Origin of the sequence: Paenibacillus sp. An7 (genome assembly GCF_009870785.1) — a bacterium.
GTDB lineage: Bacteria > Bacillota > Bacilli > Paenibacillales > Paenibacillaceae > Paenibacillus.
On sequence record NZ_WTWX01000001.1, the window covers coordinates 498,749 to 556,419 of the forward strand.

At 41.2% G+C, this 57,671-nt stretch carries 54 protein-coding genes and 2 riboswitches (2 of these 56 running past the window's edge); of the genes, 12 read left to right on the forward strand and 42 right to left on the reverse strand.

All coding sequences use genetic code 11. From position 1 onward, the window contains the following. The 8 genes from gerQ to GQY27_RS02265 form a co-directional block, all read right to left on the reverse strand. A protein-coding gene (gene gerQ / locus GQY27_RS02230) for a spore coat protein GerQ (RefSeq protein WP_160031870.1) crosses the window boundary here: on the reverse strand, nt 1–267 show its 5' portion. The gene continues 192 nt to the left of window position 1, outside the view; 267 of the gene's 459 nt are visible here — the first part of the coding sequence; it begins with the start codon at nt 265–267; its stop codon lies off the left edge, out of view. A gap of 45 nt (nt 268–312) precedes the next feature. After that, complete coding sequence (locus GQY27_RS02235; protein WP_160031871.1) at nt 313–735, reverse strand: cell wall hydrolase; 423 nt, start codon at nt 733–735, stop codon at nt 313–315. A 165-nt stretch (nt 736–900) separates the two neighbouring features. Further along, nucleotides 901–1,101, reverse strand: coding sequence for a hypothetical protein (locus GQY27_RS02240; RefSeq protein WP_160031872.1), 201 nt, complete (start codon nt 1,099–1,101; stop codon nt 901–903). A 152-nt stretch (nt 1,102–1,253) separates the two neighbouring features. Continuing rightward, nucleotides 1,254–2,999 carry a hypothetical protein gene (locus GQY27_RS02245; protein WP_160031873.1) on the reverse strand — a complete coding sequence of 582 codons (1,746 nt, stop codon included), beginning with the start codon at nt 2,997–2,999 and terminating at the stop codon, nt 1,254–1,256. 134 nt (nt 3,000–3,133) lie between these two features. After that, nucleotides 3,134–3,883, reverse strand: a complete 750-nt coding sequence (locus tag GQY27_RS02250; RefSeq protein ID WP_160031874.1) for an SDR family NAD(P)-dependent oxidoreductase — start codon at nt 3,881–3,883, stop codon at nt 3,134–3,136. Nucleotides 3,884–4,059: 176 nt separating this feature from the next. Next, nucleotides 4,060–4,458, reverse strand: a complete 399-nt coding sequence (locus tag GQY27_RS02255) for a DUF2500 domain-containing protein (protein WP_160032041.1) — start codon at nt 4,456–4,458, stop codon at nt 4,060–4,062. A 117-nt stretch (nt 4,459–4,575) separates the two neighbouring features. Then, a complete protein-coding gene (locus GQY27_RS02260) occupies nt 4,576–5,832 on the reverse strand; it encodes a WD40/YVTN/BNR-like repeat-containing protein (RefSeq protein WP_160031875.1) in 1,257 nt (418 codons plus the stop codon). A gap of 193 nt (nt 5,833–6,025) precedes the next feature. Beyond that, the gene (locus tag GQY27_RS02265) at nt 6,026–7,414 is read right to left on the reverse strand and encodes an amino acid permease (protein ID WP_160031876.1); all 1,389 of its coding nucleotides are present in this window, start codon (nt 7,412–7,414) and stop codon (nt 6,026–6,028) included. 433 nt (nt 7,415–7,847) lie between these two features. Further along, nucleotides 7,848–7,992: riboswitch (FMN riboswitch) on the forward strand. 133 nt (nt 7,993–8,125) lie between these two features. Here GQY27_RS02265 and GQY27_RS02270 point away from each other — a divergent pair. The 3 genes from GQY27_RS02270 (at nt 8,126) to GQY27_RS02280 (ending at nt 11,415) form a co-directional block, all read left to right on the forward strand. Next, complete coding sequence (locus GQY27_RS02270) at nt 8,126–9,076, forward strand: DMT family transporter (protein WP_160032042.1); 951 nt, start codon at nt 8,126–8,128, stop codon at nt 9,074–9,076. Between the two features lie 107 nt (nt 9,077–9,183). Further along, entirely contained in the window at nt 9,184–10,680 is a 1,497-nt protein-coding gene (locus GQY27_RS02275; protein ID WP_160031877.1) for an amidase, read from the forward strand. 9 nt (nt 10,681–10,689) lie between these two features. Then, complete coding sequence (locus tag GQY27_RS02280; protein WP_160031878.1) at nt 10,690–11,415, forward strand: 4'-phosphopantetheinyl transferase family protein; 726 nt, start codon at nt 10,690–10,692, stop codon at nt 11,413–11,415. 154 nt (nt 11,416–11,569) lie between these two features. On the opposite strand, the gene GQY27_RS02285 is transcribed toward GQY27_RS02280, so the two are convergent. Together GQY27_RS02285 and GQY27_RS02290 are read right to left on the reverse strand one after the other, a co-directional pair. Then, nucleotides 11,570–12,577, reverse strand: a complete 1,008-nt coding sequence (locus tag GQY27_RS02285; RefSeq protein WP_160031879.1) for a TolB-like translocation protein — start codon at nt 12,575–12,577, stop codon at nt 11,570–11,572. A 421-nt stretch (nt 12,578–12,998) separates the two neighbouring features. After that, nucleotides 12,999–13,481 (reverse strand): GNAT family N-acetyltransferase, encoded by a 483-nt coding sequence (locus tag GQY27_RS02290; RefSeq protein ID WP_160031880.1) that lies wholly within the window; start codon nt 13,479–13,481, stop codon nt 12,999–13,001. A 149-nt stretch (nt 13,482–13,630) separates the two neighbouring features. Between GQY27_RS02290 and xerS the strand changes: the two genes are divergently transcribed. Beyond that, a complete protein-coding gene (gene xerS, locus GQY27_RS02295; protein ID WP_160031881.1) occupies nt 13,631–14,710 on the forward strand; it encodes a tyrosine recombinase XerS in 1,080 nt (359 codons plus the stop codon). 124 nt (nt 14,711–14,834) lie between these two features. Here the strand turns inward: xerS and GQY27_RS02300 are convergent, their stop codons facing one another. Continuing rightward, nucleotides 14,835–16,097 carry a molybdopterin molybdotransferase MoeA gene (locus GQY27_RS02300; RefSeq protein WP_160031882.1) on the reverse strand — a complete coding sequence of 421 codons (1,263 nt, stop codon included), beginning with the start codon at nt 16,095–16,097 and terminating at the stop codon, nt 14,835–14,837. Nucleotides 16,098–16,265: 168 nt separating this feature from the next. Here GQY27_RS02300 and GQY27_RS02305 point away from each other — a divergent pair, with 168 nt between their 5' ends. Next, entirely contained in the window at nt 16,266–16,574 is a 309-nt protein-coding gene (locus GQY27_RS02305) for an HNH endonuclease (protein WP_160031883.1), read from the forward strand. Between the two features lie 49 nt (nt 16,575–16,623). On the opposite strand, the gene GQY27_RS02310 is transcribed toward GQY27_RS02305, so the two are convergent. The 4 genes from GQY27_RS02310 to GQY27_RS02325 all read right to left on the reverse strand — a co-directional run bounded on the left by GQY27_RS02310 (nt 16,624) and on the right by GQY27_RS02325 (nt 19,137). Next, nucleotides 16,624–17,373: a DUF4247 domain-containing protein gene (locus GQY27_RS02310; RefSeq protein ID WP_160031884.1), complete on the reverse strand. Its 750-nt coding sequence runs from the start codon at nt 17,371–17,373 to the stop codon at nt 16,624–16,626. A gap of 12 nt (nt 17,374–17,385) precedes the next feature. After that, nucleotides 17,386–17,892 carry a DUF4178 domain-containing protein gene (locus tag GQY27_RS02315; protein WP_160032043.1) on the reverse strand — a complete coding sequence of 169 codons (507 nt, stop codon included), beginning with the start codon at nt 17,890–17,892 and terminating at the stop codon, nt 17,386–17,388. Nucleotides 17,893–17,930: 38 nt separating this feature from the next. Continuing rightward, nucleotides 17,931–18,335, reverse strand: coding sequence for a DUF350 domain-containing protein (locus tag GQY27_RS02320; protein WP_160031885.1), 405 nt, complete (start codon nt 18,333–18,335; stop codon nt 17,931–17,933). A 133-nt stretch (nt 18,336–18,468) separates the two neighbouring features. Next, nucleotides 18,469–19,137 carry a PspA/IM30 family protein gene (locus GQY27_RS02325; protein ID WP_160031886.1) on the reverse strand — a complete coding sequence of 223 codons (669 nt, stop codon included), beginning with the start codon at nt 19,135–19,137 and terminating at the stop codon, nt 18,469–18,471. Nucleotides 19,138–19,462: 325 nt separating this feature from the next. Here GQY27_RS02325 and GQY27_RS02330 point away from each other — a divergent pair, with 325 nt between their 5' ends. Then, on the forward strand, nt 19,463–20,338 hold the full coding sequence (locus GQY27_RS02330) for a polysaccharide deacetylase family protein (RefSeq protein ID WP_160031887.1): 876 nt from the start codon (nt 19,463–19,465) through the stop codon (nt 20,336–20,338). 60 nt (nt 20,339–20,398) lie between these two features. On the opposite strand, the gene GQY27_RS02335 is transcribed toward GQY27_RS02330, so the two are convergent. The 3 genes from GQY27_RS02335 to GQY27_RS02345 form a co-directional block, all read right to left on the reverse strand. Then, nucleotides 20,399–21,049, reverse strand: coding sequence for a 3D domain-containing protein (locus GQY27_RS02335; RefSeq protein ID WP_160031888.1), 651 nt, complete (start codon nt 21,047–21,049; stop codon nt 20,399–20,401). Nucleotides 21,050–21,256: 207 nt separating this feature from the next. Further along, on the reverse strand, nt 21,257–21,979 hold the full coding sequence (locus tag GQY27_RS02340; protein ID WP_160031889.1) for an amino acid ABC transporter ATP-binding protein: 723 nt from the start codon (nt 21,977–21,979) through the stop codon (nt 21,257–21,259). Next, nucleotides 21,966–23,420, reverse strand: a complete 1,455-nt coding sequence (locus tag GQY27_RS02345; RefSeq protein ID WP_442950870.1) for an ABC transporter substrate-binding protein/permease — start codon at nt 23,418–23,420, stop codon at nt 21,966–21,968. The genes GQY27_RS02340 and GQY27_RS02345 overlap by 14 nt, the downstream gene beginning before the upstream one ends. Nucleotides 23,421–23,639: 219 nt before the next feature. Between GQY27_RS02345 and GQY27_RS02350 the strand changes: the two genes are divergently transcribed. After that, entirely contained in the window at nt 23,640–24,806 is a 1,167-nt protein-coding gene (locus GQY27_RS02350; RefSeq protein WP_160031890.1) for a M20 family metallopeptidase, read from the forward strand. A gap of 96 nt (nt 24,807–24,902) precedes the next feature. Here the strand turns inward: GQY27_RS02350 and glgA are convergent, their stop codons facing one another. Beyond that, the gene (gene glgA / locus GQY27_RS02355; RefSeq protein ID WP_160031891.1) at nt 24,903–26,336 is read right to left on the reverse strand and encodes a glycogen synthase GlgA; all 1,434 of its coding nucleotides are present in this window, start codon (nt 26,334–26,336) and stop codon (nt 24,903–24,905) included. Nucleotides 26,337–26,385: 49 nt separating this feature from the next. After that, nucleotides 26,386–28,434, reverse strand: a complete 2,049-nt coding sequence (glgB, locus tag GQY27_RS02360; protein ID WP_442950873.1) for a 1,4-alpha-glucan branching protein GlgB — start codon at nt 28,432–28,434, stop codon at nt 26,386–26,388. A 199-nt stretch (nt 28,435–28,633) separates the two neighbouring features. On the opposite strand from glgB, the gene GQY27_RS02365 reads away from it, so the two are divergent. After that, nucleotides 28,634–29,836, forward strand: a complete 1,203-nt coding sequence (locus tag GQY27_RS02365) for a glucose-1-phosphate adenylyltransferase (RefSeq protein ID WP_160031893.1) — start codon at nt 28,634–28,636, stop codon at nt 29,834–29,836. A 95-nt stretch (nt 29,837–29,931) separates the two neighbouring features. On the opposite strand, the gene GQY27_RS02370 is transcribed toward GQY27_RS02365, so the two are convergent. The 6 genes from GQY27_RS02370 to GQY27_RS02395 form a co-directional block, all read right to left on the reverse strand. Continuing rightward, the gene (locus tag GQY27_RS02370; RefSeq protein WP_160031894.1) at nt 29,932–30,459 is read right to left on the reverse strand and encodes a GNAT family N-acetyltransferase; all 528 of its coding nucleotides are present in this window, start codon (nt 30,457–30,459) and stop codon (nt 29,932–29,934) included. An 18-nt stretch (nt 30,460–30,477) separates the two neighbouring features. Further along, the gene (locus GQY27_RS02375; protein ID WP_160031895.1) at nt 30,478–31,908 is read right to left on the reverse strand and encodes a sensor histidine kinase; all 1,431 of its coding nucleotides are present in this window, start codon (nt 31,906–31,908) and stop codon (nt 30,478–30,480) included. After that, entirely contained in the window at nt 31,908–32,603 is a 696-nt protein-coding gene (locus tag GQY27_RS02380; protein WP_160031896.1) for a response regulator transcription factor, read from the reverse strand. The genes GQY27_RS02375 and GQY27_RS02380 overlap by 1 nt, the downstream gene beginning before the upstream one ends. After that, entirely contained in the window at nt 32,600–33,940 is a 1,341-nt protein-coding gene (locus GQY27_RS02385) for a hypothetical protein (RefSeq protein WP_160031897.1), read from the reverse strand. The genes GQY27_RS02380 and GQY27_RS02385 overlap by 4 nt, the downstream gene beginning before the upstream one ends. A gap of 20 nt (nt 33,941–33,960) precedes the next feature. Then, nucleotides 33,961–34,686 carry a phosphonate ABC transporter ATP-binding protein gene (locus GQY27_RS02390; protein ID WP_160031898.1) on the reverse strand — a complete coding sequence of 242 codons (726 nt, stop codon included), beginning with the start codon at nt 34,684–34,686 and terminating at the stop codon, nt 33,961–33,963. A gap of 90 nt (nt 34,687–34,776) precedes the next feature. Then, nucleotides 34,777–35,949 carry an MFS transporter gene (locus tag GQY27_RS02395; RefSeq protein ID WP_236570441.1) on the reverse strand — a complete coding sequence of 391 codons (1,173 nt, stop codon included), beginning with the start codon at nt 35,947–35,949 and terminating at the stop codon, nt 34,777–34,779. 217 nt (nt 35,950–36,166) lie between these two features. On the opposite strand from GQY27_RS02395, the gene GQY27_RS02400 reads away from it, so the two are divergent. After that, complete coding sequence (locus GQY27_RS02400; RefSeq protein WP_160031899.1) at nt 36,167–37,084, forward strand: winged helix-turn-helix domain-containing protein; 918 nt, start codon at nt 36,167–36,169, stop codon at nt 37,082–37,084. Nucleotides 37,085–37,120: 36 nt separating this feature from the next. Then, a complete protein-coding gene (locus GQY27_RS02405; RefSeq protein ID WP_160031900.1) occupies nt 37,121–37,876 on the forward strand; it encodes an HAD family hydrolase in 756 nt (251 codons plus the stop codon). Nucleotides 37,877–37,950: 74 nt separating this feature from the next. On the opposite strand, the gene GQY27_RS02410 is transcribed toward GQY27_RS02405, so the two are convergent. From GQY27_RS02410 to pdhA, 8 genes are all read right to left on the reverse strand, one after another. Further along, nucleotides 37,951–40,254 carry a type IA DNA topoisomerase gene (locus GQY27_RS02410; protein ID WP_160031901.1) on the reverse strand — a complete coding sequence of 768 codons (2,304 nt, stop codon included), beginning with the start codon at nt 40,252–40,254 and terminating at the stop codon, nt 37,951–37,953. 293 nt (nt 40,255–40,547) lie between these two features. Continuing rightward, entirely contained in the window at nt 40,548–42,035 is a 1,488-nt protein-coding gene (gene gltD, locus GQY27_RS02415) for a glutamate synthase subunit beta (RefSeq protein ID WP_160031902.1), read from the reverse strand. 389 nt (nt 42,036–42,424) lie between these two features. Beyond that, entirely contained in the window at nt 42,425–42,910 is a 486-nt protein-coding gene (locus tag GQY27_RS02420) for a dihydrofolate reductase (protein ID WP_160031903.1), read from the reverse strand. A gap of 26 nt (nt 42,911–42,936) precedes the next feature. Beyond that, the gene (locus GQY27_RS02425) at nt 42,937–43,731 is read right to left on the reverse strand and encodes a thymidylate synthase (RefSeq protein WP_160031904.1); all 795 of its coding nucleotides are present in this window, start codon (nt 43,729–43,731) and stop codon (nt 42,937–42,939) included. Between the two features lie 189 nt (nt 43,732–43,920). After that, nucleotides 43,921–45,336 (reverse strand): dihydrolipoyl dehydrogenase, encoded by a 1,416-nt coding sequence (gene lpdA, locus GQY27_RS02430; protein WP_160031905.1) that lies wholly within the window; start codon nt 45,334–45,336, stop codon nt 43,921–43,923. A 4-nt stretch (nt 45,337–45,340) separates the two neighbouring features. Beyond that, the gene (locus GQY27_RS02435; protein WP_160031906.1) at nt 45,341–46,645 is read right to left on the reverse strand and encodes a dihydrolipoamide acetyltransferase family protein; all 1,305 of its coding nucleotides are present in this window, start codon (nt 46,643–46,645) and stop codon (nt 45,341–45,343) included. A 30-nt stretch (nt 46,646–46,675) separates the two neighbouring features. Next, nucleotides 46,676–47,656 carry an alpha-ketoacid dehydrogenase subunit beta gene (locus tag GQY27_RS02440; RefSeq protein WP_160031907.1) on the reverse strand — a complete coding sequence of 327 codons (981 nt, stop codon included), beginning with the start codon at nt 47,654–47,656 and terminating at the stop codon, nt 46,676–46,678. A 152-nt stretch (nt 47,657–47,808) separates the two neighbouring features. Then, nucleotides 47,809–48,876 (reverse strand): pyruvate dehydrogenase (acetyl-transferring) E1 component subunit alpha, encoded by a 1,068-nt coding sequence (pdhA, locus tag GQY27_RS02445; RefSeq protein WP_160031908.1) that lies wholly within the window; start codon nt 48,874–48,876, stop codon nt 47,809–47,811. A 256-nt stretch (nt 48,877–49,132) separates the two neighbouring features. Between pdhA and GQY27_RS02450 the strand changes: the two genes are divergently transcribed. After that, nucleotides 49,133–49,867 (forward strand): alpha/beta hydrolase, encoded by a 735-nt coding sequence (locus GQY27_RS02450; protein ID WP_160031909.1) that lies wholly within the window; start codon nt 49,133–49,135, stop codon nt 49,865–49,867. 89 nt (nt 49,868–49,956) lie between these two features. On the opposite strand, the gene GQY27_RS02455 is transcribed toward GQY27_RS02450, so the two are convergent. Together GQY27_RS02455 and GQY27_RS02460 are read right to left on the reverse strand one after the other, a co-directional pair. Then, nucleotides 49,957–50,418: a low molecular weight protein-tyrosine-phosphatase gene (locus tag GQY27_RS02455; RefSeq protein ID WP_160031910.1), complete on the reverse strand. Its 462-nt coding sequence runs from the start codon at nt 50,416–50,418 to the stop codon at nt 49,957–49,959. 15 nt (nt 50,419–50,433) lie between these two features. Continuing rightward, nucleotides 50,434–51,093, reverse strand: coding sequence for a trimeric intracellular cation channel family protein (locus GQY27_RS02460; RefSeq protein ID WP_160031911.1), 660 nt, complete (start codon nt 51,091–51,093; stop codon nt 50,434–50,436). Nucleotides 51,094–51,238: 145 nt separating this feature from the next. Here GQY27_RS02460 and GQY27_RS02465 point away from each other — a divergent pair, with 145 nt between their 5' ends. Next, nucleotides 51,239–51,883, forward strand: coding sequence for a thiamine diphosphokinase (locus tag GQY27_RS02465; protein WP_160031912.1), 645 nt, complete (start codon nt 51,239–51,241; stop codon nt 51,881–51,883). Nucleotides 51,884–51,980: 97 nt separating this feature from the next. On the opposite strand, the gene GQY27_RS02470 is transcribed toward GQY27_RS02465, so the two are convergent. From GQY27_RS02470 to GQY27_RS02495, 6 genes are all read right to left on the reverse strand, one after another. Next, complete coding sequence (locus tag GQY27_RS02470) at nt 51,981–53,006, reverse strand: ThiF family adenylyltransferase (RefSeq protein ID WP_160032046.1); 1,026 nt, start codon at nt 53,004–53,006, stop codon at nt 51,981–51,983. A 47-nt stretch (nt 53,007–53,053) separates the two neighbouring features. Beyond that, nucleotides 53,054–53,821, reverse strand: coding sequence for a thiazole synthase (locus GQY27_RS02475; protein ID WP_160032047.1), 768 nt, complete (start codon nt 53,819–53,821; stop codon nt 53,054–53,056). Between the two features lie 2 nt (nt 53,822–53,823). Next, complete coding sequence (gene thiS, locus GQY27_RS02480) at nt 53,824–54,027, reverse strand: sulfur carrier protein ThiS (RefSeq protein WP_160031913.1); 204 nt, start codon at nt 54,025–54,027, stop codon at nt 53,824–53,826. Next, the gene (gene thiO / locus GQY27_RS02485; RefSeq protein ID WP_160031914.1) at nt 54,018–55,187 is read right to left on the reverse strand and encodes a glycine oxidase ThiO; all 1,170 of its coding nucleotides are present in this window, start codon (nt 55,185–55,187) and stop codon (nt 54,018–54,020) included. The genes thiS and thiO overlap by 10 nt, the downstream gene beginning before the upstream one ends. A gap of 18 nt (nt 55,188–55,205) precedes the next feature. After that, nucleotides 55,206–55,868, reverse strand: a complete 663-nt coding sequence (locus tag GQY27_RS02490) for a DUF561 domain-containing protein (protein WP_160031915.1) — start codon at nt 55,866–55,868, stop codon at nt 55,206–55,208. 274 nt (nt 55,869–56,142) lie between these two features. After that, nucleotides 56,143–56,246, reverse strand: a riboswitch (TPP riboswitch). A gap of 77 nt (nt 56,247–56,323) precedes the next feature. After that, nucleotides 56,324–57,671: the 3' portion of an ABC-F family ATP-binding cassette domain-containing protein gene (locus GQY27_RS02495; protein WP_160031916.1), read on the reverse strand. The gene runs 203 nt beyond the window's last position; 1,348 of the gene's 1,551 nt are visible here — the last part of the coding sequence; its start codon lies beyond the right edge, outside the window; its stop codon occupies nt 56,324–56,326.

Below are 57,671 nucleotides of genomic sequence, written 5' to 3' on the forward strand. Positions count from 1 at the left end.
ATAAGTAGCATAGAAAGTCCCTATCTTCCCTAGATTCAACCTAAGGATATTCTCGATAAAGGATTGTTCGGTAAAAGGGAGATTCTGCTGAATCACTGCTCCCCCTGGTGTCATCACACTTCCACTGTTCACTTCTGGAGGAACAACGGTTGTATTTGGCATCATAGGCATCATGGGCATCGAAGGCATTCCCATATTTCTAGGATCGTACCCAGGTCCTCCATTTCCAATCTTATAGGTGACGGGCTGGTAAGGCTGGTTAAACATATTTAAAAACCTCCCTAATTTTAAATAGCTCCTTGTTTCAAAAAACTAATAAACAGCAGGACAATCCTCACCAGAAGGACTAAAGAAACAATGTGCTCGGTATCTCCCTGTATTTGCTTGATTGTACCAAGTGGGCGGACACTCCCCAGATGGTCTAAAGAACCAGAGTGCGTTACTTGCCGGCCATATTTTTTCCCCGTTAATTACCCGCTGAGCGAGCCTGATCTCTGATTCCCGTGCTGCCTGGTAGAAATAGCCCTTTTGGGTTGCTTCAAACCCCCCCGGATTCTGGTATACCATATCACTTACGGAGCGGATATTACGAAAGTCCAAACATCCTCCTAGCACTCGATTGACCCCTACATTTCCTACCAGAAGCATCCCTGTATCCCCGTCTTCTTCTGCTTCCGCACGCATAAGTCTTGCCAGTAATTTCACATCTTCGGAATTCGCCTTAATCACGGCCAATGGAAGTCTTCCTCCTTCCTTTACTTACGTATTCTCATGGCTATACGTTATATCATATTGTGCATTCGCCCAGTTCGTGACAATTTATTTCAATTATTTTCGAAAATAAAAAAAGAATATCGGGTTTGCTTTTCACAAGAGACCAACATTCTTCTTATTTCTTACTCATTTTTTATTCTGATGATTACGAAAATAGCGAGACACATAATAACCTATAACGAGAAAAACAAGCACGACGACAGCACTAATGATTACAAGAATATGATCATACGTGCCTTCACCTGAAGATAGAGGACCGAAACTCGTTCTAGGCTCAACCTCTGCATGTGACATATGCTTGCCTTCAAAAAAGCGAATCAGATACATAGACTCCTCCGAGATATATCTTTTTTTTAAGTGTACCAAATCTCTAATTGGAAATATATAACGGAAAAGAAATGAATATATGAAAAAAGAGCAAACTAAAACTTTCTTTAGTTCACTCTTCTCATCTTTATATAAGATTATTAAATCATTCTTTAAGGCTTCGCATTAATCCAATAATCATAAGAATGAATTAAATAGCCCTGATAAGCATTATATTTTGCAAGCAGATCTGGCAACTTCGCTAGTTCTGATTCCATATAAGCTTCGCCTTCTTCATAAAAAGTAATATGATTTCCTTCATGACTTTCTTTCATCTCAACCGAAATCAGCAGGGGCTTGCCTAATTGATCAGCTATTTCCATTTCTTGAGCTACAACGGCTGCGATTCCGTTAGATCCTTCCGCTGTATCTCGGAAAGCCATAAGTGAGATATGATCCAACGTGCGAATCATCCACTCTGATACACTCATACCTTTCCCTGGTAATTCATGACGATCGAGCCATACAGCTAAATCAGCACTTGTTTTGAGATCGGAATCTTTTTTGGTTTCACGAGCGAAATACTCCATATTAGAAGCCCACTCTTTAAGCACACGTTCTCGATTATTGTCCCATTCCGAGTTAGTATAAGGCTCAATATCTAAATGAATACCGTGGAATTTTTCTTCCTCTGCTGCACGCAGGTTATATTGCTTCACATAATTAATGAGCCTCATTAGGCGTGATCTGTTTTCTTCAAGTCCCCAACTTGGATGACCGCCCATCGCATGAACTTCAATTCCCATCGATGCAGCTTGGCCTACAAAATTGCGATACAGTGAATACGGCTGGTCAAGATCAAGTCTTACATATAGAAAATTCACCTTTTTCTCTTGTAAGAACTCGAGTACTCGTTCACTTTCATTAATAACTTGTTCTGCTTTCCATATATAAGTTCCGCGAATAGAATCAGCCGGCAGTTCTGGTTCTGGATTCGGTGTCGGCTCTGGCTCTGGTGTCGGCTCTGGATTCACTGTATCTTGAGTCATCTGACTCCAGTACACATAATCATGAATGGCAACTCCTGCAAAACGGGAATAACCTGCATAGAATGCTGTCACTTCCTGAAGAACTTGTTCCATCTTCTCTTTCGTCTTCCCAGCAAATGTGGTAAATTCTTCTCCCGGCATTGGTTTTGCGTTAACTCCAACAATGATTTTTGCAGGATAATTGTTTGACCATTCCATCTCTTCTCTAACAACCTCTACAATGCCGCCCACTCCGCCTGCTTTATCACGATAAGCCATTAAAGCAATTTGATCAAACCTGCCCATAAACCACTGAATCAGCGGTTCCTGTGAGTCTGGGTCATAATAGTGATCATACCAGAAAGGAAGATCTATAGCTGAATTCAGGCTAGGTTCTTGCTCAATGACAGACAGGAATTTTTCAATATTCGCAAGATAAGTCCGAGTGACTTCATCGCTGTCGATCTCCCAATCCCCTAGAACATAGGGCTCTATGTCTAGATGAATCCCACTGAATTTTTCGTTTTCTCCTGATTCTCTATTAAAGTCAACAACCCAGTTAGCAAAACGCAATAATGGAACTTCTCCGCCTTCCGCAGCCCACTTTGGGTGACCGCCCAGCGCATCCACTTTTATTCCATTTTCATGTGCGCGAAGAATAAAACGTTGATATACTTCGGCAGGTTGCTCCATATCAATTCGTAAATAAATATGATTAATCCGATGATTGTCTGCGTAATCTAGTATATCTTGGCCGCCGTCCTGAATGGATTCAGCTTGCCAAAGCCACATTGCCCGAGTCGTTTCTTTTGAGGAATCAAAAGCTGTCAACCATGTTACACTAGCAAGAAGTACAACCCACAAGAGCATGCGGGAAAGGTTCCCGTACATATCTTACCTCCACTTCTCTTCTCTTTTTTTAAGCCAACGCTATTATAACAGTGGAATAGAGCAAAAAAAATGAGCCCTCGTGCTCATGTTGGGCTCATCGTGAACTATTATAAAGTTTTTTTATGAGTCCTAGACTAGGGCTGATATATCATTTTTCGTGACATCCCCCCATCAACCACTAGATTCTCTGCTGTAATAAAATCATTCTCAGGGTCGGTCAAATATAAGCAGGCACGCGCGATATCCGAAGGTTTCCCTACTCTTCCGCTTGGATGCTGCGAATGGTCCTCTGGGCGCAATTGTTCATATTCCCCCGTCTCGATCCATCCCGGACTAATACTATTGACCCGGATGTGTTCAGATGACAAGGATAAAGCCATCGCATGGGTAAGCGAAATAATAGCTCCTTTAGAAGCAGCATAAGCTTCTGAATTTGGTTCTGACATGGCAGCCCGGGTAGAAGAAATATTGACTACAGAACCGCCATCTTGGTTATTTTTCATGTATTTGGCTGCGATCCTTGTTCCAAGAAAACAGCTGCGGACATTTGTGTTCATCACATCATCCCATTCATCTACAGTGAGTTCATAAGGTGATTTCCAAATCCCATATCCTGCATTATTAATAAGAACATCAATCTGTCCATATTCAGTTACCGCAGCTTCCATGAGTGCTAGAATTGCTTCTTCTGACCTAACGTCACAGTGGACAAACATCGCTTCGTAACCATCTTGGCGCAGGGACGCAGCAGCAGCCGCTCCCTTCTCCTCATGGCGATCCGCTAGAACCACCTTTGCTCCTTGCATGGCATAAGCACCTGCTACTTCTTTACCAATCCCGCTGCCGGCTCCCGTGACGATGACGACCCTATTTTTAAATCTCATATTATTCACCCTTCCCTTCTGAATTCCTTTCCTACTCATTACCCTTGTTCTACCAAGTTACTCTATTCATTTAGAAAAAACATCAAAAAAAGCCGCCCTTGTTATGGACGACCTATACATTGTTATGGAAAGAGATGAATATTATTTCACTCATGCATCAGTCCTCGTATCTTTCCCTAAGACCCATGAACCGGCTCGGCATATACTTTAGCAAGACGTTCAAAGCCTATGTAACGCGTTCCTTGAAAAGTGAGTCTTCCTTCATCTCCTTCAGAACATAGACCATACTCTTTACCAGCGACTTTAAACTCCAACCGATCGCCACTCTCTACTTCAAACGTGACATAGTACATGGTGCTCGTATGGTTGCCTTCGCTCTGATTTGTCTGCTGCTGTACAGAAATACGTCTGCCCGTAATCCGTGAATGCACCGTGAGAACAGGTTGTTTTTTGTTTTTCCCCCACTGAAGTGCTTCTTTTCCAATGGAAATAGCAATAATACCGAGAATCACGACAAACACTACAGGGAATACCGTTCCGAAAAAATCAAACATCCAGAAAGATTCAAATCCCACGCCGTCTCCTCCCGTCCATGTTCTGGCTTTTGACAAACTGCCATTTTTGTTCATGTATATGCCACTATGGAAAGGAACTTGTCATCTCTTCAGCAGAATAACACAAAATTTCTTTATTTATAACACTTCCCAGTTCAGCCCGCCATCCGTCGTTTGCATAAGTATTGATTTCTTCTCCGTTGCATTTTCAAGTAAGATCCATCCAACTTTTGTCGTTACGAACTGCATTTTCACAACCTCAGGGTATTTATCCAGTAAATCAGACAGATTCTTGCTGCCAGTAAGTTTAGACCAAGTTTTTCCTTGATCAGCTGTCTGGTATATTGCTTTTCCTTGCAACATCCATCCTATTTGATCAGATACAAAAGTAGGATACAGCCGTTTGTCTGTCCCGCTTTCTACAGGCAGCTCAAATTGGATATGATTCCATGTATCGCCGCTATCATTTGTGAATAACCCACTGTACTTAACCTGTTCTTCTTCCGAACATCCTAGCGGTATATAAAGTTTATGATGATTAACGCTTAATGACTCCATTTCTCCCATTGTAAACGAAGAGCATTTCGTATGATGTGATGAAGTCCGATTAAAAAATGATTTGTCCATGCTCCAAGTCTCACCGTCATCGGTAGTTACATACATTTTGGGTGTTCCCAGCTCTAGAACAGGTACAAAACCTTTCCCCTTGTCTGTAAACATCATGTCCATCGTATAACCTTGCAGTGGGATCGCTTCATCTGTAGCCTGAATTGGATTATTCGTTGATATTTGGGTCCAGTTCACTCCGCCATCGGTCGTAATATATAATGTTTTCTGTTCTTTTACTGTCCCCACACTCTCACTCGTCATGAGATAACCGTGTGTACTAGAATTGAAATGAAGGGCAGTTACGGGTTGCGATTCTTCAAGTGAAGCGATCTTCCAGCTCTCTCCGCTATCATCCGTACGAAGAACAACATTATTGGTTCCATCCGTTCCGGAACGAACGATCCATCCATGCTCTCCATCTAAAAAGAAAATATCTTTTCCATAAACAGGGTTAGATGAAAACTTCACATTGGCTGAAGGAGAAATATTAACCCAGGTTACTCCGTTATCCCGCGTATAATACAGTCTTAATTCATTACGAGTAACGCCCCAAGCCAGACCTCCATAACCATGAATGAGCTGAAAGTCAGTCAATCTTGTTTGAATTTGATATTTATTGCTATCCTGTACTTCATAATATTCTGGTTCTACTAATGTAAGAGTTTGCCCTGTCTCTGCAGGTTCTTCTTTTATGATCGGCTGCACTTGTTCGGTCTCTTTCGAACTGCAGGCTGCAACCAGCAATACCAGCATACATGCTAGTGACCATACGATTGCTCTACGCATGTTATCACCTTTCTGCCATAGCGTTTTCTCTAAGTTAGTCATTATAGCATAATTTGTGTTGAATGAGAGTCAAATCTGTTACTTGTCTGAATCCATTTTACAACTGAAATAGATTCCTCTCTAATAAATAAAAAACTTCCGGCAATTAGCCGAAAGCTTGTTAGAATCAGTATATTTCATCTAGAAAAATGGTTTATTTAGGATTACTTTTACCAAGTTCACTATGCGAGTATCCGTAGAATAAATAAATAAGAAGTCCTACGATCATCCAAAGGATGAATCCCATCCAGGTCCAAATGTCTAATTGAAACATGAGCAGGAAACAACAACCCGCACTTAATAAAGGAAGAAAGGGTACCCACGGAACCGTAAAACCTCGCTTAAGGTCTGGTCTTGCTTTACGCAATCCAATTACGCCTAGAGATACGATGGCAAAAGCGAATAATGCGCCCATATTTGTCAGACTTGCCAGTTTATCAAGTGGAAGGAATCCGCATAACAAAGCAATAACCAGTCCAACCATCCAAGTACTCCGAACAGGAGTCTGGCTCTTTTCATCCACTTTAGATAAAAATCTAGGAAGCAATCCATCACGAGAGATCGCGAATAAGAGTCTTGTTTGACTGAATAACAGTACAAGTAAAACAGTTGTTATTCCAGCAATCGCCCCAAGCGATATGAGTCCTGCTGCAAAATCTTGCTGAACAAACCGGAGTGCAAAAGCTACTGGATCAGCTACACTAAGTTCTGTATAAGGTACCATGCCTGTTAGAACTACAACCACAATGACATAGAGTAACGTACACACTAATAGGGAAGCAATAATACCGATCGGCAGATCTCGCTGTGGGTTCTTAACTTCTTCCGCCGCGGTTGCTACAGCATCAAAACCAATATAGGCAAAAAACACAAGTGCAGCACCGCTTAGAATTCCTGAATATCCAAATGGAATAAACGGTGTCCAGTTATCCGGTTTTACGTAAAAAGCTCCAACGATGACAAAGATGAGAATAACAGCTATTTTAACAAACACCATAAACGCATTGAATCTAGCCGTTTCTTTTGCCCCTCTCGTTAACAGCAAGCAAATCAGCAAAATAATAATAACAGCCGGTAAATCCACAATCTGCCCTGAGGCAGCATTAAACGCTCCAGACAGTGCAGCAGGTAACTGGATATGAAAACCAGCTAATAATCCTTGCACATAAGCAGACCACCCACTCGCAACAGAAGCGGCAGCTAAGCCGTACTCGAGTACAAGAGCCCAACCCATTAACCAGCCAAACACTTCACCAAAAGCAGCGTAACTGTAAGCATAGGCACTGCCGGATATCGTTACCGTGGAAGCTAGTTCAGAATAACAAAGTGCTGCAAGAATACATACCAGGGCAGCAACAACAAATGAAATGACGAGTGCTGGACCGGCATTATCTGCGGCAGCAGTCCCAGTAACGACAAAGACACCCGTTCCGATAATCGCCCCTATTCCAAGGACGGTCAGATCAAAAGGGCCCAGCGTTTTCTTTAACTTGTTATCCGTTTTTTGATTGGGGTCAAAATGTTTCTTACGTAATAAATCCATAAAGTCACTCCTAGATGTAAGTTGCCCTACTATTCGTAAGTTCCATAGTAATGCTGTTTTATTATCTAAATATGGAATGACCCTGTCAATGAATATTTAAAGGATTAAGAAAATTGCTATACTTCACTTACTCAATCTCCCATTCCCACTAGTATTATGCTATTCCTGACTTAAAAAAGACGCTATTCATTCCGTAAGAGGCACATATCAATCACCGATTATCGATTCCTGTATATAATGAAATTCGGGATGATGTAAACTGATTATACGGCCGATTCTTTATGAACGCTTAACTTATAGGAATAGAAGATATTGGTAAGTATATGTGTCTATAAAAAAAGTACTTGCTGTGATAGCGCTTCCTGTATTATGATAACAGCTACAGAGTTACAACAACTCATTTACTTACTAAAATATATCAGCTAATTGAATAATGGATCTTCGGGGTAGGGTGAAATTCCCAACCGGCGGTGACGCTTATTAGCGAAGCCCGCGACTCAATTTTCTTATTATAGAAGATTGACTGATTTGGTGAAATTCCAAAGCCGACGGTACAGTCCGGATGAGAGAAGATCAAATATCGCAACGTGCCGTGTTATTTCGCATGTTTGTTTGATCAACCCCTATTGTTTTTGGCATGCAAAATGCTGAGATGATAGGGGTTTTGTTAACTGAAGATACCATTTTCAAATTCGATGGAGGAGTTTGATGATGGAAAACACTACCCACGCAAAAAGAAGTTCGAGTTCGACTGGTTTTTGGCTGGTTGCCCTTGGGGCAGCTTTATGGGGAATAAGTCCCCTGTTTCGTATCAACTTATTAGAACATCTGACTTCCATGCAAGTTGTTCTCGTAGAACATTTACTCGTATGTCTTGTCGCAGGTCCGATTCTGTGGAGGAATCGTCATGAATTGAAACATTTGAAGCTGAAGCACTACCTTGCCATGTTATTTATTTCATGGGGCGGATCTGCGCTTGCGTCTGTTATCTTCACGATGGCACTGACAAACGGTGACTTAAATGCAGTCATCTTGCTGCAAAAAATGCAGCCTATCTTTGCTATTCTATTAGCAAAATTAATTCTAAAAGAAACATTGCCACAAAAGTTTGGCGCTCTGTTTACCCTAGCGATCATCGGTACGTATCTACTTACCTTTGGATTTCACTTGCCCTTTGGCGAAGGAACCGAATGGCTCAAAATTGGCAGCATCTTGTCCCTTTTAGCAGCTGCGCTATGGGGCGGTTCTACAGTGATGGGCCGTCTGCTCCTTGGTCAAATTCAGTATAGTACGGTTACTTCAATCCGGTATGTATTCGCTATTCCTTTGCTTGTTGGAATGACATGGATTGAAGGTGGAGTAACCAATCTCCCGCAAGCGGGTCCTGCACTTACCAGTATCATTATAAATCTTCTCGCGCAAGCTTTATTGCCAGGACTACTGAGTCTGCTTCTGTACTATAAAGGCTTATCTTCAACTAAAGCGTCTATGGCTACACTCGCTGAACTCAGTTTTCCGATGACCGGTATTATTGTAAACTGGCTTGCTTTTGGTGAAATGATTACACTTGCCCAGCTCGTAGGCTTTATCTTTATATGGTCCGTTCTGTTTATTCTAACTCGTCAGCAACAGACGAATCAGAACCAACTTTCTATAAACTAATAAAGGTTCGATCCTGCCATGTCTTTAAAGACATGGCTTTTTTTATGTACAGGATAACGACAGCGCTCTTGCGTATGGTAAAATCATATTCAGAAAGGATGATTGACATGAAAAACCAGTACACTTCCTATGATGCCGTAGGACTTGCTGAGCTCATCAGAGCCCGGGAAACTTCACCTGCCGAGTTAGTTCAAGTTGCAATAGAACAAGTAGAAAAACAAAATTCAAAAGTAAATGCCGTAGTACATACAAGATATGAACAAGCTTTGAAAGAAGCTGAACAGGTGAGCATTATGGAACAGCCTTTTGCAGGCGTTCCTATTTTGTTAAAAGACATTTCCCAAGCCATTGCCGGCGAACCGCTCACCTCTGGATCTAAGCTGTTTACACAGCATAAACCTTTATATGATTCTCATTTCGTTGCCAAGTTAAGAAAAGCCGGCTTTATTCCGATCGGGCATACGAATACACCGGAATTTGGCCTCAAAAATATTACGGAACCAAAGCTGCACGGACCTGCTCGGAATCCATGGAACACCATGCACTCCCCTGGCGGTTCCAGCGGAGGTTCCGCAGCGGCCGTTGCGTCTGGAATGGTTCCAATCGCAGGTGCAAGTGATGGCGGAGGATCCATTCGTATTCCTGCATCATTCAGCGGACTCTTCGGACTTAAACCGACCCGAGGACGTACACCGGTTGGCCCTGGCGTTGGTAGACAATGGCAAGGAGCCTCCATCGATTTTGCCTTATCCAAGACAGTTAGAGATAGTGCTGCTCTTCTCGATGTACTCCAAGTCATTCAGAATGAAGCTGCTTTTCAAGTTCCGCTATATCCTGGGCGTTATCTCGAAGATATGTATGCGCCGCTTAAACGTAAATACCGTATTGCATATACCACCACCTCACCTGTAGGTACACCTGTGAGTGAAGAGGCTATTGAAGCAGTACACAAACTGGTTCGCTTTTTAGAATCTGAAGGACATGTTGTTGAAGAAAAATTAAGCCCTGTAAATGGGGTCCGTCTGATGGAGAACTATTACATGATGAACAGCGGTGAAATGGCCGCTATGGTTCTTGGCATGGAACGCGGACTTGGCAGATCCATTACTGCGGAAGATATCGAAATCGAAGGCTGGGTTCTGCTTGAAGCAGGACGTAAGTTATCTGCAGCTGAATTTGTACACAGCTTAGCGGAATGGGATGTTGCTGCTGCTCAGATGAGTACGATTTATGATCGGTACGATTTTTACATTACACCGACTAATGCTTATCCGGCGCCGCTTGTGGGTGAACTTACGCCTGGACCAGAACAGATCCAGCATTTGCTTACTGTCAGCGATTTATCAAAGGCTAAACAACAGGAACTTATCTATGAAATGTTCCTTCCAAGCTTGACCTATACCCCTTTTACACAGTTAGCTAATCTGACAGGTAATCCAGCGATGAGTCTTCCTATTCATCTGACTGAATCAGGACTTCCCATCGGCGTACAAGTGATGACCGCAAAGGGGCACGAGAATGAGCTGTTTACCTTAGCTTCCTTACTTGAAAATTCATCACTTTGGGTAGATCTCATGGACAATCCCATGTTGAAAAATGAATAGGGTGTGACGATGGATATTTGGTCTGTGTATCTCCGTCCCATATTAGAATCAGGTAAAGACTGGATGCAAATCTTACCCTTCATGAATGCTCAGCTGCAAGCTAAGATTCAGAAGTTTCGTCAGCCAGAAGATCAGCTGCGCACCCTTTGCGGTGAACTCCTTCTGCAAAAACATGCTTTGGAGCGGTGGGGAATCTCCCCCTCTGAGCTTGTTAAGAAATATAATGCTTATGGTAAACCGGAACTTGCAGAGTATCCTTCATATCACTATAACATCTCTCATTCTGGGGACTGGGTCGTAGCCGCTTTTGCTAACAAGCCGGTTGGAATCGATATGGAGACGAAGGCTAATCCCGTGGATATTTCTATTGCCGAGCGTTTCTTTACTCCTTCTGAAGTCAGCTTGCTTCGGGAACAAAACGAGGAACAGCAGCAATCTCTTTTTTACGAACTGTGGACGCTAAAGGAAAGTTATATAAAAGCAGAAGGTTCGGGGCTCTCGATCCCACTTGACTCTTTTTCGTTTGAATTCAGGGAGCAAAATCAAGAGCATAATAACAAAGAGAATAATAACGTAAAGTTTTATCGTTCGGGTAAACTAGATACCCGCTGGTATTTTAAGCAATATAGGATTGATCCCGGGTATGCTCTTGCCGTAGGTGGGCGTGAGCCAGACTTTCCGGAACAAGTTGAAGCTGTTCGTTGGGATAAACTGATTTCAGTTATTTGCAAATAGTAAGTATAATAGTAAGTGTATTGTCATGATAAAAAGCTAGGCGTAGTGCAGAGGTTGAAGTCCCTTGCACTACGCCTATTTGTTACATACTTATGGACCGATATTAGTGTACTATAACAGTCTCTTTACATCGTCTCACAGCAATGTGTCACTGTTACTGAGTACTTAAAATCAATTGGAAATTATTAATGAAACCATCCTCAGATATAAAAACTGGCGTGTATTCTTTAGATTCGAAATCATAATAATAGACACCTCTTTTATCATTTATCACCGATGTAACATATAGACCTTTTCCATCAACTGAAAAACTTGCTCCATCTACTTGCATTCTTTCAGGCGGTAATATGAACTCTTCTAACTCATGGGAACTAGCATGAATGGATACAGCTTTCGATTTTTCTTCAGAATTATATTCTTTGTCATAAATAGCAATTATCTTATTATCTATCCAATTTACCATCAGAATTTTTATCCAAGCATGCTCTGAAAAGAGCTGCTGTGTATCCGTAAATTTAAAATCGGTTTCATAGACAGAAAATAAAGGCATAGAATATTTATTTTCATCGGAACCAAATTGCTTTTCTATAACCTCACGATCTTGACTATAAGAAAAAGCGGAAATATATAATTTTTCTGTATCTGGATTTATCGTTATCGTTTCAACGTTGGTATCTTCATCTCCCCAATATGAAATCATACCACTCTGTTTATCCAACATTCCTAAACGTAACACCCTATTTGAAGAAGCAATAAAAAAAACTTTTTCCTTAGTAGGTATGATTTGATTCACAGCACGTAAATTGGTTGTTAACTTGGTTTCTTCTTTTGTCTCTAGATTATAACTAAATATTTGATCATGCTTGTTATCATCGGTCTTAGTATAATAAACAATTTTATCATTAGAACTGAAAGCACCTAATGGATACTGTGATGTATATGGGAAATTAAATATTTCTATTAGTTCTTTTGTTTTAGGAGCGTACTTGTAGATGGACGTTGTCATTTCATCTAGATCAGGCTGAATATAGGTCGTAGTTGTTATGGTTAAATAATCATCATTCTGTTCTATAAGATTATTTTTGCTACTACAGCCAACTAGTAAAAGTATAAGAACTACAGTAAGTAATAAACCTTTTACTAAGAATAATTTATGTTTCATAAGGTACTTAACCTAGAAATATCACTTTTTCCTGAATTCATCGCAGACACTCTTTTCTATGTAATTTTTTTCATATAAATATAGTATATTACTTTTCATGCTTAAACAATGATTTTTTAAGAAACAAGGCAAGCTTCGGCCATTAGGAGACCACTTGTAAGCGATATTCTCCAAGATAATGAGTATCTAATCTTTTCTCTCTCCTTTACTGTAGATTCACATTGAATGAATTTCCCTCTTTTAAACCTGAATAAGACATAAATATAGTGTGATTCATACCACTGGACTTTAAGATGCGCTTATTATCTAATGTGAATTTTTCATATATTTAATTTTTATAACTCTGTTTAATATGAACCAAAAAGAGATCCTCTTCAGCAGCCGATCTGTCAAAGAAAATCTCTTTATTTTGCTCTACTCTTTAGGTTACAAAATGTTGACTTGGGTTGCCCGATTCTGGATGGAATTTCTCCCGAAACTGCCCATTGGTATAACCGCCAATTACTTTACGCCAGAAGGCTTGGGCTACCATATTCGTCCTCACCTGTGAAACTTTCCATTCCCCTTGAAAGCGGCTGAATAGTTCATTTGCTGCCCAAGTTCCTACTCCGCTGCGGCGATATTTTTGCATGACAAAAAACTCAGTCATATAAAAGTCGCCATCCTTTTTACCGGAAAGCTTGTCCACTAGTGCAAAACCTGCGGGAGAAGAGCCATTTTTAATGAGAAAAGGATACTTGTCCGTATGAGTCCAGTAATCATCAAGATTCGGATAGTCAGGAAAAACACCATAAGAATCAACATCAATATCAAGATACTTCGTAAAATCATATAAATAGAACTGCATAAGATGACGTATTACTTGTTTTTGTTCACGCGGTACCATAATGAGGCTTAGTTCCATATCATATCACCTCTATTTTCTTCATATAAAGTAACTATAAAGCTTTGGTTCAGACCGAGCAAGTCATAACCCTAGCGAATGTGGTAAAATAAGGACACTTGTTCTTACTCCTAAAGAAGACAATAGAAATAGTAAGGGGCGTACGAAATATGAATATTCAAAAGGAAACCGATCGTCGTAGACTTGATGAACGTGTAGTCACGATGCCCTGGTATGTTCAGCAGTTCATTGATTACAAACTACCAGACCTCTCTCCTTCCACGCTGCTGGAGTATGTTCGAGATTATGATATGTTCTTCACTTGGCTAAGGGCTGAAGGTCTGTCTGAAGCCGAATCAAATACAGGAGTGACTTTAAAAGAACTCGAGATGCTGCGCATGGAAAGTATTACGGGATATCGTATTTATCTAACGACCAAAAGAGAAGGAGCAAACTCTCGGATTACCGTGTCCCGTAAATTATCTTCACTCCGGTCTTTGTTCCATTATCTCAGCCAAATTGCCGAAGATGAAGAATTTTACCCCCTTCTTAAAAGAAATATTATGGCTAAAGTCGAAATCAAACGAGTTCACAAACCAAAAGATACGGCAGCTAAGCTGAAAGGAAAAATCCTAGAGGAAGATGAACTTCTTGAGTTCATTGGTTATATTTTAGAAGGGTACGCAAAGGATATGGAGAAAAATAAACAAGCTCTATATTCCCATGAGATGAACAAAGAGCGTGATGCTTGTATTGCCAGTTTAATTCTAAATTCAGGACTTCGCGTCTCAGAGATTGTAAATCTGAACATCGATGATCTTGATTTGAATAATAAGGTTCTCTATGTATACCGAAAAGGGAATAACGATGAAACGTTTAAGAATCCCGTCTATTACCGAGAACAGGCTAAAGATGATCTTCTAAACTATATGGAACTTCGTACTCTGCGGTATCGCACTCCCAAAAAAGAAAAAGCACTTTTTGTCACCGTCCCCAATGGTCAAAAAGAAGGGAAACGAATGACAAAACGTGCGATTCAAGCGATGATTATCAAGTACGCAAAAGGCTTTGGCAAGCCGTATTTAACAGTCCATAAATTACGACATTCTTTTGCCACCGATTATTATTTACAAAATGATATTTACAAAACAAAGGAACAACTCGGACATGCTTCTACGGAAACAACAGAGGTTTACGCGCATCTCACAGATAAAACGATGTCTGAAGCGATTGAGCGAAGAGTAGATTAGACTCTTTTACTCTCATTTAATAACTTTCATATATTGCATCTAAGGCTGCCCTTTCGGGCAGCTTTTATGTTTTTCATTACACCTTCAGCATTACAGGGATATCACCACAGATTCTATTCGATCATCATCTTCCGAGCTTTAAAATTTCCACGGCATCGCCCGCTTGTAAACCTTTCTTGTCAGGAGGAATGATAATTAGACAATCACTGTCCTTAATCGTCACCATGGCACTGGATTCATCTACTTTCGCTGGGAAAGCAAATACTTGTCCATTCTTTATTTCTACCTTTCCACGGACAAACCGCGTAAAGTTATTTACTTTGCTATAATCTGAACCTAAAAACGCAGTCCACCGCTGAAGATAAGGGTGTGCTGAGGCTTGCATCAGCTGCAGTGCCGGACGTACAAAAAGTTCAAATCCAACAAAACAAGCACCCGGATTACCCGATAAGGCAAACAGTAGTTTATTCTGAATAAACGCAGCGGTCGTTACACTTCCTGGGCGCATGGTTACTTTATTGAATAACATTTCTACCTCATCCTGCCGAACTAGATCCCCCATAATATCATAATCTCCAACGGATACACCGCCTGTAGTGATGACAACATCATAGGTTGATAAAGCTTCCTGCAGTTTTTGCTCAGCCAGCTCCAATTCATCCACTATCGCACCAAGTAAATGAGGCTCGCCTCCCGCTTCCCTCACCAAGGATTGAAGCATATAGCTGTTACTGTTGCGTATTTTTCCTGGCTCTAATTCTTCATCAATTCCGAGTAGTTCAGTTCCTGTAGCAAAAATCCCCACTTGAGGTTTTCTAAAAACAGGCACTTGATGAATACCGAACGTGGCCAGAACCGAGATTTCTCCTGCAGTAATCAAGGTGCCTTTTTTTACAAGTAAATCGCCTTCTGACACTTCGAGACCCACAGGCGTAATATTTGCTCCCTGCGTTGTGGGACGTTTAAATACTACATATGGTTTTCCTTCTACCTCGCACAATTCTGTCGCTTCAAGCATAACAACGGCATCCGCTCCGAATGGAACCTCAGCACCTGTCATAATACGCGCAGCGGTTCCTTCCACAATTTCCTTCTGTGAGGAATAACCGCAGGGAATTTCGTCAATAATCGCAAGTTGAACCGTTTGATCACTGCTAGCTGTACTAATGTCCGCACTTCGGACAGCATATCCATCCATTCCTGATCTTCTAAAGAAAGGATAAGGATGCGGTGCGATTATATCTTGAGCAATAATGCGGCCATGCACATCCTCGATCCTTACCTGTTCTGTCTCGATTAATTTCACCTTATTTGCTACAAGCTGCTGCGCAGCTTCTACCTGGATGGCTTTTCGATTAAATTTTGGATTGGTTTTATAATTACTCATGTCATTTTCTCCTTGCTTTTATCTACTTGAATAAAGTGTATCTCCATCTCTTCCCCGTTGCAAGAAAGGAAAGAAGCGAGTATGGTCCATATACTGTTTTGATTAAATAAGCTATACATGCATATTGTATGCTTTTTTATCTCACGCTACAAAAAGGAGGTGAAGGCGATGCCATCTCAGAATGAAGAACACACCTGTGCTCTTTGCAAAAGAAAAGTTCCCGTTACGACCGTACATCATCTCACTCCTCGGGAAGAAGGCGGAAAAGACAAGCCTACAGCAGATCTATGTATTCCATGCCATAAACAGATCCATCATTTATTTACCAATCGAGAGTTAGTTGTACTCGGACTGACTACGATTGAAGCGCTTCTACAAGCACCAAAGATTGCCTCCTACGTTAAATGGATACGTAAACAGCCAGCTACCGTCATTCCTAAATCCAAGAAATCTAGACATGTACGCAAAGCCAAATGATAAAACAAAAAACCCGGACACTGCAAGGTATCCGGGTTTTAACATTCTTCTATCTTCGTCTTGATATTCGGCCTGAACCGATCTTCGTCTTCGGTCTCGTGCTTTTCTTTGGTGAGCTGAAAATGCTCGATCCACTGCTTTTTCCTCTTTCAATCTTCCCTTTGGTCGACGAGCTTGAAGAAGAAGTGTCCCGATTAAGAATACTGCCGTTGTCCGTTTTTTTCGTGTTCGCTGATTCGCCAAGCCCTCTGCGAATAATGGAACCACTGCGTTTCGTAGTTAGCGGCGGGGCAATTTTTTTATCATTGTCTGTAGCTGTCCTGTATTGGCCCTGAGTCGGTGTATATGTTTTAGAGGAAGTGTATCCCCTGTAGTTGCCCGAGCCTCGCATTACATCAAAGATGCTGTCCAGAATAGAAGCCGTAATATATCCCTGTAAGAAAGAAGAACTATAATTACGCTGTACATATTCTTTAGAATCAACCTCGATCAGTGTATCTTCCGGCTGATCCGGATCTTGTTGCAAATGGTAGAGCTCATTTGGATACAAAAGAAACATTCGCTCTGTATCCACGGGTGACACTTCGTCCGGAGTTCGATCTTCCATCAGTTCATCGGCTACTTCCGGAACCGTAAGATTCGCCGCACGGTATACATAGGAAGTTGAATTACCACTGCTGTTCACCGATTCAAGCGGGTACGTATCTTTCACAGCAGGTGCGCCGCAGCCTGATAACAGAGAGACAAATAAACTGAGGACCAGTGTGATTTTTAAGATGTGCCAAAAACGCTTGTTCATGAATAACCTCTCCTAGGTTGCCCGAATAACTTTTACATCTGCCGGGAGGATATCTTCTCCTTCATACAGCATAAATCGACCGTTCTGCCATTCAATACGTAAGAGATGATTATCATCCGACTGAAACTGCCATACATGTTGTTCCCCATTTTGAGAAAATGGTGTCTTTCCTGCTGTCATTACATGACCCGCATATTGTTCTTCTAAATGATATTCTCTGTCATCCAGTTCGATCGTTGTCGGTACTTCCTCTGGATGATCCAGTCTTCCATCTATAGGGGTATATAATGCATAGATCAGACGTTCTCTTTCTTCAATATATAAATACGCAATTGTATTTCCGTCTTTCAGTGTAAGCAAAGCCGCATTTCTCCCTCGGTTTTGCACTTTCCCCGTTACTTCATAAGTAACAAGAGAAACCTCGCATATATCGCCCGGATTCAGCTGTAACATACTTTTCTCTGGAGCAGAAGGTTTGGGTTTAGATAATAAATTCGTTACTCTTTTCCATATACTCATCATTCATCGAACTCCTATTTCTAGTTGGAATAACTCGGTTACAGAGAGGCTGAGATGATTAGTGCCCCTACTAAGTGAAGTGTACCGGAGAACAGTCCATAGCCAATCTTCCCTTTTTGCATCCCACCGTCTATGTCAAAAGAAGCAAACTGGCGAATCATGGTGTGCACAACACCTTCGATCACAAGTAAAATAATAAATGAAACGACGGATACAATAAGTGCGTCTCCTAAATGATAAGATACCGAAATAGACGAGGATAAAATATAGCCCTGTGCAAACAACTTCATAATAAGCCTTGTTGTCACCGCCATATTGCCTGCTTTTACTTCTGTAAAATCTTTGTACTTCGTAAATAATGAATCAACATACATGAGAATAAACAGCAGTACTGCTCCTGAACCTGTCCATACCAGCATGCGTACGATATCCATAAATTCCATTAGATATAACATCCTCCAATAGTGACAGATAGCTCCCTCATGAAAAACGAAGGAGAAACTGCGTCGTTTCCCCTCCGTCACATGGAATAAAGCTTACACTCACTTTATTCATTTTTTATCATACTCATGATTGTTATTTATTCTCGTACTGTTTCAGCAAAGCTGCCAGTTCGTCTTCTACTTCCTTGTCTTTCCCCATGTTTTCAAATTCTTCATCCAGTGATTTTTCTTTGCTGTTCATTTCGTTACTTGCTTCTGCATGAGCTTCCGCTTGAAGCATTTTTTCTTCCATACGCTTCATACCAGATGCAGCCGTATCGGATCCAAAACCACTCATTGCTTTGTTAATTTCTGTCTGAGCTTTGGCTGCATTATAACGAGCTACCAATGTCTCTCTCTTGTTCTTCATTTCCGTCAATTGTTTACGCATTTGCTCCAGTTTGGAACGGAGATTGTCTGCAGAAGCTTTATTCTGTTCAAAGCTTGCTTTGTATTCCGTAAGTTTTGCTTCTGCATTTTTCTTTTCTTCGAGAGCACGACGAGCAAGATCAATATTTTGTGCTTTAGCAGCCGTATGTGCTTGTTCTTCTCTTTTCTTCACGAGTGCTTCCTGCTCTTCATATAAAGCTTTAAATTTCTTCTCAATGGCAATTTGTGCAGCTACTGCTTTCTCCGCATCTTCCAGATCCTTCTGCATGTCACGAATATATTGATCGGTCATTTTAATTGGATCTTCCGCTTTGTCAATCAGAGAATTAATATTGGACATGGTCAAATCACGAAATCTTTTAAATAGAGACATTATAAAATTCCTCCCGTATATGTTTTCTTTTACTTAATATACTCATTTGCTCGGTAATGAATCATTACCTTAAATCAATTGAATCATTACCTTAAATCAATTTGAAGCAATTTGTTAACTCATTAAAACTTATACATCTAATTACCTTATACGGATCAGTGATTCATGAAGTTTCATTTATTTCATGAATGGAAATGAACAGAATGCCAAGATAGCTTATGTAAGAATAATTTAGCTCAGTCTAGGCAATAACATACGAATACTCATGATGTAATTCCAGGCTGTTTTCGTAACGATAATCACAAATATAAGGAGTTATGCTTACATGAAACGCGTCGTTTGTTCTATTGTTGCATTTACTTTAATAACCGGTATCCTTCTGCTATATTTTTCGCAAACTGTTGCAGCAGACATACTGGGTCATACATACATTAACGCTCCGGAGGATAATAAAAAGATAGAAAATCCATTCTCTGAGCTGGATTCATTTACGAAAGAACTTCCTACTGTAAAAGAACCTCAGAAGAAAGTAGATGAGAAATCAAAACTTACACTTGGCCAGCTTCGAAAGAAATATAAAAGTACATTCGTTACGAATGGGCCTAATGTCAAAAGAATTGCTTTAACATTTGACGATGTACCCGATCCAAGATTCACTCCGCAAATATTAGATGTTTTAAAAGAGTACGGGGTAAAAGCCACTTTTTTTGTGAATGGTCAAAGAGTACTGAATCATCCCAAACTTGCTAAACGAATTCATGATGAAGGACATGTCATTGGTAATCACAGCTTTACTCATCCGGATTTCAATAAAATATCAATGTCTGCTTTTAAATCAGAAATCAAAAAAACGGAGCAAGCTATTCTCCCAATTACAGGATATATTCCAAAAACAATTCGTCCGCCATATGGTGAAATCACAGAAGAACAACTCATATGGGCGGCTGAACACAAGTACCGAATTGTGAATTGGAATGTCGATTCTTTAGATTGGAAAGGACTAAACAAAGAACAAGTGTTAACGAACATTCTCTCTAATACCCGGCCTGGTGCAATTGTGCTTCAACATGGGGGTGGCGGACATGGATCGAAACTTCAAGGGACAATTGATGCTTTACCTGAAGTCATTAAGGCTCTGAAGAACCAAGGATACGAACTAGTCACCGTACCTGAACTGTTAGGAATTGAAAAATCAAAATAAAAAGGCACCTGTGTAATGAAATCAATATACACAGGTGCTTCTTACTTTACCATTATCAATCTATTCAATTATATAGAGTTTGACATCTTGAATACCAAACTTCGCAACGGAACTTTTACTTCCTGGGATAAAAATATCAATCTTGTTGCCCTTAATAGCTCCACCAATATCGGTAGCTGTAGCAACAAATGCTTGATCTGGCAGGTTATCGTGCGAATGACCTGTAACTAGAACCTTTGTTCCGAGTGGAATGACGGAAGGATCTACAGCAATCGTACCTAGTTCAAGCGGGTTACCAAAGTAATCCACCGCTCCATAGCCGCCATTTTCAGCGGGATCAGCAGAATATGCTGTCGCTTTTACATTTAAAGTTTCGCTGTAGTTAAATGTTTTCCCCCACGCTTCCACCACTCTATTGCTGCTGTCCACATTTAGACTTGCTGTTATTGAATTACTACCGGAAGAACTCTGTGCATTAATTGTTGGAAGAGTCAATTTTAATCCTTCATAAATATTATATGGTGAAATGCTTTTATTCGCGTTCATCAAAGTCTCTAAATCAATGTCGTATCTTTGAGATAGTTTATAGAATGTATCCCCCTCTTTAGCTACATATACTTGCTCTGCATGAGCGGGAACACTTTGTGCCATTAAACTAATACCTAGCAAAGCAGCTGCTAGTGTAGAAGTTTTTTTGAAACGTTTAAACATGTTTTCCTCCTATAGCTAGCTTCTTCATGTAGAAGCTTCTCTAGTTGTTTGTCGTAAGATGTAGCTAATATATCACAAATTTGTAACCTGTGCGCATGTAATAGTTACCACTTTGTTATTACTTCGGAGTAAACATACAAAAAAGCTTTCTTTGCATGAATAAAATTCATGCAAAGAAAGCTTTTACATACCTAATCTATTAAATAATTATAGTACTTTACTTAAGAAGTCTTGAGTACGAGGATGCTGCGGGTTACCAAATACTTCGTCTGGAGTACCTTCCTCGACGATTTTACCGCCATCCATAAATACAATACGGTCCCCCACTTCACGAGCAAATCCCATTTCATGAGTAACAATGACCATCGTCATTCCGCCTTCGGCGAGTTTTTTCATCACATCAAGTACTTCCCCAACCATTTCTGGGTCCAGTGCTGATGTTGGTTCATCAAATAGCATCACATGAGGTTGCATCGCAAGCGCTCTTGCGATGGCAATCCGTTGTTTTTGTCCCCCAGAAAGCTGGTTCGGATAGATATCTTTCTTATCGGCCAAACCTACCGTCTTCAGCAGATCATCAGCGATCTTATTTGCTTCTTCAGCAGGTACATTTTTCACGATGGTCGGCGCAAGTGTAATGTTTTGACCTACCGTTTTATGCGGAAAAAGATTAAAGTGCTGGAACACCATGCCCATTTTTTCACGAGTTGAATTGATATCGTGTTTTGGGTTCGTTATGGATGCACCTTCAAATAAAATTTCTCCATCTGTCGGTACTTCCAGCAGGTTGATACAGCGTAAAAAGGTACTTTTCCCTGAACCGGATGGGCCAATGACAACAACCACTTCGCCCTTAGCGATCTCAATATCGATCCCTTTAAGAATATCTAGTTTTCCGAACGATTTATGCAAATTTTTAACGCTTATCACTAGCACTCAACTTCCTTTCGAATAGACTTAGCAGCTTGGAAAGCATGAAGGTTAGAACAAAGTAAATAGCTGCTGCGATGATGTAAGGACTTAGACCTGCATACGTGATATTTCTGATTGAATTAGCTTGGTACATAATGTCAGCCATACCGATAATCGAAATGATGGATGATTCTTTAATAATGGTAATAAACTCATTACCGATCGCAGGCAGAACCGATTTTAAGGCTTGAGGAAGAATGATGTGACGAAGTGCAGCACTTCGTTTCATTCCAAGGGAACGTGCAGCTTCCATCTGCCCCTTATCCACTCCTTGAATCCCTGCTCTGAAGATCTCGGCCAAATAGGCTGAACTATTGATCGAAAGAGTAATAACCCCTGATTGCAGCGGTGATAGATTAAGACCAAATACGAGTGCGAGTCCATAATGCATAATCATTAACTGTACCAGCATTGGTGTTCCGCGTAATACTTCTACGTAAGCCGTACCGATCCATCTAAGGACTCTGAATGCCGACATTCGAATTATCGTAATAATTAAGCCAATTAGAAAACCGAAAATAACGCCGAGCGCAGATAATAACAGGGTATAACCAATACCCTTCGCATAATAATGACGGAATTCATAAGCAATCGTAAATATATTACGATCTTTTTGGTTACCTGATGCGAGCAGACTCGCTTCTTTTACCATTTTCTCAATTCCATTGTCCACTTTCAGTTCAGCGATTGTGGCATTAATAACTTCTAAGAGTTCTGTGTTTCCTTTAGCAACCCCGATCGCTGCTGCCGATTCTGTTTCTTCTGGAGTTGCTCCAGCGATCACAATTTTATTGTTTAAATAACCTTTTGCAACCGTGTCTTCTACAATTACAGCATTAACACGTTCAGTTTCGAGCTGAAGGATAAGGTCGCCTATTTTATCAAGCGATACTAGCTTCGCGTTATTGATTCCTTGAGCAATACTCTCCTGAATGGTACCTTTTTGAATCCCTATGGTAGTACCTTCTAAATCTGTCATTGTTTGATACTTATCCGAATCCTCACTTCGAACTAAGACCACCTGACTTGCTTTGTAGTAAAAATCAGAGAAATCGATACTTTGTCTACGCTTTTCCGTAGGCGTCATTCCTGATATTACAAGGTCAACTCTACCGCTTTGAAGGGCTGGCAGCAAACTGTCAAATCCCATATCTTCAATTACAAGTTCTGCGCCCATTTTTTCAGCAATGGCTTTTGCTATTTCAATGTCAAAACCGACAATCTGGTCTTGTCCATCAATTGTTTTATGAAATTCATAAGGCGGGAAATCTGCACTTGTTCCTAGAACCAGCGTTTCCTTGCTGTTTTCATTGTCGGTTGCATAAACGGTAGCCATTCCGGCCGGAAGCAACAAGACAATACACATCAATAACATAAGTATACGAACTGTTTTTTTCAACTTCTGTCTCTCCTTAGCTGAATCTAGATCATTTTTTATAAGATTGAACTATTATAAGTGAAAATGTATGAATATGCAACGAGTTTTCTTTCTATTTTCATAGTTTTCCATTGATTCCCCTGAATGACAAGACGTTTCTAAAAGCTAGTGCTATAATGTATATACGATTTTTAAGTATACATCCATGAATCGACAAATCATAATCAAAGGGAGAGACTTATGAACAAACAAATGATAAATGACACTATTAATCAATATAGTTCCCGGTTTAAAGAAATCTCATTATATATTGGTGCGAATCCTGAGCTCGGAAATGAAGAATTTCTTGCCAGCAAGCGTCTGAAAGAAGAACTGATTTATCATGGTTTCGAAGTGGAGGCACCTGTGCTAGGTCTCGATACTGCATTCATTGGTACCTATACATCTTCTAAACCTGGCCCAAAAGTTGCTTTATTATGTGAGTATGATGCACTTCCAGAAATCGGACATGCTTGCGGGCATCACTTGATCTGTATGATGGGTTTAGGTGCAGCGGTTGGTTTAAAATCGGTTATTGATACGATTGGCGGCTCAATTAAAGTATTTGGTACCCCGGCAGAAGAAACAAGAGGGGCGAAAGTTCCTATGGCTGCAGCTGGACTATTTGATGATTGCGATGTTGCAATGATGACTCATCCATTTTATGCTTTTGAAAAGTCAGGAAAATCCCTTGCGATTGATGCTGTTCAATTTGAATTTTTCGGTAAATCCTCTCATGCTGCGGCTACTCCTCACGAGGGAATTAATGCACTAGATGCCGTGATCCAAACTTTTAATGGAATCAATGCCTTCCGTCAACAAGTGAAAAGCACAGTTCGAATCCACGGTGTTATTAACCATGGCGGAGAGGCAGCTAATATCATTCCAGATTACGCTTCTGCTCAATTTTATGTACGTGCAGCAACACGTAAAGAACTTGATATCTTAACGAAACGTGTTATACAAATTGCAGAAGGTTCTGCTCTCCAAACGGGATGCACACTCAAAACTTCAAATTATGAAACTTCCTATGATGAAATGTATACAAATGAAACCTTGTCTGACGTATTCTCAGCAAACCTTGTAGAACTCGGTATCGATGAGAAAGAGATTGTCACAGGAGAAGATCATGGCTCAATGGATATGGGAAATGTCTCTCTACGTGTTCCTTCTATCCATCCATACATCAAAATCATTGATGAAAAACACGCGCTGCATTCCATTGAATTCAGGGACCTTGCCATGAAAGACCAAGCTCTTGATGCTATGATTCTTGGTGCAAAAGCTTTGGCAGGCACTGCTTATGATGTCATATCACAGCCGGATCTCCTCGCTTCTATTCAAGATGAATTTCGGCGCAATGCATAACACGTAGTAGTAATTTTTATGGAAATGAAAATAGAAACAAGCAGAAGGGACCTCTTGCCATCTTGGCAAAAAGACCCTTCTTTTATTTTCCATACTTTATTTCGTTATTTGTTTGTAAATATCTAAATATTCTCTCGCAGAAACTTCCCAGCTGTAATCACCGCTCATTGCGTTATTCATAAGCTTCTTCCAATGTTCAGGCTGGCTGTAGAATGACTCTGCACGCCGAATCGTATAAAGCATGTCATGAGCATTAAAGTTGGTAAACGTAAATCCGGTTCCTTCCCCAGTAAATTCATTGTAAGCCTCTACCGTATCATTCAGTCCGCCCGTCTCCCTTACGATAGGAATACTTCCATATTGCAAAGCTAACAACTGACTAATTCCGCAGGGTTCAAAACTAGAAGGCATCAGGAACATATCGCTTCCCGCATAGAATCTTCTCGACAATCCCTCATTAAAACGAATCTGAGCCGACATTTTTAGAGGATGGCGTTTCTCCGCTTCACGGAACCAGTGCTCGAATTCTCCTTCTCCTGTTCCCAGAAGAATAAACTGTACATCATCATAATATAATAATTCATCAAGAACTCTGGTTACGAGTTCAAGACCTTTTGATTCCACAAGGCGAGTCACCATGGCAATCACAGGAACTTCTGGTTTGACAGGTATTCCAAGTTCTTTTTGAAGCGCAATTTTATTTTTCACTTTTTTCTCGATCTGCTGCATATCATAGGTTTTAGCCAGTTGATCATCCGTCGCAGGATTATAACTATCTGTGTCTATACCGTTAACGATCCCTGTCAATTTACCTTCTATAGAACGCAGGAGCCCATCCAAACCATATCCATAATGAGGTGTTTTGATCTCTTCTGCATAGGTTGGGCTTACGGTCGTAACATGATCAGAGTAGACTAATCCTGCTTTCATGAAATTCAGGTTGCCATAATACTCTACACCTTCGGAGGTGAAATAACGGCTGTCCAGTGCAAGCAAATCACTGTGTACTTCATAAGGGAATACACCTTGATACAGCAGATTATGAATGGTGAATACTGTTTTTATGGACTGATAGGCTGCGATATGATCGAAATGCGCCTTCTTGAGCAAAGGAATCATAGCTGAATGCCAGTCATGACAGTGGATGACATCTGGATTAAAATTCAAGAAAGGAATGATTTCGAGAACAGCCCGGTTAAAGAACGCAAATCGTTCACCATCATCGATATAACCATAAATTCCGTCTCTGCCAAAGTAGTACTCATTATCTATGAAGTAAAAGGTAACACCTTGATGAATAAGTTGCTCAACGCCGCAATACTGTTTGCGCCAGCCAACATAAACTTCTGTCACTTCAACAGGCTCCATCTGTTCTTTATAGCGCTCAGGGATCTGTTTGTACTTGGGTAAAATGACCTGCACATCTACTCCCTCTTTAATGAGCGCCTGGGGCAAAGCACCAATCACATCGGCAAGTCCTCCTGTTTTTATGAATGGATGACCCTCTGCTGCGACATATAATACATTCATTACTTGCTTCCTCCTTATTGTGCCTTACTTAACCCGTTGTATCTTCCTTTTACAAGGATGGTTCACCATCTTTTATTTTTTTTGTTTGTCTTCTAGGTTTCTTTGTTTCTATGGTTTCTGCCTTTTTCCTGTCTTTCTGTTTTGATTTTGAAGCGGTATTCAAGACTGGCTCATCCTTTACGGAAGCACGTTTGCTTCTGGGTGTCTTCTTGAAAATAACAATACTTAGAGGTGGCAAGGTGACCTCCATACTATTCGGCTGTCCATGATAGCTGATCTTTTCAGTGCGCACTTCTTCATTAAGAAGACCTTGTCCGCCAAAATTAACTCGATCACTATTGAACACCTCTGTATATGAACCAGAACGATGTACACCCACTCTATAATGAGAACGGGATACAGGTTGCAGGTTAATAAGTACGATTAGGGAGTCACCTGGTTTTTTCCCTTTTCTTACAAAAGAAAGAACACTTTGAGACCGATCATCTGCCGAGATCCATTCAAATCCATCGGTACTATGATCCAATTCCCATAATCCTTTTTCTTGGATATAAAATTCATTTAATGATTTGGAGAAATGAAGAATCTTTCGGTGGCTCTCATAGTCAAGCAAAAACCAATCTAGAGGTTCTTCATCCTTCCATTCAATGAATTGACCAAACTCTCCACCCATAAAGAGCAGTTTCTTACCAGGAGAAGTGATAAAATAACCGAGCAATGCACGCAGACCCGCAAATTTTTGTTCGTAATCTCCCGGCATTTTATTAAGAAGAGATTTCTTGCCATGCACCACTTCATCGTGTGACAGCGGCAGTAAATGGTTCTCACTATAAGCATATACCGAAGGGAAAGTTAATAAATTATGTCTGGCAGGACGCTCCGAAAAATCGGTTTCAAAATACTCAAGCGTATCATTCATCCATCCCATGTTCCACTTATAGTTAAAGCCGAGTCCACCCGCATATACAGGACTTGTTACTTGTGACCAGGAACTAGATTCTTCCGCCATCATTAACGCTGCAGGGTAATAATGAAAAACCGTTTCATTTAATTGTTTAATAAATTCAATGGCTTCCACGTTTTCATTCGTACCTTTGTCGTTAAGACAATACTGGCCTTCTGCTTTTTCAAAGTCCAACTTCAGCATACTTGTTACTGCATCAATACGCAGACCATCAATATGGTACATATCCATCCAGTAAAGCGCATTAGATATAAGAAACGAGCGTACCTCCGGTTTGGAGTAATCAAAACTCAGAGTTCCCCAACCCGGTTTTTCCGCCTTAAGGGGATCTGCATACTCAAACAATGGGGTTCCATCAAACATCCGAAGTCCGTGGGCATCTTTAGCGAAATGTGCAGGTACCCAGTCCAAAATAACACCGATCCCCGCTTGATGTAGCTGATCAATCAGGTACATCAAATCATGTGGCGTCCCATATCGGCTTGTCGGAGCATAATATCCGGTATTCTGATATCCCCATGACAAATCGTATGGATGTTCCGTTATTGGCATAAACTCTACATGAGTGTAAGACATTTCTTTCAAATAAGGGATTAATAACTCAGGCATTTCAGCATATGTATAGAACTCCCCTGTCTCTTTTTGTTTCCATGTCCCAAAATGCATCTCATAGATATTGAGCGGTTTTTGATATATCTCTTTACGCTTACGTCTCCAGGATGAGTCCTTCCACTTATAACCTTCGATCTTGGAGGTAATGGAAGCTGTACTCGGCCTTACTTCTGCATGGAAAGCATAAGGGTCAGCTCTAAGCAAAGATTCATTATCAGAGGTGAGAATATGATATTTGTAAAATGTTCCTTCATCGATGTCAGGAAAAAAACGAGTCCAAAGCCCAGAATCGGGTATCTTATATAATATATCCGCTTCTCCCAGACCGTGATAACCATTGCGATCAAGAGCAAGGCCTACTTTTGAAGCATTGGGTGCCCAGACTGTGAAACGATAGCCTGATACTCCGTCTTCCTGAACCGGATGAGCTCCGAGAAAATGGTAACTAAAATGTGAAGTTCCTTCGTGAAACAAATAAATATCTTCCGAAGAAATAAAGGTTTTCGGTACATTGTTTTCAATCAAAGAGATCACCTTCTTTTTAAAATAGAATAAACACTATAAAAACATTATTACCCCATTTTCTCCATTATGAAAATGAAAAATAGCTAAACGAAATATAAATTACATTTTTTAGCTTTTTTCAGAAAATAGTGATTCATCTATGCTGGGCTCCGTTTAATAACCTATCACGGAAACATACTATGGGAGGGAAATACTAATGGCTAAAAAAGAATGTATCGCCATGTTATTGGCAGGAGGAGAAGGGAAGCGTCTTGCTCCACTGACATCGAAAATAGCAAAACCCGCTGTCCACTTCGGCGGTAATTATCGAATCATTGATTTTCCTCTCAGTAACTGCGTAAATTCAGGTATTGACACGGTGGGAGTCCTAACACAGTACGAGGCAGAATCTTTACATGGACACATTGGTAAAGGCGAACCTTGGAAATTAAATACAACTAAGGATAAGGGAGTTACTCTTCTTCCTTCTTGGAATACAGGTTCAGATGAGTACTGCGGAACGGCAGATGCTATCTATAAAAATATTGAATACATCGATGCACAAGATCCAGAGAACGTCCTTATTTTGTCTGGTGACCATATTTATCAAATGGATTATCGAAAGGTTCTGAAATACCATGAGGAAAAAAAAGCATTAGCTACCATTGCAGTAATAGAAGTACCTTGGAATGAAGCTCATCGCTTTGGAGTATTGAATACCAATGAAGACATGCGTGTGACTGAGTTTGTTGAAAAACCAGCTCAACCGGAAAGCAACCTGGCTTCTATGGGTATTTATGTGTTTAACTGGAAGCACCTAAAAAAGCATTTGATTCAAGATGCGGCTTCTACGGAGTCTAGTCATGACTTTGGCAAGGATATCATTCCTTCAATGCTGAAGGGACAAGATCCGCTTTATGTATATAACTTTGAAGGATATTGGAAAGATGTTGGTACTGTGCAATCCTTATGGGATGCCCATATGGATGTATTAAACGGAGTGAACTTGACGAAAGAAGAACTAAAGGCATGGCCTATGTATTCACGTCAAGGACGTACAAAGCTAACTGGTTATAGACAAAAAGCAACATTATCCAAAAATTCTATCGTCCATGATCATTGCTACATGGAAGGAAATTCTGATCGTTCTGTTATCTTCTACGGTGCAGAGATTGGTAGAAATTCCACAGTTAAAGAAAGTGTAATCATGCCTAATGCTCGCATTGGACGTAATGTCACCATAGATCGTGCCATTATCGGTGAGGGAGCGATCATTAGAGATGGAGCAGTAATCAAAGGCAGTCTAGATGAAATTGTTGTCATTGGTCCTGGAGAAACAGTCGCTGGTAAGCCTTCTGTTCGAACAAACCGTCTTCTCAAAGACGTGTACGAGAAAGCAGGACAGCTACGAACAACTTAGACCTAAAAAAGATTATTTTCATCATACCATCTTTGAACAAAAAGAGCATCCCATAATTGGGATGCTCTTTTTGTAGTATATTTTCCTCTTTAACGTTATCTTTGATATAGGTTTACTTTTCGATCTCCCATATCTGTCACACCCAGGTGAGTGAATCCCAGCCCTTGATAAAAATCATTCAGTTTCGGACTATGGGTGATGCAATCGAGACGCAAGCCTCTTTTTCCTGCAGCAATAACAATCTCTTCCGCTGCATCAATCATCCAGCTGCTTAGTCCCCGCTTGCGATATGTTCTGCCTAAGGTCAACCGATGCAGATAACCATAAGCCTCATCATTAAGCGCCCCCCAATAAGCAGGATCATCTCCTTGCAGAGTGAATAATCCGGCCGGGGACTCATTCAAGTAAGCCATATAAATATCTCGATTATCGAAATATTGGAGAATAGAATCTAGGGTAAATAGATCGGGTGTCCAGTGTCTAAGGTCATTACCGACCATCCACTCTGCCGCTTCAACAAGCAGGGCTCTCATCTCTTCCGCTTGATTAGGCGTCGCTTGTACCAGTCTAATGATGCCATCCGGCTCTTCTTTTGTTTTGATTACTTTTAAATCTTGCATCATTATCCTCTACCGCTCCCCTTAGACTACTTCAGGATCTATATCAGATTCGAAGTGTTCTTCCTGGGTTAAAGCAGGAAGTTTGACTGTCACCGTTGTTCCATTTCCAAGTTCACTTTCCATCTGAAGCGTACCGCCATGAAGCTCAATCAGCTGCTGACTAATGGCTAGACCTAGCCCAGTTCCTCCATGCTGATGATCAACTTGATAGAATCGATCTTTCACACGCTCAAGATGTTCTTCACTGATCCCGATTCCTGTATCTTGAACAATGACAACTACCTGATCTTGCTCACGTTTGATCGTAATATCGATCCAAGTATTCATATGAGAAAATTTAATTGCATTGTCAATCACATTAAGAAAGACTTGTTTTAATCGGTTGCCGTCACCAAGAATTAAATAATCTTCCTCTTCTGCACTGAGTCTTAGTTTGATTTGTTTTTGTTCTGCTTTGGCCCATACATTCAGCATGATCTCTTGTAATACTTCTCGAACACTAACCGTACCTTTGACCATCTTCATCTCATTTTGTTGCAATTTAGAGAAATCGAGCAGTTCCTCAACTAGCCCAATAAGCCGGTTTGTTTCTTTTGATATGATCTTAAGACCCATTTTTGTTTCTTCTGGATCATACCCGCCTGATTCAAGTGTTTCATTCCAGCCTTTTATACTTGTCAGCGGAGTACGAAGTTCATGAGAAATGGAAGAAATGAAATCATCCTTCACTTGATTACTGCGCACAATTTCCTCAGCCATATAATTCAAGGTAGAAGAAAGCTCACCAATCTCATATTTATAGTCCCCTTCAATTCGGACATCAAAGCGGCCTTTTGCCATCTCTGCCGAGGCGGCAGTAATGATATTGATCGGTCTTACAATGGAATTTGCAAGTCCGATACTAATTGTAAAGACTAACACAAGTACCCCTACAACGATCAGCCCTGACCATACTAAAATATCGACTAGAGCATTATTCACTCGCTCCATACTTGTTACATACCGAGCAATATATACATTATCGTTACCATAATCTATTTTGGTGGATACCGCCATCACAGACTCGCCTGTGATTACATCCTTACCTATCCAGCGGCCCGTACTGCCTTTAAGTGCCTGCGGGACATCACTTGTCTGGACTACCCGATCTGATTCAAAACCAGAGGAAAGAGCAAGTACACGGCCCTCGGTATCCAGAATTTCAAGCGATGTATTTTCGAGTTTAAGATAATACATGAGATTGGATATGAACGAACTCTCGTTACTGCTGTCTATAAATGATGAATTGTAATATCTGATTACATTTTTAGAGTTAGACTCAATGTAGTTATATATACTATCGTAGTAGTACTTCTGCATCGCAACCAGAAAGATGGATTCAATCAAAAGCAGCGCAAGCAGAACAAGAATAAAATACTGCAGAACAATTTGCCTGCGAATGCCTTTCATCATTAAGCTCTACCTTTCCACTTGTAGCCATGCCCCCAAACCGTTTGGAGAAATTCCGGCTCAGAAGGGTTGCCTTCAATTTTTTGACGTAGTCGTCTTATGTTTACATCTACAATTTTAGGATCTCCCATGTACTCTTTACCCCACACATGATCTAGAAGTACATCCCGGCTCAGAGGTGTGTTTTCTTTTTCAAGGAAGAATTGTACAAGAGAAAACTCTGTCGGTGTTAGTTCAATGGGCTGCCCATTTCTTTTAAACTGCTTGGATATGAGGTCAAGTGAGAACGGACCTGATTCAAAGGTAACTTTGGCCGCTGTTTCCCGGTGTACATTCACTCGTCGCAACAAAGACTGTATACGTGCAATGAGCTCGGTCGGACTAAAGGGTTTACTTACATGATCGTCAGCCCCCACAGATAAAGCATATACTTTATCCTGCTCCTGAACTTTTGCTGTTAAAAAGATAATCCCGATTCGTTCATTGGTTTCACGAATACGGCGGCACACTTCAAACCCGTCAATTCCAGGTACCATGACATCAAGAAGCGCAATATCAATATCGCTTACCGCATTAATGATCTTCATTGCCTCAAGACCATCCGCCGCTTCCAAGACGTCAAAACCATTTCTTTTTAAATTCAGTACGATAAAACTGCGGATGGACTCCTCATCTTCCATAATCAGTACTTTACTCATTCTATAATCATTCCTTCCTGTTCCGGATCTGTAAGCAAATTATTACTTGGTGTGTTTTGACCGGCTTGTTTTGGCAATCTGTACCCTATTACCTGATTACTGGAACGAACGATTTGTTTCCATTCGTCTTTTACCCGTTCCCAGCTGTCCAGTGAGAAAAACTGAATCTCAGCAACCGTTTCATCCGTATCTGCCAATTTAAAGCGTAAATATTTATCCTTCACTGACTTCGTATCAAGTGTAACATTCCCATATTGTTCAGGTTTCAAGTTGAAATAAAAACGATCCTGATCATCCCGATATTGCTGCATGATAAAGGTTAGACCATCTTCACCATTCCATTGATAAAAAGAATAGAAGTATAGTTTTTCACTATCTACAAAATGTTCCCACCCTGGCGGTTCTTCAAGCAAACCGAATTCCACAATACCATCATTGTTAATATCTTCACTTAATATCCGTCTAGGTTTAAACGTAATATCTGTTCCTTTAAAAGCCTCAACCAATTGATTATCTTCCATATAGATTAAATCAGAATAAGAATTCGAAGCATCAAGCGCAATATCCAGAATAATCCCTGTCTTGTTCTTGGATATTTTTCCTGCGGATACATTATAGAAATCCCGCATCTTCGTATCAATCGTCATTTTGTCGAGCACTTCAAAACTTCCATCGTTATATTGATATACCGTTATCGTCCCTTGTCCTGTCGTCGGCAGGATATTCATGATTGTGAGGTCATGAATCCCATCACCATTTAAATCCAGGGGATTACGAAACTCATCCATAATTACGTATTTTGAATAAGGCATCTCTAGTATTTTCTGCAAAGTTCCACCTTTATAAGTGTAGGAGACAAGCCAGTTTTGCGCATTCTGTTCTACCCCGCTTGAGAATCCAGCCAAAATTTCGAGTCCTTCATCCCCTGTGATCTCTTGCAGACGAAAGGAATTAAGAACAGAACCTATCCCGTCAAAAGTCAACTTCTTGACCCATGTATCTCCCTGTTTCTCAAGCAGCATTCCGCGAATCTTTACTTCAGGATCATCAGGCAGATCATAAAAAACAACTGCCTCCATGATGCCGTCATTATTTAAATCTTTTTGAATAATTTTATTTGACATCTCTCTGGGCTGGGTAATCGTAGAACCTTCAGGAAGCTCTCCTTGAATAACACTGAGTAGATTTTCTCTCTCTGTTGTCATTTGTGGAGTCTTCATCAGCGATTTTGGATCATTGAAGGAATCCAATCCATTGCCGCAGCCGCTAATCAAAAATATAGAAAGCAACATCGCACCCAGAAAGAAAAATTGATGTGAATTTCTTATGATTTGCACCAGATCACTCTTCTCATTCATTAAATCTTGTTTTTCTCATGTAATGTAAGTCGTCTGCCACGAATATCAAACGCAAGCCTTCCTTCAGAAAGCCCCCATATTCGAGTAGCATAACGTTCTGCAAGTTCGATGGGCAGCACGGCAATCACCGTCATATTCTCTTCTTCGCATAGCTTTTTGAAATTTTCAAGTACACTATCTGCGGATTTCGGATCAAGACCGATCACAGGTTCATCTGCTAGAATTACTTGCGCTCCATGGGTTAAAGCCCTGGCTACAGCAACACGCTGACGCTCACCGCCGCTAAGTTGTCCTGCTTTCATATGGGCTTTGTCTAGAAGCCCGACACTCTCGATGATATCCATAGCACCCATATAATCATCAGACCGAACCATACCTGTCAGCATACGCCACCAAGGTGTTTGTCCTGATCTTCCGATAAGTACATTTTTGAGCACTATTTTATTTGTAAATAATTCTGGATTCTGCTCTAAATAAGCCCACTCACGTTTAATTTGCTTTTTACCAGCATGCCCAGCTTTGAAAATATCTGTACCATGCACATTGAATTTTCCACGGTCCCAGCTATCTTTAAGAGCTAACAATCGTAACAAAGTACTTTTACCGCTTCCGCTTCCACCGACAATACCAATAAACTCGCCTTGCTGCAGATCAAAGCTAATTTCTTTCAAAACGGGAATCTTATCTGAACCAACGGCCTTTGCCAATTGCTCTACTCTGATCATTTACGTTTATATCTCCTCTTATCCGTAGAATGTATATCTTTAGTTTATTGGAAATAGAATAGATTTTCCATGCGAACAAGCGTTCTTTCTTTAGACTTTGTTCTGCTTAAAGAAAAACCCGGCCATTCCAAACAAGAGATAACATGCGCCCAGCAGCCAGAACATGCCGCCCGGAGCACCCAGTCCAAGCATAATTCCTCCGAGATTGGGTCCAATAATACTCCCTATATTAAACTGAAAAGAAGCCACCACGTTTGCAGCCGGCAACACACTTTTAGGTAGAATATCAGCTGCATAAGCAAGACCCAGAGAAAAGAACGAACCAACAAGCCCACCAGCTATCGTTAGCAGTAATAAGGTTGGCCAAAACTGCGTCCCTGCTGCAGGGATCAGCATAAATAAAAGTCCGCCTACGATTCCTGAGATCATAAGAATTCGCTTTCTCCCAAACCGGTCACTTAAAGCTCCAAGCGGTAATTGAAGAAGCAGTCCCCCGATCCCTACAAAAGGAAGTAAGGTAGAGATATCACTCTCGCTAAATCCAATGCGAAGTCCATAGATAGGGAAATTACTGTTCATGCCCGATTCCATATACCCATATAAGAATGCTGGAATGAGTGCATACCAGGCTAACATAAAGCTGCGGCGGTATCTCCCCGTCCCGCTTCCTTCATTTATTATTTTCTCAGGCCGGGTATCGGGTAATTTTAGAGCAAATAACAAAACGATTAGCATTAAGAAAAAAAGAATAGCAAATGGTACAACTTGTCCATATCCTAGAAGCTTAATTCCCAGGGGTCCTATACTAAAACCAATTCCATATGACATTCCGTATATCGATATGTTTCTGCCCCGGGAAGCTGCCGGAGTAACAAGCAGTACCCATAACTGAGTTGAATAATGGAGTGCGCTGTCTCCTATCCCAACTAAAAACCGTAATAAGAACCAAAGTCTGAGATCAGGAATCAGTGGAAACAACATGAGCGGAATCATAACGATTATAAGACCAGAAATGATCAGTTTCTTAAAACCTACTGCCCCTAAAATCCGCTCAGCTACCAGTGTCATTGCAAAAGAACCTATGTACATGACTGCAGCATTTAATCCATTTATGCTAGAAGACACACCCATCTGCTCGATAAAAATAGAGAGTACAGGCAAAAGCAATCCTTGACTTAGACCAGCTACAATAATAACTACAATGAGAATAATAAAATGCGCCTTAGAACCTTCCTGTCGTATTGCCCCAGATGCCTTACTCAAAACATTTTTTCCCTCCTATGCTCCCATGACAAAATAAAAAATCGTCATTTCTGACGACCTGTAACTATCTTCTATTATATGCTTATTCATTCAGAAACGGGTTACAAAGTATTCAACATTATAGTGGACAATACAGCTAAACACAAGCGATAATAGTATGAATACTTTGTTTTTGTATAGTAAGCTTAAACCTGTGATAGGAGGTCTGTTCATACAGATGGGTTATCAGGTGAAAATAGACGTTACTCCCATATACGAGCTGTTAAATAGCTTTATGGTCTATGTAACTAGAAGATGGGTTCAAAGCCTTGATATCGGGCCTAAATGGATTCACACCGTAGATAGCACACTAAAGGAAGAAGTTCGTGACCTTTTAAAAGAAGCTTCTAACTGGCCCTTTAGCGATTATGATGTTTTGTATGCCTGGACCGCACTACGAGAGACAACGAGTGAAGTTGAGCCATTCCTTAAAGAACTCGGCAAAAAACCCGCCGACAAACTGTGGAAACAGGTTCATCATATCCTTCCAGATATGACTCTTGAAGAAACATTACGCATTCGTGATGACTACATACCTTTGCTTAAAGTGTGGGATGAGCATTATTTTCAACATCTGAATCCCGAGCTTCGGAAATTAATTGAGGAAGACAGTTCAGAGAAAGAGCTTCTTCTGACAAAAATGAGCCCGGACCAATTGATTGATTATGCTACTTCTGGGTTAATGGTCGAGGAGATGCCTGATCTTCAAAAAATCATACTGTTCCCTACCGTTCATAATCGGCCTATTAATATGTATTGTTTTTATAAAGGTATGTTATTAATTCAATATCCTGTAGATGTGCCTGAACATCGGGAGGACGAGCCGCCTATTAATTTACTTCGTCTGACCGAAGCGATTTCAAATTCTGAACGGCTCCAGCTCTTACGATATATCTCTAATAACCCCAAATCCTTACAACAACTTTCAGAGGAACTTGGACAAACAGAAGACAGTTTGAGACCTCATCTGATGTCACTGCGAGTGTCCGGTCTTTTGCAAACCCATCTGGGTCAAGAGCAAAGTGAGAAATACTGTTTGCGTCCTGACGGATTATCGGAACTGAACATGTATTTGGAATCTTATATCAGGTTATAACATCGACATCACTAGAGAAATAAGGAGTGAGATTCTATGAAATCCAGTTTGAAACAGCAAATTATATTTGATCTTGATGACACGCTCATTCATTGCAATAAGTATTTTAACCTTACACTCGGAGATTTTCTTGAACTGATGCAGGAATGGTTCTGTGATTACGAGATTACCGTAGAAGATATCCGGCAAAAGCAGATAGAGATTGATGTGTCAGGGGTTACGATGTATGGTTTTGCCAGTCATCGTTTCCCGCAGTCCTTAATTGATACCTACGTTTATTTTTCTAAAAAAGTAAACCGTCCTATTGATACAAATGAACAAGCACAGCTGCAAAAGCTTGGAATGAGTGTATATGATCAAGAAGTTGAGGCTTATCCAGGCATGGTTGAAACTTTAGAGTGTCTTTTGGATCAAGGTCATACCCTTCATCTATATACCGGCGGGGAGCAGATGATTCAACAGCGAAAAATTGATCAGATGAAACTTGGTGAATACTTCAAAAATCGAATTTATATTACTCGCCACAAAAACATCGAAGCCTTCGAAAAAATTGTAAGCGAAGGGCAAATGGATCGTAATCATACGTGGATGGTTGGCAACTCTCTTCGCACAGATATTGAACCTGCTCTCACGGCAGGTGTCCATGCTATATACATTGAGCAAGATATGGAGTGGAAATACAATCTGATTGAATTGAATAAGCCAGAGAACCACTCCCTTTATACGATCAAAGACCTTACTGATGTACCGAAGATTATCTTAGAGTATACTAAGCAGCAAACTCATTTATAATGATAAAAGAAGGACTGCCTGGAATTCCTCCAAGGTCAGTCCTTCTTTTATCATTCATAGTTGTTTACATGAACTTACTCTTGCCGTTCAAGTGATAACTTTCCAGTCACCGGGTCATGTAGTGTAATTTTCGCCTTTGTAACAATACCTCGACTATCTTTGAAGGATAACACCTGCGTTTTTCCCTTGCTCAGTAAAGATTCCAACATTTTTTGAGAGATCTGTTTTCCAGCGTATTCTTTCCATATGACAAAACCGCATCCTTGCTTGAAATGGCTGCAACCATATCCTTTACGTCCTTCTATGATCTGGCCTCCGCATCCCATACGAGGACAAGAACCCAAAGCGGTACGTGCGGTAGCAGCAGCTCCTGTATTTGCACTGGTGTTCGTACTGGCTGCTGATCGACCCATAGAAGGAAGCGAACGACTTGTACTCATTTGGGAACGAGATTGCCCAGCTGCTGAACTTGTCCGACTCTTCGTCCGAGTTCCCGCTCCCTTTTTCCCTTTACCAGCTGTATCCTCATCGCCAAAAGCATCTTTTGGAGCTGGTTTCTGCACCCGAACCTTTTCAATAATGGATATCGTAAACCGCTTCACGTTCTCCATAAATTTATCTTGTGCTGCTTCTCCTTTCGAGATCTGACTCAATCTGCGCTCCCATTGTCCTGTCATTTCCGGAGAAGCTAACAGATCGACACCTGCACTTCGAATGAGTTCGATGGCCATCTTCCCTTTTTGCGTAACCAGCATCTTCTTGCCTTGCATCGTAATATAACCAACTTGTTTAAGCCGTTCAATCGTAGCCGCCCGCGTTGCTGGGGTTCCAAGGCCCGCATCTTTCATCGCATCGCGAAGTTCCTCGTTCTCTATCTGCTTACCCGCACTTTCCATTGCTTTTAGCAAGGTACCTTCTGTATAACTTTTTGGCGGATTCGTTTGTTTCTCTTTCATCTCACTCTTTGTACACTGCACAGGCAGATCGGGGTTTACTTGAAAAGGGACCGAAATAAGCTCTTCGGGTTCTTCCTCTTCCCCGCCCTTTTTTGTCTTGCGTTTTTTCGCCTGGTTATCTTCCGAAGGCTGCACCACTTTCCAACCTAACGAAAGCAGTTCTTTAACGTTCGTCTTAAATGTATGACCTTCTACTTCGGTATATACGGTGTGCAGTTTATATTCTGCCGGCGGATAAAAGTGTGATAAGAACCGGCGTACAATTAAATCATAGATCTGTCCTTCATCTTTGCTAAGTGTTCCTGGCTTCTTCAGCGTTGGCAAAATCGCATGGTGATCTTCCACTCTCTGCGGATTGCATACACTTTTATTCCCTTTGTGTACAAGGGACGGATTTGCTTTTTCTGCTAAATCGGCATACGCTGTATGTTTTAATAACTGCAATGTTTTTTGCATGCCATCTATATTCTGTTCCGTAACATAGTTTGAATTGGTTCTTGGATAAGAAATCACTTTATGTTTTTCGTATAACGCTTGTGCAATATCGAGTGTTTTTTTTGCTGGATATCCAAATTTCGCATTTGCTTCTCTTTGTAATAGAGTCAGATCATACAGTTTATAAGGATACTCTTTCGAATTTTTCACCTCATATTTTGCGATCTTCCCTGTTTTGCCCTTCACTTTATCCGCAATTTCTTGCGCTTTCTCAGCAGAAGTTAAGCGTTCACCTTGCCATATGCCCTGATAATCTGTAGATTCCTGTTCAAATAAAGCAGAAACCTCAAAATAGGTGAGCGAATCGAAAGCTTCTATCTCTTTTTCACGGTCATAGATTAGCGCAAGTACAGGGGTTTGTACTCTTCCTACAGAAAGTAGTGTGTTATGTCTTGTCGTAAATGCTCTGGATGCATTCATACCAATCAGCCAGTCTGCTTCACTGCGTGCTCTTGCAGCTTCTGTTAAATGTTCAAATTCGGAAGCATCATGCAGCTGTTCGAACCCTTTTTTTATACTCTCCGGAGTCAGATCCGATATCCATAATCGTTTAACAGGTTGACTCAGCTTCAATTGCTGCTGGATCAGATCAAAAATATACTGCCCTTCTCTCCCTGCATCGCAAGCATTAATAATCAAGTTCGCTTTGCGCGAAAGCTCGCCAATCACTTTAAGTTGGTCTTTTGTTCTTGGGTTAGGTGTAATCTTGAATCGGTCTGGAATAATCGGCAGATCATCAATACTCCATCGTTTATATTTATTATCATAGGCTTCTGGCTGTGCAAGCCCTAGTAAATGACCAATGGCCCAAGTTATGATATATTGTTCGCCTTCAAGATACGTACGATTGTTTTTGGCACGCGGTTCAACGACCGCCGCTATAGTGCGTCCCATATCCGGTTTTTCCGCGATAATCAGCGTTTTCATGCGTCCGTTCCTCCCTGTAGCCCTAGCGAAGCGAAAAGGAGCTCCCCTCAAGTAATGACGGAAGCTCCTTGCTTCTAAGTAGACCTCATTATAACAGAAATTTTGTGGTTTCGTAAGCTATCGTATAAAGCTGCTGGATTAGGCCAATCTTTCAATTGTATAAAAAAGAGCCTCTCAGGAATCTAAGCTTCTCTAAGAGACTCTCTTCATTAAGTTTGTCTATAAAAGTTACAAAATTATCGTTTCAGTGGATGTGAAAACTAATGCGAGCTTGAATTAATTTTCGTTTTTTCTTATGCAAGTACTGTAGAACCCATCAAATATTTATCCACTTCTCGAGCCGCTTCGCGTCCTTCATTAATTGCCCATACGACGAGGCTTTGGCCACGTCTCATATCACCGGCTGCAAATACCTTATCTACATTCGTGTTGTATTTGCCATAACGCGCTTTCACATTCGAACGACGATCGGTTTCAAGTCCGAGCTGCTGAGGAATCATTTGCTCTGGCCCATCAAAACCAATCGCGATGAGCGCCATATCCGCTTCAAATACTTTTTCAGTTCCTTCAATCGGTCTATAGATTTTACGACCTGTCTCATCGACAATACGCTGAATTTGAATGGTATGAAGTTCTTTTAGATTTCCATCCTCATCACCAACGAATTTCGTGGTCATGATCGAGAATTCACGAGGGTCACTGCCAAAAAGCGCTTTTGCTTCTTCGTGAGCATAATCGAGTGTATATACATTCGGGAATTGCGGCCAAGGGTTCATCAGAGGATCACGTTCTAACGGTGCTTTTTCATGCGTACCAAATTGGGATACACTTTTTGCCCCATGACGCAGCGAAGTCGCAACACAGTCAGAACCGGTATCTCCTCCGCCAATAACGATCACTTTTTTGCCTTCTGCCGAAATGTAATTTCTATCTTCAAGCCCTGTATCGAGCAAACTTTTGATCGTTCCATTCAGAAAATCCATTGCGTAGTGAACTCCGCTGAGCTGACTGCCTTCAATGTTGAATTCACGTGGTTTGGTTGCTCCGCCGCAAAGGACAACCGCATCATACTCATTCACTAGTTCTTCTGATGAAATATCTACACCAATCTCTGTATTCGTTATAAAGGTAATTCCTTCTGCCGCAAGCAGATCTACTCGGCGCTGTACTACCCCTTTGTCCAGTTTCATGCTGGGAATACCGTACGTTAACAGACCGCCTATACGGTCAGCACGCTCATAGACTGTAACGTTATGACCTGCTTTGTTAAGTTGTGCGGCAGCAGCGAGTCCAGCGGGCCCCGATCCTACGACAGCAATTCGTTTATCCGTACGTTTCTCAGGAGGACTTGGAACTACCCATCCTTCTTCAAAACCTTTTTCAATGATTGCCTCTTCAATCGTCTTGATCGTAACCGGCTGACCGATGAGGCCAACTGTACATGAACCTTCACAAGGAGCTGGGCAAACACGGCCTGTAAATTCAGGGAAATTGTTCGTTTTGTGTAACCTGTCAAGTGCTTCTCTCCATAATCCACGATACACCAGATTGTTCCACTCAGGAATTAAGTTATGAACCGGACAACCGGATGTTCCGCCGATCATATCAATACCAGCATGACAATAGGGAGTTCCGCAATCCATACAGCGGGCACCTTGTGTTCTTAGTTCTTCCTCTGACATATGTTTATGGAACTCTTCCCAATCTTTAATACGATCCTCAGGCTGTCTGTCCGCCGGAATTTGTCTTTTGTATTCCATAAATCCAGTTGGTGTAGACATGTTACGTTCCCCCATCCATTTTCATGTGCCCGACATTTAGCGAGCTATTCATGCTAAAATCCGAACAATAGCACTATAGTTGACAGTCCATGTATCATTTTTTTGATTATTGTATCACAAAAAGAAAATTTGTACTTTAGGTTATACAACATTCGGGGTTCATTCACACGAAAGACACATCATAAGCGGCTTAAGTATTCCTGTTGGTGCTGATATTTCAACTATATTAGCATTCAGAATCACAAATATTAAATGGATTTTGAGAATAATAATTTGTATTATTCTGCATATTGATTACATAACATGATAGATAGTTTTTATGAAGGCAAACACAAAATAAAATGGGGAATTTACGTCTCTACAATGCTAGGAACTTCTAAAGACCAAGATTAAGACCGTCTCTCATAGAATTGGAAGGCATAATCATATGGATTTCTCTCATCTTTTTCTCCGGGGATCTCTTTAACTAACTCCCACTGTTCCAAGTCCACTTCATCCATAAATGTATCACCGTCGAAGGTCTCATTAATTTTGGTAACGATCAATCGATCAGCATATGGCATAAAAGCCTTATATACGGTTGCTCCTCCGATGACAAAAAGCGACTGTTCTTTCGCCATTTCTACCCCTTCCTCTACAGAATGGATCATATCTGCTCCATCAAAGATTTGTTCTTTGCGAGTGAGAATCACATTCTTACGGTTAGGAAGCGGTTTGCCATTAAAGGATTCCCATGTTTTTCGTCCCATGATGACGGTGTGACCTGTTGTTTGTTCCTTAAAAAAAGCCATATCCTTAGGCAGTCGCCAAGGCATGCCGTTATCTTTTCCAATTACTCCGTTGTTGCCCATGGCCCAGATCATGCTAATGCTCATTAGCTCACCTCCATAAATAATAGAATTTATACAGAAACCGGCGCTTTAATCGTTGGATGATATTTATAATCTACAAATTCAAAATCCTCATATTTATAATCAAAAATAGACTCCGGCTTCCGGTTGATTACGAGATTAGGCAGATCATAGGGTTCGCGTGCTAAAAGGGTCTCTACCTGCTCCAAGTGGTTCATGTAAATGTGCACATCTCCACCGGACCACACAAAATCACCCGGCTCTAAACCACACTGCTGAGCTACCATATGTGTTAATAATGCATAGCTTGCAATATTAAAAGGCAACCCTAGGAATGTATCTACAGAGCGCATCGTCAGCATACAGGACAGCTTGCCTCCAGCGACGTAAAATTGGAATACAAAGTGACAGGGTGGCAGTTTCATATTATCGATCTCTGCTACATTCCATGCGCTGACAATATGCCGCCGTGAATCGGGATTATTTTTAATGGAATCAATAACATTCGAGATTTGATCAATAAATGTGCCCTCAGGTGTTTTCCACGATCTCCATTGCGAACCGTAGACGGGTCCCAAGTCACCGTTCTCATCTGCCCATTCATCCCAAATACGTACACCATTATCTTTTAAGTATTTAATATTTGTCTCACCGCTTAAGAACCATAACAGTTCGTGAACGACGGATTTTAAATGTATACGTTTCGTTGTAACGAGCGGAAACCCTTTTGATAGGTCAAATCTCAATTGTCGTCCAAACACAGAAATCGTTCCTGTACCCGTACGATCTTCTTTTTTTACACCGTTTTCCAAAATATCTTGAAGCAGTTCTTGATAGACTTTCACTTTAAGACGAACCCCTTTCCTTTATAACCTTGTTCGTTATTGCTCTAAAACATAATGATTACTTCTTCATATTATCACAGTTTACCACTTCCGATTCAGCAAAAAAAAGAGGCAAAGAAGACGAATGACCGCCTCTTGCCTCCAAAACAAACTATGCTGTTTAAATGAATTCCTTAAACTCGTAAGAGATTAGCGAACCATTGTGTGGATTGGATGACCCAGAACCACTTCGGATGCTTCCATCACGATTTCACCAAGTGTTGGATGCGCATGAATAGTCAATGCGATATCTTCAAGGGTAGCACCCATTTCGATAGCAAGACCGATTTCAGCGATCAAGTTCGAAGCTTCCAGACCCACGATTTGTCCGCCCAGTACGATTCCTGTGTCTTCTTCAGCAACAAGCTTCACGAAACCTTCAGGATGTCCCAGGGAAACGGCACGACCGTTACCTGCATAAGAAAATTTACCGGATTTAACTTTATATCCTTTTTCTTTTGCTTCTTTTTCAGTATAACCAACGCTAGAGCATTCAGGATCTGTAAATACTACCGCTGGCATTACTTTGTAATCCACTACGGAAGGCATTCCAGCAATCGCTTCAGCTGCTACTTTACCTTCGTAAGAAGCTTTATGTGCAAGTGCAAGACCTGCTACGATATCACCAATTGCGAAGATGTGTTTGTGGTTTGTGCGGCCTTGGTTATCAACTTTAACAAAACCGCGCTCGTCAGTTTCAACACCGATCAGGTCAAGACCAAGCTCACCATCTGTGTTAGGACGACGTCCAACCGTTACAAGCAGATATTCTGCAGTAACTTCTTTGCTTTCGCCGTTAACGCTATATTTAACAGTTACATCTTTATCGGTTTGCTCAGCAGATTCTGCTTTTGCATTTGTTACGATTTCGATGCCTGTTTTCTTCATGTTTTTCGCAACAAGGTTCGTCATGTCTTTATCAAATCCAGGAAGTACAGTATCCATACCTTCGATGATGGTTACTTTCGTTCCGAATTTGGAGTACATTTGACCAAGCTCAGCACCAATGTAGCCGCCGCCGATAACGATCATGCTAGCTGGTACTTCTTGCAGGTTCAAAGCTTCTGTAGAAGACAGAATGCGACCGCCAAATGGGAATGGTTTAAGTTCAATTGGACGGGAACCTGTAGCAATAATTGCATTTTTGAAACGGTAACGCGGAGATTCATGATCGTTGAATACACGCGCTTCGTTTTCATTAATGAACATGCACTCACCGTTGAATACTTCCACTTTGTTGCCTTTAAGAAGAGCGCTAACGCCGCCAGTCATCTTTTTAACAACACCGTTTTTGAATTCTTGAGTTTTTGCAAAGTCCACTTTTACGTTTTCTGCAGTTACGCCGAATTGATCAGCATGTTTTGCATTTTCAAAAGCATGAGCTGCTGAGATCAATGCTTTGGAAGGAATACAACCACGGTTCAAACATACGCCGCCGAGTTCTGATTTATCAACGATCAAAACTTGTTGACCAAGCTGAGCCGCACGAATTGCTGCTACATAACCACCAGGGCCTGCACCAATGACTAGAGTGTCAATATCGAGAGAAGCGTCGCCTACTACCATATTATTATACCTCCATTACCAACAGCTCGGGATTAGCGAGCAGGGATTTAATGTAGTTCATAAAGTTTTGAGCTGTAGCACCATCGATGATACGGTGGTCGAAGCTTAGGGACAGTGCCATTACTGGAGCTGCAACTACTTGACCATCTTTGATGATTGCTTTTTCACTAATACGTCCAGTTCCGAGAATTGCAACTTCTGGGAAGTTGATGATCGGAGTGAAGAACATACCGCCAGCAGAACCGATGTTAGAGATCGAAATTGTGCTGCCTTTCATTTCGTTAGCAGACAATTTACCGTCACGACCACGTGCTGCTAGGTCACGAATGCTGTCAGCGATCATCCAGATGCTCTTACGATCTGCATCATGAATTACCGGAACAATTAGTCCGTTGTCTGTATCAGTAGCGATACCGATGTTGTAGTATTTTTTGTATACAATTTCATTCGTTTGCTCATCGATCATTGCGTTCATTACAGGGAACTCACGAGTTGCTGCAACGAGTGCTTTTACGATAAATGGCAAGTAAGTTACTTTTGTACCTTTTTTCTCAGCGATTGGTTTCATGCGAGTACGGAATGCAACAAGTTCAGTTACATCTACTTCGTCCATGATTGTAACGTGAGGTGCTGTGTACGCAGATTTAACCATTGCATTAGAAATTGCTTTACGGATACCTTTGAATGGTACACGCTCTTCTTCTGCACGAGTGCTAACGCCAGCGCTTGCTGCAGGTGCACTTGCTGGTGCTGCGTCTTCTTTTGCAGGAGTAGCTGCTGCTGCTTTACCGCCGCCATTTTTGAATGCTTCTACATCTTCTTTTGTTACTTTACCGTTGTTGCCAGTTCCCGTAACTTCAGAGATGTCCACACCTTGCTCACGCGCAAATTTACGAACGCTAGGTGTTGCCAAAACTTCTTTGCTGGAAGCTGTGGAAACGCCTTGCTCTCCGCCTTCTTTTGCTTCGCTTGGGCTGCTTTGTGCAGGGGAATCAGTAGTGTCTGCTCCGCCTTGTGCAGCATTTGCTTCTTGGGAAGCTTCTTCTTCGTCTTGTTCAGGAATTTCGCCTTCAGCATCAATTACCGCTACAATTGCGCCAACGTTAAAGATATCGCCATCTTTTGCGAATACTTCTTGAACTGTACCGTTAACAGGGCAAGGTACTTCTACGACTGCCTTGTCGTTTTGAACTTCCATGATGATATCGTCGTCAGTAACTTTATCACCTGGTTTGATGTGCATTTTGATGATTTCGCCTTCGTGAAGACCTTCCCCAAGTTCAGGGAATTTATAATTAAATTTTGCCACTTGTATTACCTCCCTAGTTTAAATACCTAATTAAAATTCGAGTACTTTGTTCACAGCTGCAATGATGCGATTAGGTGTAGGAAGCCAAGCGTCTTCGATTTGCGCAAATGGATATACTGTATCTGGACCCGCAACACGAAGAACAGGAGCTTCCAAGTGTAGAATTGCTTTTTCATTGATTTGTGCAATGACTTCAGCAGCTACGCCAGAACTCTTCTGAGCTTCTTGAACCACGATTGCGCGGTTTGTTTTCTTAACAGATGCCAAGATTGTGTCGATATCGATTGGGCTGATTGTACGCAGATCGATAACTTCTACTTTAATACCTTTTGTTTTTTCCAGTTCTTCTGCAGCTTTCACTGAAGTATGAACCATCATACCGTAGGTAATAATGGTTACATCAGAACCTTCGCGAACCACATTCGCTTTACCAAGCTCAACCACGTAATCTTCTTCAGGTACTTCAGCACGGAACGCATGGTATAGGTTCAAGTGTTCCATAAAGAATACAGGATCGTTATCACGAATAGATGCGATCAAAAGACCTTTTGCATCATAAGGGTTAGATGGGACTACTACTTTAATACCCGGAGTTTGCGTAAGCAAACCTTCCAGAGAATCTGTATGAAGTTCAGCTGCTTTTACGCCGCCGCCAAAAGGTGTACGGAACACGATTGGGGAGTTGTAACGACCGCCTGAACGGAAACGCATACGTGCAGCTTGAACCGCAATTTGGTCAAGTGCCTCAAAGATAAATCCTACAAATTGAATTTCAGCAACAGGACGGAAACCTGTAACACCTAGACCTACTGCAAGACCGCCGATCGCAGACTCAGCAAGCGGTGTATCGAATACACGTTCTTCGCCAAATTCTTTTTGAAGACCTTCCGTCGCACGGAATACACCGCCGACATTACCCACGTCTTCACCAAAAACCAGGACATTTGGGTCGCGTTTGAGCTCTACGCGCATTGCATCGCGAATCGCTTCTTTCATGTTCATTTGTGCCATTGCTTTATTTCCTCCTTAAACATTTAACAGTTCCTATGACCACCCAGCGACCTTTGCCAGCTTGATATGTACAAGCAGTTACAAGGATCAGGGTTCAGCCACAAATTCTGTGGCAAACACTTTATTTTAAAAGCCTTTACCGAATTTCGAAATTATTCGAAATCTGCTTTTTGTTCTTCCATATGTTTTGGTGTTTGTTCGAACATACTGTCGATCAGACCAGAGATTGTCATTTTTTCTGTTTTCTCAGCGCGTTTGATTTCTTCGTTCACTTTCGCTTTCGCTTCATCTTTCACGCGAGCTGTATCTTCTTCAGTCCAAAGACCTTTTTTCTCAAGGTATTTAGCAAGACGATTGATTGGATCTTTTTCATTCCACTGACCTTCTTCGTCTTTTGTACGATATTTCGTAGCATCATCAGACAAGGAGTGTGGACGGTAACGATATGTCAAAGCTTCGATCAAAGTTGCGCCTTCTCCGTTGCGAGCACGTTTTGCAGCTTCTCTAACAGCGGCGATTACTGCGAAAACGTCCATTCCATCAACTTGAATGCCTTTGATACCTGCTGCAACTGCTTTATGTGCGATAGACATAGCAGCTGTTTGTTTTGCAAAAGGTGTTGTAATGGCATAACCATTATTTTGTACAAAGAAAATAACTGGCAGTTTAAAACGACCTGCATAGTTAAGACCTTCGTAGAAGTCACCTTCAGAAGAACCGCCATCACCTGTATAAGTGATCGCAACATTTTTTTGATTTTTCAATTTGAAGCCCATTGCAATACCCATTGCATGCAGAATTTGTGCACCAATGATGATTTGCGGCATCATTACGTTTACGCCTTCTGGAATTTGACCACCATGTTGGTGTCCACGGGAATACAAGAAAGCTTGATAAAGTGGAAGTCCGTGCCATACGAGCTGTGGAATATCACGGTAACCCGGTACTACATAGTCTTCTTTCTCAAGTGCAAACTCACTACCGATCATGGAAGCTTCTTGACCAGATACTGGTGCATAGAATCCAAGACGTCCTTGGCGGCCCAGGTTAACTGCGCGATCATCCCAAGTACGTGTAAATACCATACGGTACATAATTTCTTTCAATTGTTCATCGGAAAGCTCTGGCATCATCTCTTTGTTAACGATTTCACCGTCTGGAGACAATACAGTAAGAGCTTCTACTTCCTCTGTATATACTTCGTAAGGAACCTTGCTCATTTTTTTCTTCACCTCAACAAAAAATTTGAATATCAAGTTCCGCTGTTATAGAATTATTATACACCTGTTTTGGTACATACGTCAAAGATAAACGTTGATTTTTTTAACTTTCGTCTTTTTTTGTTTGTATAACAGGTATTATAAAATGGTATAACAGCTTCATGCTAATACCATTGCTTGTACAACGTACGCACATACTTTAATCTTAGCTTATTGTTTAGATGAATGCAAAAACAGATGAAAAAGGTGACAAATCATGACGGATTCTCGCTATTTAAAAAGAACCATTTTAAAAGAAGAAATGTTCAGTTCATTTTTGAATGAAACACGTAATCTTCGTATTTATCTCCCGCCTGGTTACAATGAATTATTAAGTTATCCGGTTGTTTACTGTCAGGATGGCGAAGAATTTTTTAACTTTGGCCGGATCGCGACAACGGCAAACCGCCTTATTCTCGATGAAGGCATCGAACCTTTTATTATTGTCGGCGTCGAAGTTAATGTGAAAGTTCGAACGCAGGAATATGCTCCTTTTGGCAACCTGTTTGATAAGTACACTTCTGCTTTTGCAGAAGAGGTTATTCCGTTCATCGAAGCAAAATATCCGGTTCGCCACTCTAAAGACGAACGTATTCTGGCTGGCGATTCGCTGGGAGGAAGTGTATCGCTGCACTTGGCCTTGATGTATCCAGACCTGTTTAGCAAAGTCATCAGTATGTCTGGTGCTTTTTATGAAGAGTCGCAGGAAATCTATGCGGAGGCAAACGATTTATCCTGGATTGAAATTTGGATGATTGTGGGACTGCAAGAAAGAGATTTCGAAGCCGATACAGGTGTTTATGATTTTGTAGATCTAAACCGAAAAACTCGTAAACTTTTAGAAGATCGAGGTGCTGCGGTAACTTACGCTGAAAAAGACGGTAAGCACCAATGGGGATTTTGGCAAAATGAATTGCCGGATGCATTGACCCACTTCCTAAATAAAGGTTGATTACAGGTATAACAACCCATACAAGTCTAATGATATCGCTTTCATTAGACTTGTGATATTAGCCGGCTCACAGAGCCGGCTTTTTCTTGCTACTTTTCTTCTATTATTTGTTTCAACAATACTTCTGTCCCAAGATCAATAAGTCGGTACACTTCATCAAAATTGCCCGTGTAATAAGGATCTGGTACTTCTCTAACCTGCTCATCAGGAAGCAAATCCATAAACTTAATAATTTTGGCGTGTTCCGCACCTCGTAGTTTGCGAAGATTAAGTTCATTTGAATCATCCATGCAAATAATATAATCAAATGTGCTGAAGTCTTCTTCTCCTACTTGTCTTGCGGTTATCCCTTCATACTTAATTCCTTTGGAAGTGAGTATGGAACTTGTTCCTTCGTGAGGAGGTTTGCCGATATGCCAATCCCCTGTACCTGCAGAATCCACTGCTATTTCACCGTCCAGCTGACGAGCCGCGATTTTATGCCGCAGTACCGCCTCCGCCATCGGCGATCTGCATATGTTACCTAAACAGACAAACAATACGTGTATCATATCTCTCTCCTATCCTTACAAACTTTTCGTTTGATGGTTGTTAACACCAGCCTCTAATATCACTTCTTCACTTGGTCTTAGAGATCTTCTAGGCAACTTCCATTTATAATGCACAGATAGCATTCTCAGCATAACAACTACTGTAAAAAGAATCAGCTGACTTGTTGTACTGTTCGTCATACCGAGTCCAATAAGAAGTCCTGCCATGATTGCCCACACCGCATAAATTTCATCCCTTAAGACCATCGGTTTCCGTCCTGCGAGCAAATCTCTAATAATACCACCGCCAATACCAGTGAGAACCCCTGCTACGATAACCGCGCTGATCGGGTGGTTCATATTTGTAGCATAAAGCGCACCCTGAATAGCAAACGCAGATAACCCAATGGCATCAAAAAACATCTCTGTTTTTTTCCAATGTCCAATCCATGGCATAGGCAGTATAAAGGCAATCGCAATAGAAATAAGTGCAAGCATAATTAAGGTGCCCTGACTCCAGAGCGTTGTAACAGGAACTCCGATAAGAACGTTCCGGATTACACCCCCGCCAAAAGCCGTTACCAATCCGAGTACCACAATGCCTAAGATATCGTAATCTTCCTCCATAGCAACAAAAGCTCCCGACATTGCAAATGCAATTGTTCCTATAATACTGAATACTTCAAAAACACTCATATCCACTGCGGCTTCTAACCTCACCTTATCGTCATTTTATTAACACACTTTTTACATTGTAGAAGACTTTTGGCAGATTGTGCAACAAGAAAATGTCCTTTATACTCAAGAATAGTAATGAACTCACATTCAAGAAGGTGTCAGAATGACTATAGGAAGAGTAATTATTTTTACGGGAGGCTCACTCGAAGAAAGGGATATCAAAGAAATACAGCCGGGAGATACTGTTATTGGTGCTGATTATGGGGCATGGTTCCTCGTTCAGCATGGAATTTCACCGGAACTCTCCGCAGGAGACTTTGATTCGGTAACAGAAGAGCAGCTTCGTAAAATACAGCAGAGCAGCAAACAATTTGTTAGTTGTGACCCGATTAACAAAAATTTATCGGATACTGAATTGGCTTTAGAATATGCAATACAAATGGAGCCTCGAGAAATTATTATTTTTGGCGCAATCGGAACAAGACTGGACCATACACTTGCTAATATTCAGATTTTGTCTAAAGTGTTGAAGCGCGGCATTTCGTGTTCAATCTGGAATCGACATAATCGTATAACCATAACAGATTCGGTACATGTCGTTTCGCGAAATGATTTTCCTTATGTATCACTTATCCCTCTGTCAAATGAGGTTACCGGAATAACACTTGAAGGATTTATGTACCCACTTCATGATGCTGTACTCTCTATTGGTGAATCTCTAGGGATCAGTAATCGATTGCTGCAAGAAACAGGAACTATAACCCTGAAAGAAGGATTACTCTTAGTTATTCAAAGTAAAGATGAGTAATGACAGATAATTCACTCTTCACTTGTAAAAAAAATGAAACCATTCACTGAACTGTGAATGGTTTTTTTAATGAATGCTATATGCTAATTAATAAGAATCAGCCAAAATAACGATGATATAACGTTTTTGCTGCCGCTTTATCTTTTGTACCGTGCACGAGAACCCGCCCGTCTTTAAAAATAACCATTCGCTGCGCATCCATCTGAAAAGAAATCAGGAAAGGGTTCCTCTCTACCTTACCTTGGTTCAATCTTCGAAGCCGCTCTGCAACCTGCTCCAAATCCCAATCTAATTTACGAGCAGGCCGTATTTGTACCGTATCCCGTCCGCACAATACCTCAGACCTGTCGTGATTAACAGCATTTAAATAAGGATACGTGCGATCCGTTCCGCAAGAAAGACACGTAGGATTTTTAGCTCGATCTACACCAATCGATGTATATTCATTGCGCCACATATCAAAAGATAACAACTTTTTACGCATTGCATCATCATTTCCACTCAGCCACTTAAAGGCTTCCATTGTCTGATTCGCCGTTACCATCTGTACCGTCTGCGGTAAGATTCCAGCAGTATCACATGTATCCCCGCCAAGCGGAACTTCTCCCAGAAGACAATTCAGACACGGAGTCCTACCGGGAATAAAGGTATAGGTAATTCCGTAACTGCCAACACAGCCTCCATAAATCCATGGAGTATCATATTTTACAGCCAGGTCGTTAATAATGAGTCTTGTATCAAAATTATCAGTCGCATCCATAACTAAGTCTGCAGCTTCGATCAATTCATCTAGTTCATCAATCCCTGCATCCATAACATGAATATCAATGGTAATTTCAGAGTTAATAGCCTGCAGCCGTTTCTTCGCGGCCACCGCTTTTGGAAGTCGCTGCTTCACATCATCTTCATTATACAGCTGCTGTCTTTGCAGATTAGACCACTCTACATAATCGCGGTCCACGATCGTAAGGTGACCTACGCCGCCTCTTGCCAGCGTTTCAGCGATTCCTGTGCCTAGTGCACCCGCACCGATAATAAGCACATGGCTGTCCATTAATTTTTTCTGACCCAGGACTCCAAATGGAGCAAAAAGCTCCTGTCTTGAGTATCTTTCTTGATTCATACCTTCTATATTTTCTTCGTTTTTATGAGTAGAAGAAACTTCTTTGTTCAATTCTCAAACATCCCTTCCAGCGGACTGCTTGCTGCAGCATACCGTTTTACGGGAATCATCCCGGACTCGTAAGCTTTCCTTCCTGCCCAGACTGCATATTTCATCGCTTCTGCCATCAGGACCGGATTGCCTGTGCCAGATACAGCTGAATTTAGAAGCACTGCATCCGCACCTAGTTCCATAGCATACGCCGCATCGCGAGGTGAACGTATTCCTGCGTCAATGATAACAGGGACAGCCGCTTGTTCTATAATGAATTCAAGTGCTCTTGGGTTATTAATGCCTTGTCCAGAACCTATAGGTGACGCTCCAGGCATAAGTGCATGGACACCCATCATACCAAGTCTTTTGGCAAGAATGACATCATCCGATATATAGGGAAGGACGATAAATCCTTCCTCAAGCAAGATTTCGCATGCTTTTACCGTTTCTAATGGGTCTGGAAGCAGTGTTCGTTCATCCGGAGTGACTTCCACCTTTATCATATCACATAGACCTGAAGCTTTCGCGAGCCTTGCAATTCGTACAGCTTCCTCGGCGGTTTTTGCCCCGGCTGTATTAGGCAATAATGTATACTTCGTGAGATCAAGCTGGTCTAGAAAATGAGCTTCGTTTTTCTTATCCAAATTAAGCCTGCGCACTGCAAACGTAAGAATCTCTGTTTCTGAAACTTCTACCGCCTTCCCTTGTACATCCAGATTCTCAAATTTACCTGTTCCGAGCAATAGCCGAGATTGAAAATTATATTTACCTATCGTTAACATCATTATCCCCCTCCTACGAAATGTACAATTTCGATATGATCTCCATCTTTTAACAATGTGCTAATATGCATATCTTTCGTCAAAATCTGTTCGTTACATTCAATGACAACAGTCTTTACACCAAGGTCTAGTGACTCCAGTAAATCTTTGACACTTAATTGATCCTCTTCTATATGCATGTGTTGTCCATTTACTCTTAACAACAATACATTCCCCTCCTCTCCTTTATAATCCGGCTTGCTGAAAAGGACCTAATACCGATCTCATCTTCCGTTTCTCCCGATAACAAGCGGCTCATCGTCTCTCCTGTGACTGCACTATGTAAGACCCCATTGCGATAATGACCTACAGCAAGATACAAGCCTTGAACTTCAGAATAAGCACCAATGTAAGGTAATCCATCTACGGTTTGTGGTCTAAGACCTGCCCATGTACGAATAAAAGAGGCTTCACCTATGCCAGGAACCAAGCCTGCTGCTCTATGTAAAAGGGTATTCAGTCCAGAGGCACTTACCTTATGATCATTCCCGTAGGGAATACTCGTCGCACCGATCCAAATTTCCTGATTTGGTTTTGGAACAATGTAAACATCAGGCGTATAGATCGTGTAACGTAAGGTTTCACTATTCGTTGACAGCATTGATAGAGCTACCATTTCGCCTTTAACAGGATAGGTATTCAGCTGAATACCTATCGACCTTAAGATTGCATCACTGCCAAGTCCTGCCGCAATCACTACTTTATCTGCTGTATAAGTGCCTTGATTTGTCTCTGCTCCGGTAACACGGCCATTTTCGAGTAACAGCCTTGTAACGGAGCAGTGATCGATAAAAGCAGCTCCATTTTTCTGAGCACCTTTGATATAGGCTTTGGTTAGCTCGGCTGGTAACAGTTGAAGTTCTTTTGGATAAAATAAAGCACCTTCTGCATTCCGAGTGATACAGGGGATTTCAGCTTGAAGTTTGCTCTTGTTCCACCAGTGTTTCTGCTTTGCCCGCTCTATGGTTTCTGAGAATTCTTCTTCAGGTTTCCTATCCTTTATAAAGGGGACAACAAAGCCTGAGTCATTCATACCTACGTTAATTTCACTGTGCAGCTTCAATTCATCAATCAATGGTCCCATAAGCTGCTGGCTGCGCTGAGCCCATCTCCTAAGCTCCTCTGATGAAAAATGCTCAAGCCCGGCTGCAAGCATACCCGCCGCATGACCAGAAGCGCCATTTGCCTGATGCACACCTTCGAGCTGGGTTACCTCCATTCCATCACATGACAGATAGTAGGCTATAGCAGATCCGATGACACCGCCTCCGATAACAAGCACTTCCGAATTTCGTTTACTTTCTTTATCCACTCTTTTCACAGGCATCTATTCACCCTCCATTCCCTACTCCTTGATATCTCCATACTTAGCTAATTCTTTTCTAAACGCATAGACAGCATCCAGCGGATCATCTGAATGCAGTACTCCTGAGATTACGGCGATTCCACTTGCACCTGAGTGCATCAGTTCTTCGACTCGCGAGGGTGTAATTCCACCAATAGCAATAACAGGCAGGTTAACCACATCACAAATCTCTTGAAGGGAAGAAAGTGTTTTTGGGGGCATACCAGGTTTACTATGAGAAGGGTACATATGCCCGTAAAAAATATAATCTGCTCCCTGTTCTTCCGCGATCTTTGCTTCTTGTAAAGAATGGACAGAAATGCCCCATCTTAAAGCTCGTATAGCTGTAACTGCATCCCCACTTTCTTCTCTGTAAAATGATGTTTTCAAAGGGAGACCTGCTTCTTGTATTCCCATATGAAGAGCTCCTGTTTGGTATGTAAGTGCAAGTTTGGGTTGACGGTTAAGGGTCAACTTATTCGCAGGTATCTTTAGCTCTCGCAACCGAAGTACGAGCTTCTCCATTTCTTCATAAGTACTTTCCTTCTTACGAAGATGTAATGAAGTTACATACGGCCAAATCTCCGGGAAACAGCTTCGTTCTAAGTCATGATTCTTCAGTGGCGAGGAAATCACATGGAACTCTATCCATTTTTCAGGCAATTTGGTCCTCCTTCCACTTTCCCTATGAGCTCATATCCCAACGCTTTTTCATCTAGTAATTTACTACACGCATTTTGTATGAGGTTGCCATTACTGATAACATTTGCAGTGACGCAAAAAAACCACTCCTCGTAAGGAGTGGTTTGGTTAGGCGGAATTGAAAATGAGCATTTACTAAAGTGATATATAAAGCCAGAAGGAAGGAAAGTCCCTTCGCCTTTAACATCAACTTAGCCATATACTTTGTTCAATACATCATAACTCATACTAGCACAAGTCTGCTAGCCCACTTCCCTACGCTGGTTCTAACCAGATCAGGTTCAAAGGGTCCGGAAGTACATCCATCTCAGCCGGCAAGCGGCCCCCCTAGTGATTCGTCGATATAAAGTTATATTCAGGTACTCATTTTAACACAGATGAGAAAATATGTAAAAGAAAGACTCTTTAGCTTACACTTAAGCTTTTTGAGACCATTCCTCCACATTCCAAGTCTTTGTTACCCAATCTTCATAGAAATCAGGTTCGTGGGATACGAGAATTACAGTCCCTTTGAATTCTTTGAGTGCACGTTTTAGCTCCTCTTTTGCCACAACGTCTAAGTGGTTCGTAGGCTCATCGAATAAAATCCAGTTCGTTTCACGCATCATTAATTTACACAGCCGAACTTTAGCCTGTTCTCCACCACTAAGCATATTTAGAGGTCTTGTGATGTGTTCATTTTTAAGACCGCAGCGAGCAAGATGAGCACGCACTTCATGCTGGTTCAGATGAGAGAATTCATTCCACACATCATCGATCGGTGTGATTTTCTCAGGACGAACTTCTTGTTCAAAATAAGAAGGGAACAAAAAGTCTCCAAGGTAGGTTTTTCCGCTATATGCCGGAATTTTACCGAGAATGGTCTTTAGCAGGGTTGATTTACCTACACCATTACAGCCGACGATTGCAATTTTATCTCCGCGCTCAATTGTCATCGTCATCTTAGGAAGAAGCGGACGGTCATATCCGATTTCAAAATCGATCCCTTCAAATACCGTTTTTCCGCTGGCTCTAGTTTCTTTAAATCCAAAAATCGGCTTCGCTGCTTCTTCAGGACGGTCAATGCGTTCAAGACGATCGAGCTGTTTCTCGCGGCTTTTTGCACGGCTTGATGTTGAATATCTTGCTTTGTTACGCTGAATAAAGTCTTCCTGTTTCTTAATAAACTCTTGCTGCTTCTCATAAGCTTCAATATGCTGGTTTTTGTTCATATCCGCCATATCAAGAAATTTTTCGTAATTCGCTGTATACCGCGTAAGCTTCGCAAATTCCAAATGGTAGATTACATTAACAACCTTGTTCATAAATTCCGTATCATGAGAAATAAGCATGAATGCATATGGATAATCGTTCAAATAACGAGTAAGCCATTCAATATGCTCTACATCCAAGTAGTTAGTAGGCTCATCTAAGAGGAGAACATTCGGTTTCTCAAGGAGCAATTTTGCCAGCAGTACCTTCGTACGTTGTCCTCCGCTTAGTGCGGCTACATCCCGATCAAGTCCAATAGCAGATAAACCAAGTCCGTTCGCCATTTCTTCCACTTTTACATCAATGAGGTAGAAGTCTCCGATTTCCAGCTGCTCCTGGATTTCACCCATTTCCTCAAGCAATTGCTCAAGTTCCTCTGGCGAGGCATCACTCATTCGTTCCGTGATTTCCATCATTTCTTTTTCAAGTTCAAGCAAAGGTAAAAAGGCATCCTTCAAGACATCCCGAATTGTTTCTCCTGGAGTGAGTTTCGTATGTTGGTCGAGGTAACCG

Coding starts and splice junctions, on each gene's coding strand:
- GQY27_RS02240 (WP_160031872.1), bottom strand. CDS start 1,101: ATGTATCTGATTCGCTTTTTTGAAGGCAAGCATATGTCACATGCAGAG.
- GQY27_RS02245 (WP_160031873.1), bottom strand. CDS start 2,999: ATGTACGGGAACCTTTCCCGCATGCTCTTGTGGGTTGTACTTCTTGCT.
- GQY27_RS02250 (WP_160031874.1), bottom strand. CDS start 3,883: ATGAGATTTAAAAATAGGGTCGTCATCGTCACGGGAGCCGGCAGCGGG.
- GQY27_RS02260 (WP_160031875.1), bottom strand. CDS start 5,832: ATGCGTAGAGCAATCGTATGGTCACTAGCATGTATGCTGGTATTGCTG.
- GQY27_RS02265 (WP_160031876.1), bottom strand. CDS start 7,414: ATGGATTTATTACGTAAGAAACATTTTGACCCCAATCAAAAAACGGAT.
- GQY27_RS02270 (WP_160032042.1), top strand. CDS start 8,126: ATGGAAAACACTACCCACGCAAAAAGAAGTTCGAGTTCGACTGGTTTT.
- GQY27_RS02275 (WP_160031877.1), top strand. CDS start 9,184: ATGAAAAACCAGTACACTTCCTATGATGCCGTAGGACTTGCTGAGCTC.
- GQY27_RS02280 (WP_160031878.1), top strand. CDS start 10,690: ATGGATATTTGGTCTGTGTATCTCCGTCCCATATTAGAATCAGGTAAA.
- GQY27_RS02285 (WP_160031879.1), bottom strand. CDS start 12,577: ATGAAACATAAATTATTCTTAGTAAAAGGTTTATTACTTACTGTAGTT.
- GQY27_RS02290 (WP_160031880.1), bottom strand. CDS start 13,481: ATGGAACTAAGCCTCATTATGGTACCGCGTGAACAAAAACAAGTAATA.
- xerS (WP_160031881.1), top strand. CDS start 13,631: ATGAATATTCAAAAGGAAACCGATCGTCGTAGACTTGATGAACGTGTA.
- GQY27_RS02300 (WP_160031882.1), bottom strand. CDS start 16,097: ATGAGTAATTATAAAACCAATCCAAAATTTAATCGAAAAGCCATCCAG.
- GQY27_RS02305 (WP_160031883.1), top strand. CDS start 16,266: ATGCCATCTCAGAATGAAGAACACACCTGTGCTCTTTGCAAAAGAAAA.
- GQY27_RS02310 (WP_160031884.1), bottom strand. CDS start 17,373: ATGAACAAGCGTTTTTGGCACATCTTAAAAATCACACTGGTCCTCAGT.
- GQY27_RS02315 (WP_160032043.1), bottom strand. CDS start 17,892: ATGAGTATATGGAAAAGAGTAACGAATTTATTATCTAAACCCAAACCT.
- GQY27_RS02320 (WP_160031885.1), bottom strand. CDS start 18,335: ATGGAATTTATGGATATCGTACGCATGCTGGTATGGACAGGTTCAGGA.
- GQY27_RS02325 (WP_160031886.1), bottom strand. CDS start 19,137: ATGTCTCTATTTAAAAGATTTCGTGATTTGACCATGTCCAATATTAAT.
- GQY27_RS02330 (WP_160031887.1), top strand. CDS start 19,463: ATGAAACGCGTCGTTTGTTCTATTGTTGCATTTACTTTAATAACCGGT.
- GQY27_RS02335 (WP_160031888.1), bottom strand. CDS start 21,049: ATGTTTAAACGTTTCAAAAAAACTTCTACACTAGCAGCTGCTTTGCTA.
- GQY27_RS02350 (WP_160031890.1), top strand. CDS start 23,640: ATGAACAAACAAATGATAAATGACACTATTAATCAATATAGTTCCCGG.
- glgA (WP_160031891.1), bottom strand. CDS start 26,336: ATGAATGTATTATATGTCGCAGCAGAGGGTCATCCATTCATAAAAACA.
- GQY27_RS02365 (WP_160031893.1), top strand. CDS start 28,634: ATGGCTAAAAAAGAATGTATCGCCATGTTATTGGCAGGAGGAGAAGGG.
- GQY27_RS02370 (WP_160031894.1), bottom strand. CDS start 30,459: ATGATGCAAGATTTAAAAGTAATCAAAACAAAAGAAGAGCCGGATGGC.
- GQY27_RS02375 (WP_160031895.1), bottom strand. CDS start 31,908: ATGATGAAAGGCATTCGCAGGCAAATTGTTCTGCAGTATTTTATTCTT.
- GQY27_RS02380 (WP_160031896.1), bottom strand. CDS start 32,603: ATGAGTAAAGTACTGATTATGGAAGATGAGGAGTCCATCCGCAGTTTT.
- GQY27_RS02390 (WP_160031898.1), bottom strand. CDS start 34,686: ATGATCAGAGTAGAGCAATTGGCAAAGGCCGTTGGTTCAGATAAGATT.
- GQY27_RS02400 (WP_160031899.1), top strand. CDS start 36,167: ATGGGTTATCAGGTGAAAATAGACGTTACTCCCATATACGAGCTGTTA.
- GQY27_RS02405 (WP_160031900.1), top strand. CDS start 37,121: ATGAAATCCAGTTTGAAACAGCAAATTATATTTGATCTTGATGACACG.
- GQY27_RS02410 (WP_160031901.1), bottom strand. CDS start 40,254: ATGAAAACGCTGATTATCGCGGAAAAACCGGATATGGGACGCACTATA.
- gltD (WP_160031902.1), bottom strand. CDS start 42,035: ATGTCTACACCAACTGGATTTATGGAATACAAAAGACAAATTCCGGCG.
- GQY27_RS02420 (WP_160031903.1), bottom strand. CDS start 42,910: ATGAGCATTAGCATGATCTGGGCCATGGGCAACAACGGAGTAATTGGA.
- lpdA (WP_160031905.1), bottom strand. CDS start 45,336: ATGGTAGTAGGCGACGCTTCTCTCGATATTGACACTCTAGTCATTGGT.
- GQY27_RS02440 (WP_160031907.1), bottom strand. CDS start 47,656: ATGGCACAAATGAACATGAAAGAAGCGATTCGCGATGCAATGCGCGTA.
- pdhA (WP_160031908.1), bottom strand. CDS start 48,876: ATGAGCAAGGTTCCTTACGAAGTATATACAGAGGAAGTAGAAGCTCTT.
- GQY27_RS02450 (WP_160031909.1), top strand. CDS start 49,133: ATGACGGATTCTCGCTATTTAAAAAGAACCATTTTAAAAGAAGAAATG.
- GQY27_RS02455 (WP_160031910.1), bottom strand. CDS start 50,418: ATGATACACGTATTGTTTGTCTGTTTAGGTAACATATGCAGATCGCCG.
- GQY27_RS02460 (WP_160031911.1), bottom strand. CDS start 51,093: ATGAGTGTTTTTGAAGTATTCAGTATTATAGGAACAATTGCATTTGCA.
- GQY27_RS02465 (WP_160031912.1), top strand. CDS start 51,239: ATGACTATAGGAAGAGTAATTATTTTTACGGGAGGCTCACTCGAAGAA.
- GQY27_RS02470 (WP_160032046.1), bottom strand. CDS start 53,006: ATGAATCAAGAAAGATACTCAAGACAGGAGCTTTTTGCTCCATTTGGA.
- GQY27_RS02475 (WP_160032047.1), bottom strand. CDS start 53,821: ATGTTAACGATAGGTAAATATAATTTTCAATCTCGGCTATTGCTCGGA.
- thiO (WP_160031914.1), bottom strand. CDS start 55,187: ATGCCTGTGAAAAGAGTGGATAAAGAAAGTAAACGAAATTCGGAAGTG.